Below are 57,671 nucleotides of genomic sequence, written 5' to 3'. Positions count from 1 at the left end.
TTTGCAATATGGGATGAAAAAAAACAAACACTTTTTGCTGCTAGAGATTTTTTTGGAATAAAACCATTTTATTATGCAATGATTCAAGGGTGCTTTGTATTTGCATCGGAAATTAAAAGTATTTTGGAATTTCCGGGTTATGAAAAACAAGTCAATTTGGAAGCGTTAGAACAATATTTAAGTTTTCAATATTCAGCTCTTGAAGAAACATTTTTTAAAGGTATTTATAAATTGCAACCAGGACATTATCTTACGTTTAGCAATGGAGAATTTAATGTGAAACAATACTTTGATCCAATGATAGAATCAGATGGACTCACTTCCTATTCTCAGTTGTTATTACAAGTGGACACTGCAATTAAGGAGTCAATCGATAAGCATATGATGGGAGACGTAGAGATAGGTACACATCTTTCAAGTGGTGTAGATTCTAGTCTGATTGCGGCCAGTTTTAAAGGGGACAAGACTTTTACTGTTGGCTACATAGATGAAAATAGTCCTTATAACGAAATAAAATACGCTGATAATTTGTCAAATATATTGAACAAAAAAAATCATAGTAAAATCATTTCTTCTGAAGATTATTGGAATGCGATACCTGAAGTTATGTATTATATGGATGAACCATTAGCTGATCCTTCGGCAGTTGGATTGTATTTTGTGAATAAAGAAGCATCAAATCATGTTAAAGTAGCATTATCCGGGGAAGGTGTTGATGAGCTGTTTGCAGGATATAACATTTATAAGGAGCCAAAAGCTCTAAAGGGTTATCAATATTTAGCGAAACCGCTGCGGAAAATAATTGCAAAAATCATTAAGAATATTCCATTTGAATTTAAAGGTAAGAATTATCTTATCCGAGGCAGTAAAGAACTTGAAGAACGTTTTATTGGAAACGCGAATATTTTTAATATGGAAGAAAGGAACAAAATTTTAAAACAACCTGTTCTTATAACAGATGCCAGTCAATTGGTTGCTGATACATACAAAAAAATTTGTCAAAATGATCCGGTGAGTAAAATGCAGTATATTGATCTAAAACATTGGCTGCCGGGAGATATACTTTTGAAAGCGGATAAAATGAGTATGGCTAATTCTATTGAGGTCAGAGTTCCTTATTTAGATAAAGAAGTGTTTCATATTGCACGTAAAATAACAGATAAATATAAAATACAAAACCATATAACCAAATTTGTATTCCGTCAAGTTGCAAATAAATATATTCCAAAACAAACAGCAGAAAAAAAGAAACTGGGTTTTCCTACCCCTATTCGCGTATGGCTTAAAGAAGATGAGTATTATAATAAAGTAAAAGAAGCGTTTGAAGGTAATAGTGCAGAATTATTTTTCAATAAAGAACAATTGTTAGTTTTATTGAATCAACATAGAATGGGCAAGAGAGATAATAGTAGAAAAATATGGGCAGTTTATGTTTTTCTGATTTGGTATCAAGTATATTTTATTAATGAAAGAGAAGATAATTTTTTCTTCTAAATTATTATCAACTATGATAAAATATGAAAAATAAAGGAATCAACCTTGAATAATTTAGAAAAGGAGTTCGAAAATGAAAAAAGGATTTCGTATATTATTTTTCATATTTATTGTAGGTATTATGAGTTTGACAGGGTGTACCGGTCAAAAGAAAGTAGAGGAAAAGACATCAATAGTCGGAAAGTGGGTCTCATCAGCGATACAGATGGAAGGTAATGAGGTTAAGTTAGATCCCGATGAAGACGAAGATATGATGATTTCGATTGAATTTGAAAAAGAAGGAAAATACAAATTAAATTATGATGGCTCTACAAAAACCGGCAGTTGGATACAGAATGGAAATAAAATCACATTGGAAAATATAGATAAAGTAGAAATAGATATCGAGTTGGTAAAAGAAAAATTGAACTTATCTATTATAGAAGAACCACAAGTAACAGATAAAAATCCGGTATGGATCTGTGAGAAGCAAAAATAAATAATAGAGAAAAAGAATAGGAAAAGCTGATACTGTAAATAATAGTATCAGCTTTTCTAGGATGAATTTTTACATAAAAAATTAAAAAACATCTAATAAAGGGGAGTGGGGATGCCGATATATAAAATATAAGCATCCCCATGAGTTATGAAAAATTATATTAGCTATGTTTAGCTAGTACATTGATTAGTGTAAGGTAAAATTGTGACGAAAATGTGACCAAAATCTGATAAAAAACGAAATATTATGTAAAGTTTTCTTGACGAGAACGAAAGAAAAAATAAAAAGTTGCGAAAATGAAAAATAACCCTTTAAAAAATTACAAAAATTGTATATAATGAATAGGTGAATATGTTTAAATATTGAAATGATTGCAAAAAATAGAAATATAGATAAGAAAGTGAAAGGGGATTAATATGGTCGCAACAGATATAGGAATCGATTTAGGAACTGCGAGTATCCTTGTATATATAAAAGGGAAGGGTGTTGTATTGAAAGAACCATCCGTTGTAGCCTTTGATAGAGACACGAATAAAATTAAAGCGATTGGTGAAGAAGCAAGATTAATGTTAGGAAGGACACCTGGAAACATTATTGCAGTCCGTCCATTAAGACAGGGCGTTATCTCTGATTATACAGTTACAGAGAAAATGTTAAAATACTTTATTCAGAAAGCATTGGGAAAGAGGACGTTTCGAAAGCCTAGAATCAGTGTTTGTGTACCAAGCGGTGTTACAGAAGTAGAGAAGAAAGCTGTAGAGGATGCAACTTATCAGGCAGGAGCCAGAGAAGTTTCTATTATAGAAGAACCTATTGCAGCAGCGATAGGAGCAGGAATTGATATATCAAGACCGTGTGGAAACATGATCGTAGATATAGGAGGAGGTACAGCAGATATTGCCGTTATATCACTTGGTGGTACAGTTGTCAGTACTTCCATTAAAATCGCAGGTGATGATTTTGACGAAGCAATTGTCCGATATATGAGAAAGAAACATAATTTATTGATCGGAGAAAGAACTGCAGAAGATATAAAGATAAAAATTGGCACTTGCTATCCACGTGCAGAAGTTGATACAATGGATGTTAGAGGACGTAATTTGGTGACAGGACTTCCGAAAACAGTTACTGTAAGTTCAGAAGAAACAGAGGATGCATTAAGAGAGACTACTTCTCAGATCGTAGAAGCTGTTCATAGCGTACTGGAAAAAACTCCGCCAGAATTAGCGGCTGATGTTGCCGACAGAGGAATAGTTCTGACCGGTGGCGGTGCGTTACTCAGAGGTTTGGAAGAACTGATTGAATCAAAGACCGGAATCAATACAATGACAGCAGAAGATCCGATGACAGCAGTTGCTATTGGAACTGGAAAATTCGTAGAATTTCTAGCTGGAAAAAGAGAAGAATAATCATATTAGGAGGTTACTCTATGGTAAAAGGTTTGTATACTGCCTATACAGGTATGATAAACCAACAAAATCGTTTGGACGTTATAACCAATAATTTAGCCAACTCAGCGACCACAGGATATAAAAAAGAAGGAACTACATCTCAGACATTTAAAGATGTTTTGGCTTACAAAATAAAAGATTCATCAGAATACAACATATCCCGGCCGCTTGGAACCATGAGTATGGGGGTTAAAATAGGAGAGAATTATACAGACTATGGCCAGGGAGCATTTCGAGTAACGGATAATGATTTAGATTTGGCATTAGATGGTGATGGATTTTTTGCAATTTCCTTCACTGGAAAAAATGGTGAAACATCAGTGAAATACACTAGAGATGGCTCGTTTACCATGAATAAGGATGGTTACTTGGTTACCAAGGACGGCGATTTTGTTTTGAATCAGAATGGTGCGATGAATTCAAATGCTAATAGCAGGATTCAATTAGATCCAAATGCAGAAGTGAAAATTGATGCCAGTGGAAATATATATCAGAATAATCAATTTGTGGCTCAAATAGGTGTAGCAGATTTTCCGGATTACAATTATATTGAGAAATATGGCGAAAATCTATATCAATTGGCACAAGGAGGAACGATACAAGAAAGTACTGCGTTTGTAAATCAGGGAATTTTAGAGACTTCAAATGTAAATGTGGTATCTGAAATGGTAGAAATGATAGAAATATCCAGAGCATATGAATCCAATCAAAAATTAATTCAAACAATTGATGGAACTTTAGATACAGCTGTTAATCAGTTGGGTAAAGTTTAAGAGACCGTTAGGTAAGGAGGTTTAAAATTATGATGAGAGCTCTTTGGTCAGCGGCATCGGGAATGGTTGCCCAACAGACGAGTGTAGATACAATATCAAATAATTTAGCCAATGTTAATACTGTTGGTTTTAAACAAGAAAAAGCAGAATTTAAATCATTGCTTTATCAAACGATACAATCACCTACGACAACAGCAAATGGTGAGAATAAGCCAATTAATGCACAAGTTGGTTTAGGAACAAGGACTGCGGCCATTACATCTCAGTTTACGCAGGGGGCACTCACGGAGTCCTCTAGTAATACTGCTTTTGCCATTAATGGTTCTGGTTTTTTTGCAGTTCATGGAAGTGATGGAAACACATATTATACAAGAAATGGAAATTTTCAAATTGCAGTCAGCACAAATGGGATGATGTTAACGGATTCATATGGTAATCCTGTTTTGGATTCTCAAGGAAATACGATAGAATTTCCTAATAATGCTAATGTTAATACATTAAGTGTTAATAGTGCAGGAGAGATTTTTTATGAAGTTAATGGGAAATTAACTTCTTCCGGTAAAAATATTGGAGTATACCAATTCAGTAATCCGGCTGGTTTAGAAAAGTTATCCGGTAGTTTATTAGCAGAAACGGAAGCATCCGGTCAGCCTATTAATGAGAGCACAAGTGCTGATGTTACCAAGTCGGAAATATATCAGAATTATCTGGAATCTTCCAGTGTACAAGTTGTTGATGAAATGGTGAATTTAATTGTAGCGCAAAGGGCTTATGAAATGAATTCAAAAGCAATTCAGGCGGCGGATGATATGTTAAGTCAGGCGAATCAATTAAAACGATAATTTGACTGGGAGGGATAAGGATGAGCACAATAGACGGGCTTAATTTAACTGGTGATTACTACAAAACGGTTAATGGAAATAATAATACCAACAGTCTTGAGAGTAAGTTGAATAGTAATCTGGATACTTCTTCAGAAGAAGAGTTAATGAAAGTTTGCAAAGAGTTTGAAGCTTATTTTACAGAACAAGTATTTAAACAAATGGAAAAAATGATTCCAAAATCTGAGGAAAGTTCTTCTAGTTCTTCAAGTTTAATGGGTTATTGTAAAGATAACTTAACGCAAGAGTATGCATCGATGTCGTCAGAAACACAGGGAGTTGGTCTTGCTCAAGTTTTATATGAACAAATGAAACGTAATTATAATTTGTAAAAAATTTATTGCTTATAATATATAAATTGTCCCAGAGTAAATTGTGAAATTTATTTTGGGACAGTCTGTTTTTTCCTCAAAGCAAGATAGAATAGGTGAAGAAATTGGAAACAATAGCGGGTTTTATAGAACATATCATATATCGTAATTCAGAAAATGGATACACAGTATTAAATTTAATAAATGAAGACGAAGAGGAGACTACCTGCGTTGGTGTTTTTCAGATCATAAGTGAAGGTGAATTTATAGAAGCACAAGGATCTTTTGGAGAACATCAAATGTATGGTCAACAGTTTCAGATAGAGAAGTATGAAATCAAGGCTCCGGAAGATGAAATTTCAATTGAACGTTATTTAGCGTCAGGAGCTGTTAAAGGAATAGGGGCAGCTCTGGCAGCAAGGATTGTAAGAAGATTTAAAGCGGATACTTTTCGCATTATTGAGAATGAGCCGGAACGTTTAGCAGAAATAAAAGGGATAAGTGAGAGAAAAGCAAGAGAAATAGCAGAACAGATAGAAGACAAGAAAGAACTTCGTCAGGCTATGATTTTTTTACAGAAATACGGAATAACAACAAATCTTGCTGTGAAAATTTATAGTACGTATGGCAATGAAATATATCAGGTGCTGAAAGAAAATCCTTATCGTATGGCTGACGAAATTCCCGGAATCGGATTTAAAATTGCAGATGAAATTGCTTCAAAAGTAGGGATTCATACGGATTCAGATTTTCGTATTAAAAGTGGAATTTTGTATACTCTTTTACAAGCATCGACAGAAGGACATACCTATTTACCTTATGAAGAGCTTGAAAGACGAGCCAGTGAAATATTAGAGATTGCTAAAGAACATTTGGGCAATCAAATTATGAATCTGGCTATGGAGCGCAGGATAGTGATAAAAGAATTGGATGGGCAAAAGAATGTATATGCCGTACAGTATTATTATTTAGAGCTTAATATTGCTAAAATGCTTCATGATTTGAATGTGAAGTATAAAGTGGAAGAGGAAGAGATAGAAAAGCGCTTAGAAGAGATTGAAGAAAAATCAACAATTGAATTAGATGACATGCAAAGGACTGCAGTGAAAGAATCAGTTAAAAATGGGCTTTTAATCATAACAGGAGGCCCTGGTACCGGAAAAACGACTACAATCAATGCAATGATAAAATTTTTTGAATCAGAAGAACTGGATATTTTCTTGGCGGCACCGACTGGGAGAGCAGCCAAAAGAATGACAGAAGCTACCGGTCATGAAGCAAAAACAATTCATAGGCTTCTAGAACTTAGTGGAGGGCTTGCAGAAAGTGGAAATCGAGTAAGTTTTGAAAAAAATGAAGAAAATCCTCTTGAGGCGGATGCTATTATTATTGATGAAATGTCCATGGTAGATATTCATTTAATTCATGCGCTTTTGAAAGCAATTACCATAGGGACCAGGGTGATTTTGGTAGGTGATATCAACCAGCTTCCATCTGTGGGCCCTGGAAGTATTCTGAAAAATTTAATTCAATCGCAACAATTCAGTGTAGTAATGTTAAAGAAAATTTTTCGACAGGCATCTCAAAGTGATATCGTAGTAAATGCTCATAAAATAAATGATGGGCAGGAAGTAATACTGGATAATAAAAGCAAAGACTTTTTTTTCCTCAAACGAAATGATGCTAATGTTATTATTAGCATTTTAATTACATTAATACAAAAAAAACTTCCTCCTTATGTAAATGCAAAGCCTTATGATATTCAAGTATTGACTCCTATGCGGAAAGGTTTACTGGGAGTAGAAAGGTTAAACTCGATTTTACAAGAATATTTGAACCCGCCTTCAAAAAGTAAAAAAGAAAAAGAAATACAGGGAAGTAAATTCCGTGAAGGTGATAAGGTGATGCAGATTAAAAATAATTATCAGATCGAATGGGAAATCAGCAATTCTTATGGACTGGTATTGGAAAGAGGAACCGGTGTATTTAATGGTGACATGGGTGTTATTAAGGAGATTAATTTGTATGCAGAACTGATAACAGTAGAATATGACGAAGGGCGCAGAGTAGATTATTCCTTTAAACAATTAGATGAATTGGAATTGGCTTATGCTATAACGATTCACAAATCGCAAGGAAGCGAGTATCCGGCAGTTATCATCCCATTGCTTAATGGACCACAAATGCTTATGAATCGAAATTTACTGTATACTGCAGTTACAAGAGCCAAGTCTTGCGTAACACTGGTAGGAAATGATGAAACTTTCTTTAAAATGATTTCAAATACCAGTGAACAAACAAGGTATTCTGGACTAAAAGAATGTATATTAGAGCTTAAAAACAGTTGAATTAATGAGGGGGCTGTTGTATGATAGTAGGGAATATTTTGTTATGTAATGAATATAATAGCCAAAAGGTGAGGAATAAATTGTGAATGAAGAAATGTTGGTTCAGATAGAAGAAATTGTAGGAAAAGCAGGAGTTAAACAGGATGAACCTATGAAGCTGCATACTACTTTTCGAATAGGGGGAAACGCTGATATTTATGTTCAGCCCAAAAACGCAGAAGAAGTTGCAGAACTGTTAGCACTTTGTAAGGAAGAAAATTTTCCTTATTATATCATTGGAAATGGAAGCAACTTATTGGTTGGTGATAAAGGATTTCGTGGCTTAATTATAGAAATAGGCCGAAATATGAGTGTAATAAAGATAGACAAACCCAAAATTACAGTTCAAGCAGGAGCGATGCTCTCTCAGATTGCCAATAAGGCATTAGAGGAACAGTTAACAGGATTTGAATTTGCGTCAGGGATTCCGGGAACGTTTGGCGGAGCAGTCGTTATGAATGCAGGTGCTTACGGTGGTGAAATGAAGCAGATAATTGAGAGTGTAACGGTATTATCTCAAGAAGGAATCATAAAAAAATTGTCTAAATCTGAATTGGAACTGGATTATCGTTCAAGTTGTATTTTAAAACATAATTATATTGTGTTAGAAGGTGTGATAAAACTGGAACAAGGTGAACGTGAAGATATAAAGCAAAGAATGCTTGCTTTGAAAATACAAAGAATTGAGAAACAGCCCTTAGAGTTTCCCAGTGCCGGGAGTACATTTAAAAGACCGGAAGGTCATTATGCCGGAAAGCTTATTATGGATGCAGGGCTAAGAGGATATCAGATAGGTGATGCTCAAGTTGCCCAGAAGCATTGTGGTTTTTTAATTAATCGAAAAGAAGCAAAAGCCAGTGATATGCTGGAATTAATAAATTACATTAAAAAAGAAGTAAGAACTAAATTTGGAGTGGAACTGGAGACAGAAATAAAAATACTTGGTGAATTTTAGGAAGGTGAGGGTTATGAGGTTTGTAATTTTAACTGGAATGTCAGGTGCCGGTAAGAGTACCGCCTTGAAAATGTTAGAAGATGTAGGATATTTCTGTGTAGATAATCTACCAATTTCATTTATTGACAAATTTGCTGAGTTATCTTTTGTGCCAAATGGTGAAATTAGTAAAGTTGCTTTAGGTATTGATATACGAAGTGGACAATCATTAGGTGAAGTCGAGAAAGTATTAGAGAATATGACAATTAAGGGTTGTGCTTTTGAAATATTGTTCTTGGATGCGAAAGATGAGGTTTTGGTCAAAAGGTATAAGGAAACGAGACGAAGTCATCCGCTGGCAGGAGGCGAACGTGTTGATAAAGGAATCAGGGAAGAACGTGCCCGGCTGGAATTTTTGAAAAAGAAGGCAGATTATATCATTGATACCAGTTCATTACTTACCAGAGAACTGAAAGTTGAATTAGATAAAATATTTGTGAATGATCAAGAGTACAAGAACTTGTTTATTACAATTTTATCTTTTGGGTTTAAATATGGTATTCCAAGTGATGCAGATTTAGTATTTGATGTCAGATTCTTACCGAATCCTTTCTATGTAGACGAACTTAAGAATAAATCAGGGAATGACAAAGAAGTTCAAGATTTTTGTATGGGATTTGATGCAGCCAAAGAATTTTTAAAGAAACTTGAAGACATGGTACAGTTTTTAATTCCTAATTATATACTGGAAGGTAAGAATCAGCTGGTTATTGGAATTGGGTGCACAGGAGGCAAGCACCGTTCTGTAACACTCGCCAATGAGCTTTTTAAAAGGCTTAAAGAAGACGCAGAGTATGGAATAAAAATAGAACATAGAGATATAGAAAAAGATGCCCTTAGAAAAAAAATTTAATTGAGGTGAAGCCATGTCATTTTCAAGTCAGGTGAAAGATGAGTTATCAAGACAGATAAGTAAGGCACGGCATTGCCAGATAGCAGAAATCGCAGCAATTATTAGTTTGTGTGGAAAAGTTCAAATATCTGTTGAGGATGAATATCGCATTCAAATGTTTACAGAAAATGTTGCAATTGCAAGAAAGTACTTTACATTGCTGAAAAAAACATTTAATATAAATACTGAAATTTCTATTCGAAGAAATAATTATTTAAATAAAAGCAGGACTTATATTTTAACAGTAAAGAATCACGATGAAGCAATTATGGTCCTACAGGCAGTAAAGCTGTTAGGAGATAATTCTGAAATAAAAGAAGAGATGTCATTGGTCAATAATTTGGTCATACAGAAATCCTGTTGTAGAAGAGCTTTTATAAGAGGAGCATTTCTAGCTACTGGTTCTATTAGTGATCCAGAGAAATTCTACCATTTTGAGATTGTATGTGCTACAATTGAGAAAGCGGAGCAATTACAAGAAATAATCAATTCTTTTCAAATGGATGCCAAAATTGTTCAGAGAAAAAAATATTATGTGGTATATTTAAAAGAAGGTGCTCAGATTGTAGATATTTTAAATGTCATGGAAGCACATATTGCACTAATGGAATTGGAGAATGTCCGAATACTTAAAGAAATGAGAAATACTGTTAATAGGAAAGTTAATTGTGAGACAGCGAATATAAACAAAACTGTCAATGCAGCAGTAAAGCAAATACAAGATATACGTTTACTAGAGGAAAAAATTGGGTTTGATGGAATTCCAGATGGTCTTAAAGCAATTGCAGAACTTAGATTGGAATTTCCTGAAGCAACACTTAAAGAGCTCGGAGGAATGCTGAATCCCCCAGTTGGGAAATCGGGCGTAAATCATAGATTGCGTAAGCTAAGTGATTTGGCAGAAGAATTTAGAGCATAGTAAGGAGGAGAAATTATGATTAAACAACCAGTAACGATTCAATTGGTATCAGGTTTGGAAGCAAGACCGGTAGCGATGTTGGTTCAAGTAGCCAGTCAATTTGAAAGCAGTGTTTATTTTGAAGTGGCAGGAAAAAGAATCAATGCAAAGAGTATTATGGGAATGATGACCCTGGGTCTGTCTTCGGGAGAACAAATTATGGTAGAAGCAGACGGAGTTGATGAAGAGAAGGCGGTAAAAGAAATTGAGAGTTATTTAAGCGGTAGACAGCAATAGATTACAGATAGGTGAGCATATGAAGAAAAAGAAACTGCTTTTTATATTTAATCCACACGCCGGAAAATCTTTAATAAGAAATAAGCTAGTAGATTTGTTAGATATTTTTGTAAAAGCAGGATATGAAGTCGTTACATATCCAACGCAGGCTCCTAAAGACGGATTAAATAAGACACGAGATGATTCAAAAGACTATGATTTAGTAGTTTGCAGCGGTGGTGATGGTACTTTGGATGAAATTATTACAGGCATGATGCAGAGTAATAATAAGTTTCCTATTGGATATATTCCATCAGGAAGTACCAATGATTTTGCGACAAGTTTAAAAATTCCAAAGAATATGATAAAAGCAGCACAGGTTGCTGTGGGTGGAAATTCTTTTTATTGTGATATTGGAAGGTTCAATCAAGATTATTTTGTATATATTGCAGCGTTTGGCTTGTTTACAGATGTTTCGTATAGTACAAATCAGGATTTCAAAAATTTGTTGGGGCATGTTGCTTATATACTTGAAGGAGTGAAAAGACTTCCTTTTATAAAAAGTTATTCATTGAAAGTAGAATATGAAGGAAATGTTATTGAAGATGAATTTATTTATGGAATGATAACAAATTCTACTTCAGTAGGTGGATTTAAGAATATGACAGGAAAAAATGTGCATTTAGATGATGGCGTTTTTGAAGTTACACTAATTAAAAATCCAACGAACCCTATTGAATTACAGTCTATTATCAATTCATTAGTTTTACGTGTAGACAATACTGCAAGTGTATATTCCTTTAAAACAAGTCATATAAAGATAACTTCAAAGACTGCAATATCATGGACTTTAGATGGAGAATATGGGGGTAACCATGAGGTTGTAGAAATAGAAAACGAGAATAAGGCACTTGAAATAATGGTAGGAAATAAAGAAAAAATAGCTAGTATTTGACGTATCACTTTGTGGTACGTTTTTTTTTGGCTCTGTGTCAATAGTTGGGGTGTGATTCTTTGAATCACACCCCTCAACTGATGTTAGGGAATTTTAATGTTATCATCTATTGAAAAGATTTTTAGACATAGCAAATAATCCTCTTTGTTAGTTCGCTTTTTCTTAATTAATTAGTACAGATAATATTTTTAAACGATATATCAGAATAGAGGAGGCATCAAAACTTTATGAAATAGATAGTGAGTGCATAAAAGTTATAGCCTCAGCAGCAAGTGAAGCGTATCATCTTAGTGCTACGTTTCTTTGTTTTAGCCAGAAAGGTAGTTCTTTCTTTCCTGTCGGAGATACATTCTTGATTTAATTATTTGCCAATTGGTGTCGAATTATTTGGTTTAATAATTAAATAAATACTAAAAAATATATTGACAAGTGTTAACATAATATATTATGCTTTGAGTGAAATTAACAAGTAAACAATAAAAATTGTTTAACATATAAAAAGATAACTTATAATGTATTAAAGAATTATATTTAAAAAAACTTTTATAATTGTCTGAAGTGATTATCTTGAAAAAATAACATCAATATGAATTTGATTACAAATTAGTAGCTTTATATTTTAGCGATTAAATACTATTAATACTTATATTTCAGTTTGCGTCTTTTATGTAGTTTTTAACACTTGTACATTCGCGTGTGTTAGTGTTGAAAAATAGATATTAGTAAGGAGGTGAAAGAATGAAATTAGTTATTAAAGAAGTTAAAACAACATCTGCGAATCAGTCAAAGAAAAAAAGCAACGACTGTTAAGATGTAATCAATTAAATTAGAAAAGCGACAGTTTATTTACTTGATTTGTACTGTCGTTTTTTTAATATAATAAGATAGGAGATGTATAAGTGAACATATGTAATATAGACATTATATTTTTAAGCCCAGAAGTAAGCTTTTCAAAAATCGTATCTCGCCCACATCCGGGTATTGCATATTTACAGAGCTATTTGCGCTTCAATGGATTTAATACAGAACATTTACTGCATGAAGAACCATTGGCATTATATGAATACTTCGACCTACTTTTAACATACAACACTAATAATTACGCTTTTAGTGTTACAGACGATACCTTAGAAGTAACTATATCTATTATACATGAGATTCGAAATAATAAGCCTGAATGTACCATAATTATAGGTGGCGCTATTGCTAAAGAAGAATCAGCAGATTATTTGTTGAAAAATGACATTTGTGATTTTGTTGTAATTGGAGAAGGTGAGGAACCACTTAAAAAATTATTGATCTTCTTGAAATGCAACAATAAATTTCGATTAAATGAGAAAATTCCCGGTATTGCTTCATTTGATAAAGAGAAAAATAATATAGTTTTCGAACCAAACAATGAAGTATTGGACATTAATTCGTATCCTTCACCAATTCTAACGGGTGTTGTGCCTGAAAGAATGATGACTAAAATAGGGGTATTTTCATCACGTGGATGCTATCATAAATGTATTTATTGCAGTTTTAGTACTACATCAGAGTGGAGAGTACGATTTTATTCAGAAGAGAGATTTCTGGCTGAACTAACTAAAGTTGCAAGAGTTGCAAAAAAATACGGTAGTCTAGAACCGATACCTATTTGGGATGATGCATTTACTTTAAACCAAGAAAGAGCTAAAAGAATACTAAAGAAGATAATTTCTATGAAACTAGGTGTAAAATTTTGGATTCAGACTCGTATTGATAAATTAGATTCCGAATTAATTAGGCTTATGAAACAGGCAGGTATAGATCATGTGGGCATAGGTTTAGAATCAGCATCTCCTAAAATTCTTAAAAAAATAAGAAAAATACGTTTAGATAATTTTGATGAAGAATCATTAAAGGTTGAAATGGATTATATTGAGAAATTTAGATGGTTTGCTGAATGTGCACAGGCTTATGGTTTAGAGTATACAATAAATATAATTCTTGGGCTACCAGGTGAGACGTTTGAAGATGGAATAAAAACTATGGAGTTGGTAAGAGAATTAAGGCCAAAGTATTATTTTCATAATATTATTCGACTGTATACAGGAGTTCCTTTAACACGTGATTACATGAGTTATGGTTATAAAATTGAAGCACCAAATATAAATCACAATGAAAATTCTGCATATCCGGTTAATGCAAAGGTTAAAGAATATCCATATAATGTTAAGGGGATACCACCGCTTCCTAATCGTATGTACTTAAATTTTATGGAAACTTCGCTTAAGGGATTGAATGAGAGAAATGATTCGGTGATTATTTTTGAAGGAAAAAGTAGTGAGAATTTGAATGTTCAAAATAAACATTTTAAAGGAAAGTATGTATTATTTTATCATGAGAATTCAGAAAATCAACATCATATATTGTCATCGGATTATATTATTAGAACTGTAAATGATTTTACATGTTCAAAGTCAAGAATAGAAAAATCTAATATAAAGGAAATAGAACTAAGATATGTTTATAAACTATTCAATGAATTAATTCATAATTATATGTCGTATGAATATACAAGGTATGCGGAACTAGCAGATTCGATGCTGATATTGAAAACTGAAACAAGGGATGATTATTCTTTTTATACTAAAATTTTAGAACGGATAAAACATGGAGGAGAAATTAAACTACCTAGAAACATATTAGGAGTACAATATATGAATGTTTTTATTAAAGATTCTTGTAAATGGACTGCAGATTGTCCCTTTAGGAAAAATGGTAGGATGGTAATTGATTCGGAATATAATATCAAAACATGTAGCGCAGGTACAATTTTAGGTAGTTTAGAGGAACCTGTAAATATTATAACTCATAGATATGATGAAAGATATGTTATGATGGAAAACGAACGAGGCTGTAAACATTGTGAAGCTAACGGTTCTTGTTCTAAATGTATATCTATACCAGATGAATTTGTAGGAGAATACTGCGAGATTCAAAAGTCAAAACATAAACCTCAAAAATTAATTGAAATGATCATAGATGCCTATAAACAAGTAATGGATCCATTAAATCTTGATGAATATATGAGTGATAACAATTATATCTATTTGCCACCAGAAAAGAATGATGCTAACTTTGCATTTATTTTAAAATTAAGCTGTCAATACTATTGTGTATTTGAAAAAAATGGTGAACTTAAGATGTTTGAGATTCCAAGTGTTTTGGAAAAACTAATTAAACATTATTGGATACACGAAAATAAAAGTCTTTTAACTGCATTCATAAATATGGACAATTACTTAAAGAATGAAGATGTAGAAGAACTACTTAACGCAATATTATACTTAGATCAATACAGGAGGAATTTATGAAGGTATCAATAATATATCCGCCAAATGCAAGTTTGATTAATAGAATTCCATTGGGGCCTTTAACGCTTGCTAGTTATATCAATTCAAGAACAGAACATGTAGCAAAAGTAATAAATTTGAATTCTTATATTAAGGAAGAAGAAATTACAATAGACGAAAAGATTTATGAGAAATGTGCACAATTTTTGTTACAGAAATTCAATTCAAAAGTATATTGCTTTAGTGCAATAGTATCAGGAGAAATACCTTCAATCCAAATTGCTCGGTATATTAAGCAGGAAAGACCAGACATTACTATAATCTTTGGGAACCAGTGGGTACTTAATAACGATATTGAAATAATTAATTCATTTAATTTTATTGATTATGTTATTCGTGGTGAAGGTGAATTGACTTTGGCTGACCTTTTAAATAAAATTGATACTAACAGTAACGTTGAAATGGTAAATGGAATAACATTTAGGTATAAAGAACAAGCACAACGAACAGAGGAGCGGCAATTAATTGAGAATTTGGATGATTTACCGATTCTCGATTTAAAGTGTATGTATCCCAAAATAGATCAATTTACACCTTCTCCTTATGGAGGTCATTATGGGTATTTAGAATTTGGACGTGGATGCCCATATGGGTGTAGCTTTTGTTCTTCCACATATTTCTGGAAAAGAAATGTAAGAACGTATTCTGTTGAGAGAACCATTAATGATATTCAATTTTTAATAAATAACGGATTTGATTTTATCGAATTTACGTATGATAATTTTGGAACTAATCGAAATGAAATAATTACTTTTTGTAATGAATTAATTAATAATGATATTAATATAAAATACTCGATACGTTGTAGGTTAGATTATTTAGATCTAGAAATTATTCATTTATTAAAAAGGTCGGGATGCATTGATGTTTTGGTAGGATTAGAGTCAGCATCTCAGGATGCAATAAATAAGATTGGTAAAAACTTAGATTTTTCGAGTGCCAAAGAAACGATTGCGATACTTATTGATAATGGTATTGTAGTGAGGGGGAGTTACGTAATTGGACTTCCGTTTGAAGATATGAGCCACATAGAGTCAACAGTTAAGATGGCATCATTACTTCAAACATATGGTAAGTGGGTGGATCAAGAAATCCATTTTCATACGCCTCTACCAGGAACTCCGGAAACTCTAAATGCAATTGTAAATGATTTGTTAATGTTTTCTTTAGATTCAAATATTTCGTCAGATTTTGCTCAATATATTAATTGGCGAAAAGAAAACTCAAATGAAAATGATCATTATTCGTTGAGATTACAAGAGGATCAAGAATTAATAGACAATTACCCAACGCTTTTTCCACAATACGGATATATAAAAAATGAAATGTTAGATCCTGAAAAAATTACTGCTGTAACAACCTTTTTTAGTGTTATTATGGCTTTCTATCCTATTACTTTATTTTTTGTGGTTGATATACTGAGTAATCAAAAAAAAGACTTCATAGAAGAATTCTTAAGTTATGCAAATATAAAAGGTTGGAGCAAGACAGAATTGTTCAAATTTAGGAGAGAGACTGTTGTGGAAATAGGAAGCGCTTGTTCGCCAGCAGAGCAAAGGCTTTTTGATTTATTCTGTAATTTTTTTGGAGATAGAGTTGAATCGTCTTCAATAGTGAATGAGCTACATCAATACGAATGTGATTTTGCTGATTTTTCCATAAATATAGAAAATAATTTTAATAATGACACCTTAAAATCGAAAGAATTATCAGAACATAGTGTTATTAAATCAAAAATTAAGGTAAAAGCATATAACTATGACGTTCTTAGCATTATTAAAATGCTTAAGGATAACTTTTTTAAGATTGACGAAAAAAATGAAATCTATGATACTGACAAAGCACCAATATATTTAGCTTTTAGAGAAGCTGAGGGAGATTATCTGCACTTTGCTAGTATAGATATTTTAACTATAAACGAAGATTTATATAAGATATTTAAAGTATTCGACGGTATTAAATCTATTCGTGAAGTTGTTAATGGTGTTTATGAAAATATAGATGATGAATTAATATTTGAAAACTGCTCAGAAGTTATAGTGTTTTTGAATGAGAATACTGAATTATGGGAGAATGTATAAAATGGAAAACGAAACTCAAACTGCATTAATTAGTGAGAAAAATTTCAATAGGATGCTTCTTAAATTCTATATACTTGATGGATTGAAACAAGCTTTTTTCTATATACCTATTTTAGTGATTTATTATCAAGGAATCATGGACAGAGAAATACAAGTAGCGATATTGCTTTCAATAAAGACATTCTCAGTGAATTTGCTTGAAATTCCCACCGGGTTTGTAGCAGATCATATTAGTAGAAAAGTTTCGGTATTGTTAGGTGTATTCATCAGTATTATTAGCTTAGGAATAATAGTACTGTTTCAAAACTTTTGGTGGCTATGTGTTGCTCAATTTCTTTTTGCTCTCTCGGAAACTTTAAGTAGCGGTGCTGATAAGGCTTTTTTATTTGATAATTTAAAGTATTACAATAAACAAATAATGTATGATAAAGTAAATTGTAATATGCATTTCAACTCATCTTTAATTTTGTCTTTATCATTTATTACTGGTGGTATACTTTATAACTATTGGGAAATGAGTCCGTTTGTTCTTAGTATAATACTATTTATAGTTTCTTTTATCGTTGGATTGACTATTCATGAAGAAAATTATGATGAAGTTGATTCAAGTGGAAATCGACTTAAGAAAATGAAAGCATTTTATCGAATTAAAACTCAGTCGAAAAAGCTTTGGTTTTATATAATATATACTAGTGTAATTCGGTCATTTTTTTATTCCGTGTATTTGTTTATTTATCCATTGCTATTAATATCAAATACTATTCCTAAACCATATTTTGGAATAGTATATTCCGCAGCAGTACTCATTTACGGGTTTGGCTCAAAATTATCAGTTAATATACGTAATATTTCACGTTTTATTGTTATATATGTTTCATTATTTACAGGTGTGTTGTATGTTGTTATTGGTTTTAATACGAATGCACTAATTTTTATTGGGTTAATAATGTTTGTTCGTCTAATATGGGGAGCATTTGCTGTAATTTCAAACAACGAAATAAATAAAATGATAAAACAATCTTCTGTTAGATCAACAATTCTTTCTGTAGCAAATGCTATAGGAAATGTATTTTCTTCAGGGCTTATTTTCATTTATGGTATACTTCTTAATAGTATAGTGCTTAAAAATGTTATGATAGTTACAGGTATTTTGTTAATTTGCTTAGGACTTTTATCTGTCCTAGTCAAGCGTTTTTGTAACACTATAATGAGCTCATAATTCTAGATTCCACAGTGTAGGATAGAATCCACTTGTTAGACGAAATTTGGAATAAAAATAAGCATTGGTGATGATTGATATAAAAATAGGAATAGATTTGGTGGTGGTAATTCTGAAGAAATTAATAAAATGATGGGATATATATTAAGGGATTTCGTAATAAATTTGAAAGTAGTGTAGGTATATTTTGGAGGAACAGGGGATGGATGATGTTAGTGAATAGGAAAAGATGGGAAATTATTCAGGGATAGTACATAAAAGCAGCGAAACTATTGAAGAGGCCCCAGAGATGAGATTATATGATATTAGCAATTAAAATCACTATGCTATTTAAAAAATCTATATATTTGTACCTATCTTGTGTATTAGGCTCATCGTCTTGCTTCGTTTTTCTTTTGACATCACATCTGTCATATGCAAGTGTTAATTAATGCTGAGGATAGAAATATGATAAAGGAACAGTGCCTGTATTTTAGGTACTGTTCCTTTATTTATAGGAAATTGCTCCTTTTGGAGCAATACAAAATTAAAATGCCTGCAAAGAGGCAGTCATAGTAAACAGACGATTGAAGATTAGAAGATATAAAAGCCTTCTTCATCGAAATTATCGTCAAGATCTTCTTCCTGAAGGAAATAATCCATATCCCAAAGGTCATCATCAATCATGTTTTTGATATCATTTGTAGTCATGCCTTCAGGAGGGTTTTGAATTTATTTCAGAGTTCCTCTGTATGATTGTTTTTGTTCAAGATACTGTCCTCTGTTTTTAATTCTATATTACCATCATAGAGACCATAGTATCGAATCGTTTTATAATGTTTTTCAGGGATGTGACGGATAAGCTGTTCGATGAAATCAAGAGAGGAAACAGTTTCGGTAACAAATTTTTCATCTTCATGACGGTTGTAATGAAAAGTAACATTTTCACCATCATAACTGTCAATACGAGAGGTGGCAATTACCGGTCTCCCAAGATAACGTCCAATGTATTTAATAACAGTGTTTGGATTACATTTTTTTGGTTTAGCTTCGCCATAGTCCACGGTTACCTAGAACACCTTCAGAAATAAGACAATGGATATATAACAAAGTAACACAAAAAGAAACCCTAATCCCCTCAAGATTGTGGGGCAGGGGAGTTAATGTGTCAAAGACACTTTTTTATTGCATAAAAGATTCAGTTATTTGAGAATATAGTTGAATATGCACAAAAGAAGAGGCATAATTTTAGATATAATGTTAAAAGTGCATATTAATTTAGAGCATAACAGAAGAATTTTATATGTATTTTGTCAATAACGATTGATATAATACAATTGTAAAAAGGTAAGAAGCAACAAGCTTCAAAGTTAAAGAAAAAGGGAGGATTTTTCTATGAAAAAGTTATTGGTATTAGCGTTGTCTGTAGCTATGATTGGAACGATGCTAGTAGGTTGTGGTTCTAAAAAAGAAAGTGATACAAAAAAAGATGACACTAAAGTATCAACTCAAGTAGAAGAAACTGCTGATCAGGCAGCGAAGGCAACAAATGGAGAAGGTTTAAAAGGAAAAAATATTGGGGTTTGTATTTATAAGTTCGATGACAACTTCATGACTTTGTACAGAAATGAATTACAAAAGTACCTTGAAGAGCAAGGTGCAAAAGTAACACTTATGGACGGAAAGAATGATCAGGCAGAACAAAGTGGTCAGATTACAAATTATATAACACAAGGTGTAGATTTACTAATTATCAACCTTGTTCAAGCATCAGCAGCAGAGACAGTAACAAATCAATGTGCAGATGCAAAAATTCCGGTTGTATTTATCAATCGTGAACCAGATGTAAAAGAAGAAGAACGTTGGGCTTCCGAAGGAATCAATGCTACATATGTAGGTGCAGATGCAAGACAATCCGGTACATTCCAGGGAGAAATTGTTAATGATTTGAAAGATGGCGGAGACATCAATGGTGATGGAAAAGTTGGTTATGTAATGGTACAGGGAGATATGGAAAATGTAGATGCTCAATATAGAACAGAGTTTTCTGTTAAAGCTCTTGAAGATGGCGGAACTAAAGTAGAAAAAGTAGATGAACAACGTGGGGACTGGGATCAGGCAAAAGGACAGGAAATTGTTGCAAATGCTTTAACAGCAAATGGTGATAAAGTAGAAGTTGTATTCTGTAATAACGATGCTATGGCATTAGGTGCTTTACAGGCGATTGAATCAGCAGGCAGAGTAGTAGGAAAAGATATTTACTTATTAGGTGTTGATGCACTTACAGAAGCGATTCAAAACATACAACAAGACAAAATGACAGGAACAGTATTTAATGATCATATTGGTCAATCTCATAAGGCAGCAGATATCGCAGCACAAATGTTAAATGGTGAAAAAGTAGAAAGTACTTATATGGTAGATTACATTAAAGTAACAAAAGATAATGCAGATGATATTATGAAGATGCTTCAATAATTAAATATGAAAGTAAATTGCTAAAAGTGTTAATTCTGGGTATGTCGAGTACATACCCAGTTTCTAACAGGGAATAATTATGAAAAAAGACTAGTGCAAAGGGGGTACTTAAATGCCAGATTACATGTTAGAGATGCGCGGCATCAGCAAATGTTTTCCCGGTGTAAAAGCATTAGATAAAGTATCAATTAAAATCAGACCAGGAACGGTTCACGCATTAATGGGAGAAAACGGAGCAGGTAAATCAACTTTAATGAAATGTCTGTTTGGGATATATAAGATGGATGAAGGTGAAGTGATTTATCAAGGGAAACCGGTTTCTATTGCTAATTCAAATGATGCTTTGCATAAAGGGATAGCCATGGTACATCAAGAATTACAGCCAATACCAGAGCGTAGTATTGCAGAAAATATTTTCTGTGGGAGGTATCCGCTAAAAAAGGTTGGTCCGGTAAAGATGGTGGATCATAAGAAGATGTATGATGAAGCGAAAAAATTATTAAAAGAAGTAAGAATGGAATATGATCCAAAAGCAAAATTAAGTACATTATCAATTTCACAGATGCAATCAGTTGAGATTGCAAAAGCAGTATCAATGGATGCCAAAGTAGTAATTATGGATGAACCTACTTCTTCTTTAACTGACAATGAAGTAGAGGCATTATTTACAATTATTAATGATTTGAGAAAAAAAGGTGTATCGATTATATATATATCTCATAAAATGGATGAGATTTTACGTATTTCGGATGATGTCTCTATTATGAGAGATGGTCAGTATATAGGGACCTGGGAGGCAAAGGAGCTGACTACAGATATTATTATTTCTAAAATGGTTGGCAGAGAGTTAACAAATATTTATCCACAACGTGACAACGTTCCAGGAGAAGTGATTTTAGAAGCTAAAAATCTAACTAGTATACATCCTAAATCTTTTAAAAATGTTGATTTCAAACTAAGAAAAGGAGAGATTTTAGGACTGGGAGGACTGGTTGGAGCACAGAGAACCGAGTTGATGGAAGCGTTATTTGGAATGCGTCATTTGGCGGAAGGTGAAATTATCTATAAAGGTAAACCTTTAAATATTAAACATCCTAAAGACGCCATTAAAGGTGGTATCGGACTGATAACGGAAGACCGGAGAGGCAGTGGGATTTTTGGAGTATTATCAATTGCTGATAATGTATCAATTGCTTCCTTAGATAAATATTTGGATATGGGAATCGTACTGAATGGGAAGAAAATTGAGCAGATTGTAAAAGATAATGTAGCTAAACTCAGTATTAAAACGCCAAGTAGTAAGACACAAATACAGACTCTTTCAGGTGGAAATCAACAGAAAGTTATTATTTCAAGATGGCTGGCAAATGATCCTGATATTTTGATTATGGATGAACCTACCAGAGGAATTGATGTAGGGGCTAAATATGAAATATATCAAATTATGGTTGATTTAGCCAAACAGGGAAAGACTATCATTATGATTTCTTCAGAAATGTCAGAACTAATTGGTATGTCAGACAGAATCCTGGTAATGTGCGATGGAAAATTGACAGGAGAAATTAGTGGAAAAGAAGCAACTCAGGAAAATATTATGCAATTTGCCACAAAGTTTAATTAAAGGAGGGATTATTTTGAATACAAAAAAATTTGATATAAAAAAGTTTTTAGTTGATAATGCTATTATTTTCATACTATTATTAATGGTATGTTATGTTGGAATTACACAGCCTAACTTTTTAAGCAAAAACAATTTTTCTAATGTTTCGATTAATACAGCGATTCGTTTTATTATTGCTTTAGGTGTCAGTGGTTGTTTAATAACAAAAGGAACTGACCTATCTGCCGGTAGAATTGTTGGACTGGGTGCATGTATTGTGGCTACATTAGTTCAAAAAGCAGATTATTCTGATAAGTTTTTCCCTAAATTGGGAGATGTACCTTTGATTGTTGCTTTATTAATCGCAGTAGCCTTTTGTTGTATATTTGGTTTGATTAATGGTTTGGTCATTTCGTTTTTTAAAGTCCCGCCGTTTATCGCAACATTAGGTATGCAGACGATCGTATATGGAATATGTTTAGTTTATACAGGAGCTAGTCCAATTGGTGGGTTTAGAAGTGAATTTACAAGTTTAGTATCTGGTAAATTATTTGGAATTCCTTATTTGTTCTACTTTGCATTGATTGCAGGAGTGTTCATGTGGTTCTTATATAATAAAACACGTCATGGAAAGTATATGTATGCAATCGGTGGAAATGAAGTGGCAGCAGAAGTGTCAGGTATCAATGTTAATTTTACCAAAATTTTAATTTACACATTAGCAGCAGGTTTATATGCAATAGGCGGATTTTTGTTAACAGCAAAAGCAGGAGGAGCTACTGTTAATGCAGGTTATGGTTATGAATTAGAAGCTATTGCAGCTTGTACCATTGGTGGTGTATCTACAAATGGTGGTGTTGGAAAAGTATCAGGAATTTTAGTTGGTGTATTGGTATTCGAGTTATTGAAAGTTTCCATGCAGTTCTTGGGAGTAGATACTTCTTATCAATACATAGTTCAGGGTATTGTAATTGTAGTTGCAGTTGCTCTGGATTTAAGAAAATACTTAGCAAAAAAATAAATAGATATGATTTCAATTTGGGGACTGTTATAAAAGGCAGTCCCCCATTGACTTGTGTTACTTGCAAACTATGGATTACTGATTTATAATTTAATTATACAAAGTTTGAAAGTGTATTTTTCTATTTTGAACGGCTAAGATAAAGTATGAGAAGGGGGATAATATGGAGCTATATCGAGTAATGCTTGTAGACGACGAAGAAGACGTGATACAAGCAATTATTAATAAACTTGATTGGGAAACTCTGGGATTCCAAGTTGTTGGATTTGCAGAAAACGGAGAGGAAGCTCTTGAAATGACACAACGTTTACAGCCAGATGTTATTATGTCAGATATTAAAATGCCATTCATGGATGGACTTACCTTATGTAAAAAGGTAAAAGAATGGAATCGTGGTATAAAATTTGTGATTTTCTCAGGATTTGATGAATTTGAATATGCAAAAGAATCTATCAAACTTGAAGTAGAAGAATACATTTTAAAGCCTATTCGGGCAGTAGAACTTCAAAGTGTTTTTCAGCGAATAAAAAAGAATTTAGATCAAGAGATTCAAGAAAAAAGAAATGTTGAAAAACTCAGTCAATATTATAAAGACAGCTTACCTATTATGGGAGAACAGTTTTTAATTAATTTATTGGAAGGCAGAATTGAGGAGAATAAGATTAGTGAGCTTATGTCTTTTTATCGGATAGATTTATCGGGTCAATATTTTATGGCCGGTATTCTTAAGACAGAGTCTGTTAGTGCAGAAAAAGATATACAGCAGATTCAATTAGAAAGTGTGTCGCTAAAAGAAATTGTTGAAGAAAATTTAAAAGATCTATGTCATTGTAAGGTTATGATTTATTTAAATAGTGTAGTAGTTTTGGCATCCATAAAAGAAGGTGAAGATAATATAAAAATCATAAATCGTATGGAACAGATCTGTAATCTTTCGAAGAGAATGCTGGGAGTCAATACTGCTGCAGGCATTGGCAGAATATATGAAGGGATTTCAAATGCACGGTTTTCTTATAAAGAGGCTCAGAATGCATTAGAATACCGTGTATTGCAAGAGGCCAACCAGGCTATATATATAGAGGATATTGAGCCTTATAAAGGAAAAGAAACAGAGATAGACACTCAATATGTAGAAAATATTTTAAAAAGTATAAAGCTTGGGAAAAAAGAGGAATTAAAAAAGGCGATAGAATTATTTATCAATCAATTAAAAGAATCTCAGATATCGTTACACCGGTATCAGATTTTACTTACAGAAATCACAGCAGAGCTTATCAAATTAGGCCGTTCATATCAATTGGAATTGGAGACGATTTTTGGTGAACAGTTTAATATTTATCAAGATATTTATCAGAGTGATTCTGTTGATACTTTAAACGAAAGATTAGAAGAAATTTGTATCAAAATAACCAGTTCCATTGGACGCGAACGAAAAGATAGTGCAAAGCTCCTTGCAGAAAAGGCAAAAGATTATATAGAAGCGAATTATGCAGACCCCGAATTGTCAGTAGATGTTATTTGTAAACACTTAGGGTTGAGTGCGGCATATTTTTCAACTGTATTTAAAAAAGAAGTGGGTATGACTTTTGTTATGTATCTGACGAAAGTACGTATGGAACACGCACTTTTGCTTCTCAATACAACAGAAGAAAAAACTTATATTATTTCAAGCAAAGTAGGGTATTTAGAACCGAATTATTTTAGTTATGTATTTAAAAAACAATATGGTGTTTCTCCGTCAAAATATAGGGCGAATAGGACAACTAATCAATGAAACAAAGAATAAAGAATTATTTAATCCATTTTATAAAAAGTTATCAGAAGAAAAGTATTCAATTTAATATTTCTATTTCGTTTTCCATAATTGCAGCCATTTGTATGGGATTTATTAGTATTGCTCTTTATACAAGATATGTTGATAGTACGGAGTCAATCATAATAGAAGATAACAAGAAACTGATTAATCAAGCAAGTATGAATATGGAAACGTATATTAGAAGTATGATGCGCATTTCAGATACGATGTACTATTCGGTGATAAAAAATGCAGATTTATCACAAGAAAATCTGAATAGGGATATGAATTTGATATATGAGGCTAATAAAGATAATGTTATCAGTATTGTATGTTTTACGGAACAGGGGGATTTGGCAGGGGCTACTCCGGTAAGTACATTGAAGGAAGATTTAAATGTGAAAAATCAAGAGTGGTTTGTTTCAGCGAATACTACGATAGAAAACCTCCACTTTTCAACGCCTCATGTACAGAATCTTTTTAAGGATAGTAATTACCGATATTACTGGGTTGTTTCACTTAGCCGAGCCGTTGAGCTGACGAGTGCCGGAAAAACAAGTAGAGGAGTATTGTTGGTAGATATGGATTACAGTAGTATACAACAGCTCTTTGAAAAGATTAACTCTACTGGTGTCGGCTACACCTATCTCATCAACCGAAATGGCGAAATCATATATCACCCAAGGCAGGAACTGATTTATTCCAATCTCTATCAGGAGAATAATTTAAAAGCTGCAAAATATGAGGATGGAAATTATGTAGAAAAATTCCATAATCAAGATAGAGAGGTTATTGTAAAGACGGTTGGATACACTGGCTGGAAGATAGTGAATGTAACATTGACGAGCGAATTTTCTATGAACTATGAACAAATGAGATATTTTGTTATTATGATAGCTGCTATATCTTTCTTGTTATTAATATGTGTCAATTTGGTAATATCATCTATTATCGCGAATCCGATTATGCAGCTGGAGCGTTCTGTGAAAGGATTGGAAAATGGGAATCTTGATTTAGATATATACATTGGAGGCTCTTATGAAATTCAACATTTAGGCAGGACGATATCTTATGCCGTTGCACAGATGAGAAAATTAATGGATGATATGGTGAAAGAACAGGAGGCCAAAAGAAAAAATGAACTGGATGCGCTTCAATCACAGATCAATCCACATTTTCTATATAACACTTTGGATTCTATCGTATGGATGGTAGAAAGTGGAAGATATGAAGAGGCAGTTTCCATGGTAACATCTTTGGCAAGTCTATTTCGAATCAGTATAAGTAAAGGGAAAAATATTATCAGTATTCAAGACGAAGTAGCTCACGCGAAATATTATTTAGATATTCAAAAAGTACGCTATAAAAATAAATTTAGTGTAGAATTTCAGATTGAAGAGGAGATTTATCAATTTAGTACAATTAAACTAATAATTCAGCCTATTTTGGAAAATGCCATTTACTATGCAATGGAATCTATGGATGGAGAAGGAGAAATTTGTATTAAAGGCTATCGAATGAAGGATGATATTTATATTGATATCATTGATAACGGTTTGGGGATGTCGAAAGAACAAGTAGAATTGCTATTGACAAATGATAGGAGAGTGCGCAAGAAAGGTTCCGGGATTGGATTGATCAATGTTCATCAAAGAATCCAACTATATTTTGGGAAAAACTATGGATTATTAATAGAAAGCGAACCGGATGAGGGAACAATTGTCCATATTCATTTACCACAGGTATGCTATGATGGAGGAAAGTAATGGAAGAAAATAAAAATTTCGGGAAACGAAAGGTAATTATCATTCTGATTACAATCTGTATAGGAGTTATTGCGTTTAGTGCACTAGGTATGAGCAATTGTTTAGAAGTAAAAAATGAGCAGAGATATCGGATCTCTGTTATTGTATATGGTACAAATGAAGAACGATGGAATAATTTGAAGGAAGGAATCAACCAAGCGGTCTCAGATTATCCAATCGATTTGAATTTTGTTACTATGTACGAAGATAGCGAAGCAGAGGCCCAGGAATTATTATTGCAGCGTGAAATTGAAAGCGGGACACAGGCAATTGCGATAGCTTCTTCAGATAGTCAGAGAATGGAACAAGCGATTGAAGATGCAAAAAGAAAAGTACCGGTCATACTTTTGGAAGATACGACCAATATGGGGGAAAATACAGCCAAAATAGGTCCGGATAATGGAAAAATTGGGGAAGAACTGGCTCAAGCAATGGGGAAAGAATTAGGGACTGGAAGTACAATAGCCATTATATATGAAAACATGGAAAGAGAAAGTATAAGTCAACGTTCTAAAGAGTTAGAAAGAATTCTTACACAAATGGGAAATAAAGTAGTCCACTGGACAAGGAGGGCTGGAGATTTTAGTCCAAGTGTTTTTATCAAAAAAAGCATAGAAGAGAATTCTGTTGATGCAGTTGTGGCTTTAGATGATTATAATCTTGAAAATGTCATTGATGCGGTAGATAAGGATGGACACAGCGTTAAAATATATGGAATCGGTAACACTGAAAAAATCGTACACTATTTAGATGAGGGTACTGTGGATACGCTTGTATTTGTCAATGAATATAATATGGGATATCTTAGTATGAAGATTCTTGTTGAAAATTTACGGAATAATACAGCTCTATATAATCAGGAAATAAAATATTCTATCGTAAATAGAAAAGATTTATATAATAAAGATAACCAAAGACTGTTATTTCCAATAGTGGAGTGAAGGGTGAAAATATGAAGAAAAAAATTGGCATAGTATTATTAGTAATTTTATCTCTGCAGAATTTTAGTGGATGCTCTAGAGGTATCGACCTTGATTTTTCAAAAGACAAGGAAATTAAAAATATTAAAATAGGTATTAGTCTCTACGATCAATATGATACTTTTATTGATAGTATTGCAGATTATTTTAATAAAGCTGTTAGAGAAAAAGAGAGGGAGAAAAATGTTACAATACAAGTTAACATGGTCAGTGCAAATGGCAGCCAGTCAAAACAAAATGACCAGGTGGAGCAGTTTGTAGAACAAAACTATGATATTATTTGTGTTAATTTAGTAGACAGGACAGATCCCTCTATGATAATAGACAGAGTCAAGAATGCAAATATTCCAACTATTTTTTTCAATAGGGAGCTGGTAGAAGAAGATCTAGAACGATGGGATAAATTGTATTACGTGGGAGCTGTTGCTTTAGAGTCTGGTATTATGCAGGGAAAAATAATGAATGCCATTTGTAAAAATGATTTCCATTCGGTAGATAAGAATAAAGACGGAAAAATACAGTATGTAATGTTAGAGGGAGAATCCGGTCATCAAGATGCCCTGCTTCGTACAGAATATGTAATTGATACGATAACAAAGGCAGGGTACTCGGTAGAACGTCTGGGTGATGAAGTAGCAAATTGGAATCGGGCACAGGCAGAAACGAAAATGAATAACTGGATACAAAAATTTGGAGCTAATATTGAAGTTGTTTTTGCCAATAATGATGAAATGGCTTTAGGAGCTGTTGAGGCAATCAATAAAAAGAAAGATATCATAAATCCTATGATTTTAGGAATTGATGGAACGAAAGAGGCTATAGAAGCAATTGAGCAGGGAGAAATGACAGGAACTGTATTGAATGATTCCAAAGGTCAGGCAGAGAGCATGTTAGAATTAGCCTATTCTTTGGTTACAAAGGAAAAATTATCATCCGATATTATATTGCTGGATGGTAAATATATTAGATTGCCATATGAAATTGTTACAAAAGATAATGTAGAAGAAATTAAGAAAAGTATAAAGTGAAATTTTATTTGTGCAATTTAACATCTTGCAACTTAAAAACCAAAAGAAAATTGGGTAAAACGAAGAAATTATAAGATTTTCTTAATTTACCTCTTGCAATTTCTCTTATAATAGAGTATTTTATAAAGGAATAGTAAATAGATTTGAATGTTTAGGACGAGGGTGTTCCATTGTTTGGGATACCCCTTTTTAATTTTTTAGGGAATTGCGCTGCAAACTTTAGTTGCAGCAATTATTTTAAGCAGAATAGGTTACACTATTTTGTACATATAGCTTGGTGAATTTGTAATGCAGAATCTATATTCTGTTCATACATAGTATAGAAGAAAGAACCTAATAAGGTTATAGAAAGGAAGAAGAATATGAGTGATGTAATTAACGTAGCAGAGATTTTTGGAGAGAGTGTTTTTAATGACAATGTAATGAAAGAGCGCCTGCCAAAGAAGATTTACGCAGAATTGAGGAAGACAATTGAAGGACGTAAAGAATTAGATCCTATGGTAGCAGAAGTTGTAGCTGAGGCTATGAAAGAGTGGGCTATTGAAAAAGGAGCGACACACTTTACTCACTGGTTCCAACCACTTACCGGAGTAACTGCTGAGAAGCATGATTCCTTTGTATCTGCTCCAGATGAAAAAGGAAAGATTATGATGGAATTTTCCGGTAAAGAGCTTATTAAAGGGGAACCGGACGCATCTTCTTTTCCTTCAGGCGGTTTGAGAGCTACTTTTGAAGCCAGAGGTTATACTGCTTGGGATTGTACGTCACCGGCATTTATCAGAAGAGGAGCAGCAGGTGCTACGCTTTGTATTCCGACTGCATTCTGTTCCTATACAGGAGAAGCATTAGATCAAAAAACTCCATTACTCCGTTCTATGGAGGCGATAAACCAACAGTCTTTACGTCTATTGAAATTATTTGGAAATAAAACATCAAAACGAGTTACTCCTTCTGTTGGACCGGAACAAGAGTACTTTTTAGTGGATAGAGAAAAATTTACAAAGAGAAAAGATTTAATTTTTACAGGAAGAACCTTATTTGGTGCAATGCCTCCAAAAGGTCAGGAGTTAGAAGATCATTATTTTGGAAGTATTCGTGAACGAATTGGTGCCTATATGAAAGATGTTAACGAAGAATTATGGAAACTTGGTATTACTTCTAAAACACAACATAATGAAGTTGCACCTGCACAACATGAGATAGCACCGATTTATGCAGAAGTGAATATAGCGGTAGATCACAATCAATTAATTATGAGCACGTTAAGAAAAGTTGCTCATCGTCATGGGTTAAAATGTCTGCTTCATGAAAAACCATTTGCAGGAGTTAATGGATCTGGAAAACATAATAACTGGTCTTTAACCACGAATGACGGAATCAATCTTTTAGAACCGGGAAAAACACCACATGAAAATATTCAATTCCTGTTAGTTTTAACTTGTATCTTAAAAGCAGTTGATAAACATGCTGATTTACTTCGTGAATCTGCAGCAGATGTAGGAAATGATCACAGATTAGGGGCAAATGAAGCACCACCTGCTATTATATCAGTATTTTTAGGAGAACAGTTACAAGATGTTTTGAGTCAGTTAATAAGTACTGGAGCTGCTACACATAGTATAGCAGGCGGAACTTTAGAAACCGGTGTTAAGACATTACCTAATTTAGCAAAAGATGCAACGGATAGAAATAGAACATCACCATTTGCATTTACAGGTAATAAATTTGAATTCCGTATGGTTGGTTCAGCTGATTCCATTGCAAGTCCTAATATTGTTTTGAACACAATTGTAGCCGAGACTTTTGCCGAAGCTTGTGATGCCTTAGAAAAAGCTGAAGATTTTGATCTTGCAGTACATGATTTAATTAAAAAATATGCGACTGAACATCAAAGAATTGTATTTAATGGAAATGGTTATTCTGAGGAATGGGTAGAAGAAGCTACCAGAAGAGGTTTGCCAAATATTACATCTATGGTAGAAGCGATTCCGGCATTAATTACTGATAAAGCAGTAAAACTATTCGAGACTTTTGGAGTATTTACAAAAGCAGAATTAGAGTCTCGTGCAGAGATTAGATATGAAGCGTATTCAAAAGCGATAAATATTGAAGCTCGTGCAATGATTGATATTGCAGGTAAACAAATAGTACCGTCAGTAATAAAATATACAACTTCACTGGCACAATCTATCAATTCAATCAAGGCGGCTTGCGATGCAGATGTGAGTACTCAGGTAGAATTATTAAATGAGACTTCAGACTTACTTTCAGAAACAAAAGTAGCATTATCTAAATTGATAGATGTAACTACAAGAGCTTCAGAAATGGAAGAACCAAAAGCTCAGGCTCTTTTCTATAAGGATGAAGTGAAAGTAGCTATGGATGCATTAAGAGCACCTGTAGATAAATTAGAAATGATAGTAGATAAAGATATGTGGCCAATGCCTTCTTATGGAGATTTGATTTTTGAAGTATAATTAAAAAAATCATATCGAATAAAACGAAACATCAATCATATTTTCTTTTTGTAAATGTAAAAAATTCTACAAAAGGAAAAATATGATTGGTGTTTTTGTTTTGAATGCTGGGAATTGTTTGTATTTTGTCGAATTTTAAAGTTTCTCATAATTATATCACATTTATATTGCAAAATAATTGCGTAAAATGATAATATTTGGAGGTTTTATGAGAAAGTGTAAAAAATGTGGATTGCCAGTCACTTTCAAAGGAATTCACATAGACAAAAATGGTGTTTGTAATTATTGTAATTTTTTTGAAGAAAAGAAAGTGAAGATTTTAAACTATCAAAATTTAGAAAAGGATTTTTTAGAGGAATTAGAAAATGCGAAAAAGCAGGCTCAAAAGAATGGTTCAGATTATGATTGTCTGGTAGGACTTAGTGGTGGAAAAGATAGTACATATATCATATACAAATTGAAAAATGATTATGGTATGCGTGTATTGGCTTATACTTTTGATAATGGTTTTTCTACAGATTATGCACGAAATAATATAAAAAATGCGTTAGAGAAGCTGGATGTAGATTATATGTCAGTTTCTATGAAGGAATCAGAACTCAGGCGGTATTACACAGCGTTTATGAAACTTATGCATAATTTTTGTTCTGTCTGTTTTCATTTTATGCATTATTATAGCCACAAAATTGCTTATGAAAAGAAAATTCCGTTAATTGTAAATGGACGTACCATAGGACAAATACTTCAGACGGCGGATTCGGAAAAGGGGATAGAACCTTTTCAAATTTCAAATAATTTGAAAGAATTCGAATATCAAATGTTTGGAAAACTAACAGACAAATTAGAACAACAAAAATTTGTTGAATACTTAAATGAGTCTAGGGTTAGATCACTTTCTTATTTTGCTTATCATAATGTAAGTGAAGAAGAAACAATGGATTTTTTAGAAAAGCGGATTAATTGGAAACGTCCTGATAAGGGAACCAGCCATCCGGATTGCTGGGCTCATGCGTTAGCAGAAAAATTGAATATTGAAAAATGTGGATATCCTGTTCGTACCGGAGAACTTGCGGTTTTAGTTCGCGCAGGAAAAATTTCCAAGGAAGAAATGGAAGAGATTTTGTCTAAGGACATGGATCGTTATAGGGAGATTGATTCTACAACTGAAAAACGTTTTTATGAACGTATAAAATATAGAAAGTGTGAAGAAGTATGATAACAAATGTTTTAGAATATTTAGAAAGTACTTCACAAAGATTTCCCGATAAAAAAGCACTTGAAGATATTGAAAAGGCAGTTGACTTTAAGGAACTAAAAAATAAGGCGACGTCCATTGGAACTGATATTGCTTATAAAAATTTAAGATGTGAACCTATCGTGGTATTAACGGATCGTAATATTGAAAGTATCATTGCTTTTTGGGGAATTATTTATAGTGGAAATTTTTATGTACCAGTAGATAAGAAACTGCCGAAGGCAAGAATTAAATTAATTTTAGAAAATATTAAACCAAAACTTATTATAGCTACAAAGATGGATATTCAATTTGTTGAAGAGATGGATTGGGAAAATAAAGTTATATATATAGAAGATGCTCAAAGAACAAAGACTGATAGCAATCTTTTAGAAAATATAAGAAAAAGTCATATAGATTCAAATCCCTTATATACAATCTTTACGTCTGGTTCCACAGGTATACCTAAAGGTGTTGTGGTTTCGCACAGATCTGTGATTGATCTTATAGAACAATTTACAGATGTTTTTAGGTTTTCAACAGAAGAAGTTTTTGGAAATCAGGCTCCGTTTGATTTTGATGTATCTGTAAAAGATATATTTCTAAGTATAAGAAATGGTTCTACTTTACAAATAATTCCGCAGTCGATGTTTTCTCAACCTAAAAGGTTGATAAAATACTTAAATGAACGAGAGATTACCACTCTAATTTGGGCAGCTTCAGCAATCAGTATCGTATCAATATTTGATGTATTTGCAAAAGAACTTCCTAAAAGATTAGAAAAAGTAATGTTTTCCGGTGAGGTGCTTCCAATAAAAGATTTGCGTTATTGGCAGAAACATTTACCAGATGTAATGTATGTAAACTTATATGGACCTACTGAAATTACATGCAATTGTACTTACTATATTGTGGATAAAGAGTATTCTTTAGAAGAACCGCTGCCAATTGGAGAACCATTTCCTAATACAGAAATTTTATTATTAGATGATAATAATGAAAGGGTACTAGAGGGAGAAAGTGGAGAAATATGCGTTCGGGGAACCTGTGTAGCAATGGGATACTATGGTAATTGGGAAAAAACGAACGAGAACTTTTGTCAGAATCCTCTCAATCAATTTTATACTGATATCATATATAGAACAGGTGATTTTGGAAGACGAAATCACAACGGGCAGCTAGTGTTTATTTCAAGAAAGGATTCACAAATTAAACATATGGGACATCGGATTGAATTGGGAGAGATAGAAACGATATTGAATGCATTCTCATACATGCAGAAATGTTGTTGTATGTATGACGATATTAGAAAAAAAATAGTATTGTTCTATCAGGCCGAAGAACCGTGTGATAGAACTATATTAAAAGATTTAAAACAATTTCTTCCTAAATATATGTGTCCTAACCAGTTATTTTACTTTAAGGAGCTGCCAATGAATCAACATGCCAAAATAGATCGTACAGGGTTAAAGAAGCAATATATGGAAAAGGAGTAAGATATTATGAGATTTCAGAATGTCATTATAGTTGGCAGCGGTCAATTAGCATTATGGTGTGCTGCTTATATAAAAGAAAAAACGGAATCAACAAATAATACATCATACATATATTTTGACACATCGGATAAGATTTCGGTAATGATGGAAAAAGGTTTAAGGCTTCAAAAAATTAAATATGAATGTGGAAATAAAAATTTTATTTTCGAAAAAATAAGAAAAACAAATGGATATACTCTAGTAATTAGTGCAATTAATCCTTTTTTATTTCCCAAAGATATTGTAAAAGACAAGAAAATAGAAATCATCAATTGTCATCAATCACTTTTACCTAATCATCCCGGACGAAATGCAGAAGCATGGGCCATTTTTGAAGGAGATAAAGTGGCTGGAGTAACATGGCATAAAGTTACAGAAGATGTAGATGCCGGAAATATATTAATACAAAAACAAATAAAATTGACAGATGAAATAACTTCATGCCAGCTTTTTAAAAAGCAGATAAATATTGCCTATAAGGCATTTATTGAGTTAATGAGTGAATTTTTAAATCAACAAGTTTGGGAAAGAGTCCAAGAAGGGAAAGATATTATGAAACGAAAAATTCACTACTCTTGGGAAGTACCAAATGATGGGTATTTAGATTTAAAATGGGATTCAAAAAAAATAAGTGCCTTTTTAAGAGCTATGGATTATGGTGTACTATGTATTTTAGGGTATCCCAAAATTGTTATTAATGGTCAAGAATATTATTTTAAAAAGTATGAAATTGAAAAATTAGTACAACCAAATGTAGACGTAGTCCTTAAAAAGGAGGAAAAACAGATTTTAATTTATAGGGATAATTTAGAATTTAAATTATTACAATACAGTAAAAATAAGAGATAAGGAGAATAGAAAATGAAAGAATTAATGGTAATTTTGAATGAGTTAAGACCAGAGGTAGATTTTTCAACAGAGACAAATTTGTTAGATGGAGGGATATTAGATTCTTTTGATATGGTTTCTCTAATTGGTGATATCAATGATACATTTGAAGTAGAATTAACTTTTGACGATATTGATGCAGATAATTTCAATAGTGCTGAAGCTATGTGGAGTATGATAGAAAGATTAAAAAGTGAGGGTTAATTAGTGTGACTGTAAATTCAATAACCTTTTTTGTCTTTTTATTATGCACTGTAATAATTTACTATTCGGTAAAACCAAAACATCAATGGATATGTTTATGTATTGCAAGTTACATTTTTTATATCTTAACAGGAGTATCAACGTTAGTTTATATTTTCATTACTACTATTACTACATATATTGCAACCAACTGGATGCAGAGTGTTACTAAAAAAAGAAAGAGAAAAATTTTAACAGGGTTGTTACTTCTAAATTTTGGGGTTTTATTAGTACTTAAGTATTATGGTTTTATGCTATTCAATATAAATCGAATAGCAGGAATAGTAAATAGTGTTCGTCTTGACGACTCGTTAACCTTTGTTGCACCGCTTGGAATTTCATATTATACATTACAGAGCATGGGCTACGCAATTGATGTATATAAATCGAAATGCAAGCCTGAAAGAAATATATTTAAAGTAGCTTTATTTGTAGGATTCTTTCCACAAATGACGCAAGGCCCAATTGGACGTTTTAAAGATTTGGCAAGCCAACTATACGCATCACATAAGTTTGAATATCGAAATTTTTCGTTTGGGTGTCAAAGAATACTTTGGGGTCTCTTTAAAAAGACAATCATAGCAGATAGATTAAGCCCTGTTGTAAGAAATATTTTTACACATTATGGTTCTTATGATAATCTAACCTTATTTTTGGGCTGTGTTTATATGACGATACAGATATATGCGGATTTTTCCGGATATATGGATATTGTATGCGGTGCCGCTGAGATATTTGGTATAAAGCTGGCAGAAAACTTTAAAACTCCGTTTTTCTCAAGCTCTCTGGCGGAATATTGGAGAAGATGGCATATAACTTTAAGCGGTTGGTTTCGAGACTATTTGTTTTATCCGTTATCTATTTCTAAAGCAGCTGTTAAATTCGGAAAATTTGGTAAGAAACATTTTTCTGTTTCTATAGGTAAAATGTTTCCCGCGATATTTGCATTGTCGATCGTATGGTTTGCAACAGGATTGTGGCATGATGCAAGCTGGAGATATATTTTATGGGGAGTTGCAAATGGTATCATTATTATTTCTTCCATATGGTTAGAGCCATTATTTAAGAAGACTAAATTATTGTTTCATATAAAAGATAGTTGTAAAGGCTGGCATAGACTTCAAGTAGTACGGACTTTCTTAATAGTAAGTTTGTTGAAAGTTTTTCCGGGAGCGTCAAGTACAAAAGAAAGCTTGATAATAATTAAGCGTATGATCACTGAATTTCCCGTCTCAATTAATTATAAATCTATATTTCCCCAATTATGTCATAGTGAATTATGCTATTTAGTTTTTGGCATTGTTATTTTTGCCGGTGTTAGCTTTTATCAAAGAAAAGAACCTGTAAGAGAGTATATCGCAAGGCAGGTCTTTCCAGTCCGTGTCATGGTGTACTTAGGAATGATTGCTTCCATTTTATTATTTGGAGTTTTTGGAACAGATGCAGTGGGAGGATTTGAATATGCACAGTATTAAAAAAATATTATTACGATTAATAATTGTTTTTCTATTTGTATTAATACTTGAGTCTGGATTAAGGTTTATATATGAACCTAACGAAGACTATTCCCAATATAGAAAAATTGAATTGGAGGAGAATAAAGGGGAAATAGAGATGGTATTTTGTGGGACATCTCGAACAATGAAGGATTATAATCCGCAAATATTCGATAAGAAATTAAATACTAATAGTTTTAACTTAGGAACAGGGCAACAGCCAATCAGTATTACTTACTATTATTTAAAAGAGATAATAGAAAAAAACCCAATAGAAGTCGTTTTTTTGGAAGTGTCACCGACCACATTATGTAAAGATTCAGATAGAGCAAATGACACACCTGCTAAGTTAAGTGTTTATGATAGATTATTTAATTGGAAAACTAAAATCATAAGCTTTTTTGATATTTTTCCAGTAAGTGAATATGAGGAAGCTATTTTATATTCAACAAATATTGAAAGTTTATTTGATTTTGAATTTATAAAAAGCAATGTAAATAGTAAATTATCTAATAGATATGAAGATGGCTTGAAAGGAGTGGATACAAAGAGTTATAAGGGGAAAGGTCATGTATCAGGGCGTTCTGTGTATAAAGGAGCCGAGATTGGAAGTAAATATATTGAAAAAAAGTCTTGGGAAGGAAAAAGAATACAGAAAAAGAATGTTAAATTTTTAAATAAGATAATTCAAATGTGCCTGAGAGAAGGAATTGAAATTAATTTAGTTACCGTACCGGTAAATCCTAAATTGCAGGCAGAGCTGAGTGGTTTAGATGAAATGAATAATTATTATCTAGATATAGCATCACATTATTCGATTGATTACTACAATTTCTATAATTATAGAAAAAAAGATAATGTGTTTTTAATAGAGTATTTTAGCGACTTTATACATATGAATGAAAAAGGGACAGAAATATTTTCAAATTACCTAATAGATATTTATTTGAAATCTAAATGTGGAGAAGAACTGGAAAAATTTTTTGTTTTATAGAAATGAAGAAGAGTAAGTGATACTATTAAGGTAAAAAACCTCTCCGCTCACTCTTTAAAGAGGAGGGGAGGAAAAAATGCGAAGCATTTTTTTGAAGAAAGGATTTGAAGCCTCCTAAAGGGAGGATGCCAAGCAATAATGCTTGGCATTTATTATGAAAAAGTTTATTCAAAATAGTAATGAAAATTACTAGGAGATTAACTATTTGATAATTATATTATATTTAGTAGAAATGAAGAATGTATGTTATGTAAATAAAAATTCTTTGAATGTTAAATGAATAAAATGTGAACGATATAATCTTTAGTTATTATTTTCTGTCAACGGATTTTCCTTTTTTGGCTTAGGCTTTTTCTTTTTTTCCTTTTTTTTCTTTTGGGCTGCTTCCTCAGCAGCTTTTTTTATAGCCTCTTTTGTATGAACATTACAAGTACTTTCAGATAAACCGGCAGGCATTGTATATGGTGTATCATCTGTTTCTCCTGTACTTCCTTCCGGTCTTAGTATATAAACAGAGTTTACTCGGGTAGAATCAGGACAAAGGTCACCAGCCAACATGCCGGAGCTGCTACAGATTGTAACACCAATATGGCGGTCACAGACTTCTGTTGGAGCAGTACCCTCAGCAAAATATTCCTCCCTTACCATGCTTCCCCGTGGATCTTTATCACAAAGTCCTTCTACTGCTAATTTGCCTGATTTACGGCATATTTTTGCAGTTACAATACCTTCAGGCATCGTAAACTCTTTATGTTCCAGATTTTGATGGATACGAGACATAACATTTCTCCATAAAGTTTTGTGATAGTTTCTGGAACCAGATGGAAGATTCATATTATTATCGTAACCTCCCCATACGGAACAAGTATAATAAGGAGTATATCCGGAAAACCATACATCATTGTATGAAGATGTAGTACCAGTTTTACCTGCAACAGGCATATTATCTAAAGCAACACTTGTACCCGTACCATATTTTACTACGTCTTCCATTGCATTGGTTAGAAGCCAGGCTGTTGTATCTTTCAACACACTCTTAGTACTTGGAGTATTGTCAATTAAAACTTCTCCGGAATGATCTATTATTTTGGTATAAAAACTAGGTTTCGTATAAGTACCATAATTAGCAACTGTTGCATAAGCAGCTGTCAGTTCTAAATTTGTAACACCATTGTGGATTCCACCTAAGGCCAAAGCCTGTGTAATATCTGTACTAGTGGAACCATCCAATGTTGTAAAACCGAAGTTCAACAGGTAATCATACCCCAATTGAGGAGTGATTTCTGTAAGAGTTTTAACAGCAACAATATTCATGGATTTTGCTATGGCTGTTCTTATGGTAGAAAGACCATAGTAACCAGAATAATAATTATTTACCGGACGGCCATTATTGTAATTATATGGCGCATCATCTTGAATGGTTGCTAATGTCATACCGGCACTATCAATAGCTGGTGCAAATGCAGCTAATACTTTGAAAGTCGAACCAGGCTGTCTGGTTGTATTAGTTGCGCGGTTCAAGGTCAAACTTGCTTTTTTCTCTCCCCGTCCGCCAACGATTGCTTTTACTTGGCCGGTATATTGATCCATAATTACAATCGACGCCTGTGGCTCAGGTGTAAGTGTTATGACTTCACCATTTGGTACAATTTTGTCATCCGGTCCGATAATAGCGGCTTTATAACGATCAATTTCCTGATTTGCAGCTGTTTCGTTCGGAAAATTCAAACTATAATCAATACCATCAGTTTTTTGAAAATAAGAAAGCATTGTTTGTTCATTATAATTTTCTAATGTATTATCTGCTTTTTTCACGGTCAGGCGGTAGGTAAGAGATACTTCTGTTCCAGCTGGATAATTTGCTGGATTAGAAAACTCTTCGTCACAAATTTTTTGTATGGAAGCGTCTTGGGTTGTATAAATACTAAGACCACCACTATATAATGCATTATAGGCCTGAGTTTGTGTATAGCCTTTTTGTTCTTGCAAATCTTGTATTACTTGTTCCGTTAATTCGTCTAAAAAATATGTATAAATAGATGATGATGAGTTTTGAGTATTTACTGTTTGAATTCTAGAATATACATCATCTGCCAGAGCTTCTTTATATTCAGCTTCAGTAATATAATGTTGTTTCAGCATATTATCAAGTACCTTTTCCCGGCGCTTAGCGTTATTTTCCGGATAACTGATAGGATTGTATCTAGAAGGATTTTGCGTAATCGCTGCTATAACAGCGCTTTCCGAAATTGTCAATTCTGAAACATCTTTATTTAAATAACGTTTGGAAGCAGCTTGGACTCCCAGGGTATTCTGGCCTAAATTTATAGTATTCAGGTAATTCTCTAAAATAAGTTTTTTAGACATCGTTTTTTCTAATTGGATAGCAAGATATTGTTCTTGGATCTTTCTTTCCAGACTTTCAGCAAATGAATCTTCCTGTACCCAATTTGTAAACACATTATTTTTCAATAACTGTTGTGTAATTGTACTGGCGCCTTCTGAAAAGTGTCCACTTGTAATGCCTATCATAGCACCTCTTGCAATGCCTTTTAAATCAATACCATTATGTTTCCAAAATCGTTCGTCCTCAATAGCAACAAAAGCATTTTGCAGATTTTTGGAAATTTCACCGATTTTTACATAAATACGATTAGAACCGGATGATACCAATTTGGTGATTTCTTTCCCTTCAGTATCATAAACTATAGTTGAAAATCCTTTAGGAGATACATTCACGTTAGAGATATCTGGGACAGATTCAATAATTCCCTTGTAAGCACCATAGCCCGCAAATGTTCCTATTAAAATTAATGCAGAAAATGTTACCAACATTATTTTAAGAAGTATTATTCCTGCTTTATTACGAAATTTGGCATTGTTTGAATCCAATTTTTTCTGTTTCGCACGGATCTGTTTTTTACCGTAATTCATTTCTGTTATGCCTCCTTATTATGACATTATAACAGTTTCATTATAACAAATAGTCTAATTTAAATAAAGGGAAAAAATCGATTGGAAATTTTTAGAAAGATATTAAGATATAAAATGAAAGAAAAGGGATAAACAATTGCTTATCCCTTTAAATGATATATTTAAAATTCAACAGGATTACCATAATAAATGCAGGTAAATAATTTTTCCATAGTAGCGGCATCAATTGGTCTTGGATTTGAACCTGTACATGCATCACCCACAGCGTTTTCAGAAATAGAAGAAATTTTCTCTTTAAATTCATCTTCTAATATTCCAAATTCTTTTAAAGTATTCGGAATACCCATATAGTTATTTAATTCCACTATTTTATCACATAATTTTTGAACGGATTCATCTACGGTTCCGGTAATTCCGATTGAATTTGCTATTTCAGCATATCTTGCAGCAACTTCTGGCAATTTAGCATTATATTTAATGACATATGGTAAGTACATAGCATTAGCCAGACCGTGTGTAATATGTCCGGTTGAGAATACAGCCCCTGTTTTGTGAGCCATTGAATGAACAATACCTAATAGTGCATTAGAAAATGCCATACCAGCAAGACATTGCCCATAATGCATTTCTTCTCTTGATTTAGTATCTCCATCATAGGATTTTAATAAATCTGTATTAACAATTGAAATAGCTTTTAAAGCTAATGGATCTGTAAAAGTATTATGTAAGGTTGAAACATATGCTTCAATTGCGTGTGTTAATGCATCCATACCGGTATAAGCAGTAAGATGTTTTGGCATGCTTTCTGCCAGAGTGGGATCAACAATAGCAACATCAGGTGTAATATTAAAATCAGCTAATGGGTATTTGATTCCTTTTTCATAGTCTGTTATAACAGAAAAGGCAGTAACTTCAGTAGCTGTACCAGATGTAGAAGGAATTGCTAAGAAATTAGCTTTCTTTCTTAAGGTCGGGAAATTAAATGGGATGATCAACTCTTCAAAAGTAGTTTCCGGATATTCATAAAAAGCCCACATTGCTTTGGCAGCATCAATTGGTGAACCGCCCCCCATAGCAATGATCCAATCAGGTTGAAAATCAGTCATTGCCTGAGCACCTTTCATTACAGTTTCTACAGAAGGGTCTGGTTCCACGTTTTCAAATAAAGTAGTTTCAATGCCAGCCTCTTTTAAGTATTCTAGTACTTTATCAACAAAACCAAATTTCTTCATAGAACCGCCGCCTAAAACAAGAATGGCTCTTTTTCCCTGCAGTGTTTTTAATGTTTCAAGTGCTCCTTTTCCAAAATAAATATCTCTAGGTAATGTAAATCTGCTCATAAAATCCTCCTTATTAAGTTGGTAGTTTTTTCAATATAATAATTATAATCGATAAAAGCAGTAAATACAATATCAATGTTAAAAACTTCACATTTGCGAAAAATCTCTTAACATGCTAAAATAATTAACAATTAATTGCAAATAAATGATATTAAGGAAGAGAAAGATGAACGTAATAAAAGTAATATATGAGGGTGGACAAGAAGAAATCGTTGAAAAAAAATCAAGGTTTATTGCTACCTTAGAAAGAGTAGAAACGAAAGAAGAAGCGATTCATTTTATAAATCAATTGAAAAAGAAATATTGGGATGCGAATCACAACTGTTTTGCATTTGTAATTGGCAAACAAAATGAGATTCAAGGATGTAGTGATGATGGTGAGCCAAGTGGAACTGCTGGCAGACCAATGTTAGATGTACTATTAGGTGAAGAAGTTCATAATACAGTCGTGGTAGTGACCAGATATTTTGGTGGTACTTTATTGGGGACAGGAGGATTAGTCCGAGCTTATCAAAAAGCAGTGAAAGAAGGATTGAAGGACTGCAAAATCATAGAACAGAAAGAAGGAGTAAAAATTTTAATTCGGACAGATTATAATGGAATAGGCAAGATTCAATACGTTTTAGGTCAACATTCAATTCATATTATTCATACGGAATATACCGAAAATGTAGCGGTAGAAGCGATGATTCCGTTAGAATTGTTAGATGAATTAAAAATAACACTCACTGAAGTAACGAACGGAAAAGCAGAGATTATATTAGAGAATGCTTATATGTATGCAGTTCTGGATAATCAAATTGAGATGTTTGATTCGCTGCCCGAAGTGATTAATTTGCTAAGTAATAAAAAAAGTACTTGAAATGCTAAGCTGAATAGTATATAATACAGCTTGTTGAAAATATTGGCCCATCGCCAAACGGTAAGGCAACGGACTCTGACTCCGTCATTTCAAGGTTCGAATCCTTGTGGGCCAGCTGTCGACAAAAAAGATGCTTGGGATATGAACCGCAAGCATCTTTTTGGTTTTTAATTTAATTTGCATACAATTTGAAACAGGAAAGCAGCATTATTTTTTTTCAAGCAATGTTTTGTCATAATATTCTATTATTTCTTTAAGCCGAATCAATAAGGCTAAAAACACACCATTAGCAACGCCTTGCTGCCATACGGTGCCATGTGAACGTCCCATGATCACATATTTGGAAAAAATCCCTCTAAATACTTCAATATCATTTATAGTAGCTTTCTTGATAGCTTTTATTTCATCTTCAGAAGTTTTAACATTGTGGCGTCTATAAAAATATGGATAATTTTTATCCATGAATTTGGTTGTTTGTATAAGCTTAATAAACCTCATTAATGTTCCATCGTAAATTGGAATTGAAAAATTTATAGGAACTTTGCTGTCTCCTTTATAAGTAGACATAACATCATTTCCCGATTTTGTCTCAAGCCATGGGATATATGCAATTAAAAGGTCAATATCATTTTTATATTCAGCGATGATCTCAGATGGAATCTTTTGTTCTTTTTTGTCCATTATCGTTCCTCCGTAATAATAATTCTAAATTTGGTATTAAAATTCTTATACCTATTTTACCATAAAAAAATTGAGTTGCATATCCCTATAAAAATGGGGTAAATATTTTTAATACGATTAATTCCATTTATTGTAATCAATTATTAAGTGTGATACAATAACATTCAAATATAGAAATAAGTATTGCAGGAGCAAAACATGTATAGTTTAAAAAGCAGAGTACGTTTCAGCGAAGTTGATGCGAAAGAAAGGTTAACATTAAGCTCTTTAGTAAATTATTTTCAGGATGTAAGTACATTTCATTCAGAAGATGTGGGAGCCGGCCTTGATTACTTTAAAAAAAAGAAACTAGCTTGGATATTGAATTCCTGGCAGATAGTGATTGAATCTTATCCTAAATTAAGCGAAAGAATCGAAATCAGTACATGGCCTTACGATTTTAAAGGTTTTTACGGAAACAGAAATTTTGTAATCAAAAATGAAAAGGGGAAGAATTTAGCATATGCGAATTCTATTTGGGTTTTAATGGGACTTGAAAACAGGCATCCTGTTAAAGTTAAGAAAGAAATGGCTGCCATATATGGAGGTTTAGAAGAGAAATTTCCGATGAATTACAAAAAGAGAAAAATTAAACTTCCTGAAACATGGGAATGTTTGGAACCATTTCCTGTTCGTAAATACCATATAGATACGAATAATCATGTCAACAATGGACAATATATTCAAATGGCAAAAGAATTTATCCCAGATGATAAAACAATTTCTCAAATGAGGGCAGAATATCGTAGAGAAGCAGTTTTGGGAGACATTATAGTCCCCAAATTACATCAGGAAGAGAATGCATATATGATTTCCCTATGTGATGTAGAAGGAAAACCATACGCGATAGTTGCATTTGAATGTGAGGACTAAGTGAGGTAATTATGATAAAACTAGGAATGAAACAAAGATTAATTTGTACAAAATCAGTAGATTTTGGACTTTATCTAGCAGAGAAACAGGACTCTGAAGAAAGAGTATTACTGCCCAAAAAGCAGGTTCCCGAGGGAATGAAAACAGGGGATGAAATTGAAGTCTTTATTTATAAAGATTCGAAAGACAGAATAATAGCAACTACCAATGAACCTAAAATAGCTTTGGGTGAACTTGCAGTTTTAGAAGTTATTGAAGTTGGAAAGATAGGGGCTTTTTTAGACTGGGGTTTGGAAAAGGATCTGTTATTGCCCTTTAAAGAACAAACAAAAAGAGTACGTCAGGGTGAGAAATATCTGGTATCTCTTTATATTGATAAAAGCAATAGACTGTGTGCAACGATGAAGATCTATGATTTTTTGAGAAATGACTCACCATACAATAAGGATGATCAAGTGCAGGGAATCGTATATGAAATTAGCGAGGAATTTGGAACTTTTGTTGCGGTAGAAGAATTATATTCCGGTCTAATTCCAAAAAAAGAAGGAAATACGGGGTTGCAGGTTGGTGATATTGCAGAATTTAGAGTAACAAATGTAAAGGAAGATGGAAAATTGGATTTAAGTATTCGCAAAAAAGCATATTTGCAGATGAGTGAAGATGCGAAGACTGTTATGAATGCAATCGAAGAATATGCAGGAGTACTTCCTTTTAATGATAAAGCAGCGCCTGAGATTATACAACGTGAGTTGGGATTAAGTAAAAACGCATTTAAACGTGCGGTTGGAAAGCTGTTAAAGGAAGGAAAAATTGATATTTCAGATAAAACAATAATGAAGAAATGACAGTTTAAAATTTTGCAAATAATTAACTTAGGAGGATATATACATGAAAAAAATTATTACTACCAAAAAGGCTCCGGCAGCGATAGGACCATATTCACAAGCGGTTGAAGTGAATGGAATGATTTTTACTTCGGGTGTGATTCCGGTAATACCAGACACTGGAGAAATACCGAGTGGAGTTAAGGAACAAGCCGATATCGCAATTTCTAATTTGATATCATTGCTAGATGCAGCAGGAACGAGTGCCGATAAAGTAATTAAAACTACGGTATTCATAAAGAATATGGATGATTTCAGTGTAATTAATGAGGTATACCAGAAATATTTTACAGAAAATTTTCCTGCAAGATCATGTGTTGAAGTTGCAAGGCTTCCAAAAGATGTAATGATTGAAATCGAAGCCATTGCTGAGAAATAACCAAAGATAATTTATACTTGCATTTTATGCAGGTATTAAAATATAAGAAGCGCTGTATCTTTGTTTGAGGATTACAGTTGCCCGAAGAAAGGAGGTAATGTAAATGAAAGTTCAAAACATTTCCGATATTGAAAAATTTTTTAAAGTGGTAGATAGCTGTGTAGGAAAAGTTGAATTAGTAACAGGTGAAGGTGACAGACTTAATTTAAAGTCCAAACTTTCTCAATATGTTTCAATGGCTAAAGTTTTTTCAGATGGCCAAGTAGACGAGTTGGAAATAATTGCTTATGAAAAAGAAGATATTGACAAATTAGTGGCATTTATGATTAATGGCTAACTAAGAATAAGGCATGGCTTTTCCAAAAAGCCGGCCTTATTTCATGATTGGGGGTAAGAATGAGAACAACAAAAAATGCCGGTATTTTATTTTTAATTATTACAATTGTTTATATATTAGGAATTTTCACAATATTTAAATTAAATATGAATGGAATACAACTTTCAACGTATCTATTGTTATTAGTATCGCAAGGATTTATTGTGATACCTGGATTAATTTTTCTTCTGGTTACAAAGAGTAATCCTATACGATTGATACCGTACAGAAAAATAAAGATATCTAATTTATTATTAGTGGTTCTGATCACTTATTTGATGATTCCGCTTATGTCAACGATTAGTATGATCTCTCAATTTTTTGTTAAGGATGTTGCTTCTAAAGCTATTGGAAGTCTAATGGATGGACCATTTTTATTAAATTTTTTATTTATTGCTGTATCTCCAGCAATATTTGAAGAATTTATATTTAGAGGGATTATGTTTCATACAATGAGAAAAGCTAGTATAAAATATGCAGCTTTAATATCATCTATTATGTTTGGATTAGTTCATTTAAATTTTAATCAATTCTGTTATACTGTGTTCATGGGAGTTTTCTTTGCTTTATTAATTGAAGCGACAGGTAGTATTTATAGCTCAATGACAGCACATTTGATTATAAACGGTAATTCAGTCATATTGTTGACTGTTATAAATCTAATCATAAAAAAAGCAAATGAGTTGGGGCTTTCGACAGATCTTTTTTCAAAACAATCGGGTCAATCCTTACAATTTCATGATGGACTTTCAACGATTCAAATATTGATCAGTGTTGGTGTTTGGATTTTAATTTCTATAGGGACAGCCGTTCTTGCGGGCGTGGTGTTCATCGTTTTATGCAAACGATGTAATAGATGGGAACACGTTAAAAGTATTTGGAAAGAAGAAAAAAAGGAAAAGATAGTAACATTTCCATTAATTTTTGGAGTTTGTATTTGTATTCTGTTTATGTTTTTTAGAGAGTTTATAATATAAAAAAGAGCGATGGCAATAGCCGCCGCTCTTTTTTTGCATTCTGTTTGGAAATCGTATTCAAAATTTATATTGATATATCAATATTTGAACCGATATGAGGAGTTACTGATTGCTCCATAATTTTTTGCATTCCGTCTCCCATAGTTTCAATTAAATCGAGAGATTTACTTAGCATAGCAACTCCTACATCATTTTGAACATTGATTTGCCCCAAAGATGATAATAATGAAATATCCATAAGCAATTCCTCCTTGTAATAAAAATATATAACAAATTCCTGCAAATTTCAAGAAAAATATAAATAAAAATGCAGATAATTCAGTAAATAAAAAAGAAAAAAGACAAAATTCGTTGTAAAAGACTTTTAAAGAATTTTAATTGACATAGATAGAGTACTTTGTTATAATGAGTTTGTAATATAATTAATAAATTCGTAATAAATAAAAAACAATAAATATATAAATATTAATTGGAGGTAAGAATGAAGAAACATATAGTTAAAGTAGCAGCGTGTTGCCTGGTTGGGGGCGTAGTATTCACAGGATCAATGATAAGTACGAAAGCTGCCAGTGAAAAAGAAATGCTTCCAAGTGCTGGTGTATCTTTAGCATTTTCGGAATGCTATACGGCACCACAGAAAACGAAAGAAATTAAAAATTCAACAAAAAAAGAAGAACCTAAAAATACAAAAAAAGAAGAGAAGAAAAAAACCAAAAAAGTCAAATCTGAATATGCAGATATAGCAATTGCACAGGTTGATAATTATGTCAATGTAAGGGTTGAGGCAAACGAGGAAGGAGAAGTTGTTGGAAAACTTTATAATAACTCTGCTGCTACTATATTGGAAACAAAAGGTGATTGGTACAAAATTAAATCTGGTTCTGTAACCGGATATGTAAAATCAGAGTTTGTTGTTCGTAATAATGAAGAATTAGCAAAGTCAGTTGGTCACAGAATTGCTGTTGTTGATACAGAGACGCTCAGAGTTAGAAAAGATTCGAATGCTACATCTGATATCATAGGATTAGTACCACAAGAGGAAGAGCTTACTGTTACGGAAGAGAAAGATGGATGGGTCAAAGTTTCTATAGAGGAAGGAGAGGGTTATGTCTCTCAAGAATTTGTAAAATGTAAAACCTTTTATGTAACAGCAGAATCAAAAGAAGAGGAAGAAGCTAGACTTGCTAAAGAAAAGAAAGAGAGAGAAGAAGCTGAGAAAGCAGCACAGAAAGCATCAACTTCTAAATCATCTTCAAAGAATTCATCACAAGAAAGTTCAAGTTCTACATCTAAAAGTTCTGGAAGTGGATCTGGACAAGCAGTCGCAGATTTTGCTTGTCAGTTTGTTGGGAATCCTTATGTTTACGGTGGGACAAGCCTAACGAATGGAGCAGATTGTTCTGGATTCGTAATGAGTGTATATGCAAATTTTGGTGTTGGTTTACCTCACTCCTCAAGTGCTCAGGCTGGAGTTGGCTATGGAGTTAGTTATGACCAGGCACAACCGGGAGATATCATTTGTTATAGCGGACATGTTGGAATTTATATAGGTGGAGGACAAATCGTTAATGCAAGCAGTTCTGAAACCGGAATACGAATTCAAAGTGCTACATATAGAGAAATTGTTGCAGTAAGAAGAATTTTTTAAATATAGAGAGTGTTGCGCCATAGATGATTATTCATCTATGGCGCAACACTCTTTTTCATTAAAGGCAAAATGAAATAATAGAAAATAAAGTGAGTATACACAATGTATCCTAATAGAAAAAATGCATCATCTATATGGTATGTTAAAAGAAATGGAACATATACTATAGAGATGTTAGGTGAATTATGTTGTATTTTCATGAAAAATTTTGTTTATGTTTTTTTGAAATTTGTAAAAATAGCACTTTGCACAAAATGGAAAAAAATGAAGAAAAAACTTAACAAAATTTGTTAGATAAAGGAAAAAGTTATCCACAATAAAAAAAGCGTAATTTGCGAAAAAATGGAGTTATACACCGACTTATACACATTGTCCACAAAAAAAATGCAAAAAATAGTGGTTTACATAGAGAAAAATGGGAACTTATGTTTTGTGAAGATATAATAAAATCCACATTTCCACAAAAATAATGTGGAATACTATTGACATTTAAATATTAAAAAAAATGAAGAAATTGTAAAAAAAAGACAGATTTTTATAGAAACTATCAATACCTCACTTATGAAAGTAGTAGTTGAAAAAGCAAAATACATTTGTTATACTATCTGAATATATGAAAGGGAATACTCATAAATGGAGTGTTAATGGGCATAATGACCATAGGTGGGGTAATGAAAAAAAAGATTAATGTACTTGGATTAGATTTAGATAATTATTCAGTTAGAGAGTCTATATCAATGATCGATGCATATTTGAATGATAAAATTATGCATGTTGTAGGAATTGTTTTTATGGACTTGTTAATCCTTGCAGGTGAGGATGTTAAAGTGAAAGAATCGATAGAAAACCTGGATATGAAAATAATCGGGGATAAAGAGATTTTAGCTGTAGCAGGTATCACAAGGGGATTTAGAGTAAGAGAAACTGTTGAAAATGAATTTGTTATACGCTTCTTGGAAAAGTTATCTCATAAAAAATGTACAATATTTATATTGTGCAATACAGAGGAAGAATGTCAATTGTTTGAAAAATATCTAGTACAGAAGTTTCCGTCTTGTATTGTAGCTGCAAGTTATGATATTGAAAAATGTAAGAATGATTATGATGTGGTTGTTAATGAAATAAATATCATAGAACCGGATGTTGTTTTTGCAGCATTAGATTCTCCTGCAAGAGAATCGTTTATTTTGGAGCAAAAGAGTAAAATTAATGCTCGGCTTTGGTTTGAATTAGGAAGAAATATAAGGACAATTCTAACGACTAAGAAAGTGAGTGTTTGGTTTAAAGACTTTATTAATCGAGGTATTTTCCATAGAGTAGTATCAAAATATAAGAATGAGGAAAAATGATTATGCATCTATTTAAAAGTCATTCCAAATATAAAGATTATATTTATATGATTTTAGGAACAGGTCTAATGGCTCTGGCTATAAAATCAATATTTGATTCGGCGGGTCTTGTTACGGGAGGCTTTACCGGAATTGCAATTATTATAAAAAATATTACTGGGAATATTGTGAAAGGAGGGGTACCTTTGTGGTTTACCAACCTTTTACTCAATATTCCTGCTTTTTTTATAGGCTATAAGATAAAGGGAGCACATTATCTTAAAAGAACATTTTTTGCAACAATTGCACTTTCAATATGGCTATTTTTTTTACCAGCATTTCCAATATGTCAAGGTGATAATTTTTTGACAGTAGTTTTAGGCGGAGTGTTGACCGGTATTGGAGTAGGATTAGTATTAATGAGTCGTTCAACTACTGGTGGTACCGATTTTGTTTCAGCTTTAATACAACATTATAAGAAACATTATTCCATTGCTCAGATTTTACAGTTAATAGATGGCGCAATCGTTTTTGTAGGTATCTTTGTATTTGGAATTAATAAGGCACTTTATGCTTTAATTGTTATTTTCATAGTTTCAAAAGTAACGGATGGCATAATAGAAGGTGTTAAATTTTCAAAAGCAGCTTTTATAATTACAGAGAAAAAAGAAGAAGTATCAAAAGCTATTTGGGATAAAATAGCAAGAGGACTTACAAGTTTAAATGCTACAGGTGTGTATTCTGGAAATGAAAAAAATCTGTTAATATGTGTTGTATCGAAAAAAGAGATTGTTGAATTGAAGGAAATTGTTGTGAATGCAGACAGGAAAGCATTTGTAATTGTTAGTGATGTTAGAGAAGTTTTGGGTGAGGGATTCTTGGAAATGTAAATAGAAATAAAATATTGTGAATATTGTATACTGCTGAATGCTTGTCATGAAATATTAAAAAATACTAAAAAATGAGAAAATGCATAAAAAAATAACATTTCCTCTTTCCTTTTTTGTAGTTTTGCATTAAAATACAAGTTAGGGTGGTTTTTTTAGCAAAAAAAAAGGTTACTTTATTTTGTGAAAGTTGTATAGCAGAAAACACAATAGAAGGAGTGTGGGTAATGATTTCAAATCAGATACTTCAAAATACCATTGATGGATTAAAAGGAATAACTAGAATTGACTTATGTATTATTGATGTAGAAGGAAAAGTGTTAGCGACTACATTTTCAGAGGCTGATAATTTTACTGAACCGGCTATAACATTTATAGATTCGCCAGCTGATTCCCAGGTAGTTCAGGGATATCAATTTTTTAAAGTATTTGAAGAACAGCAGTTAGAGTATGTTTTAGTTGCAAGTGGCGGCAGTGATGATGTTTATATGGTTGGTAAAATTGCAACATTCCAGATTCAGAATTTGATTGTTGCGTATAAGGAACGTTTTGATAAAGACAATTTTGTGAAAAATCTATTATTAGATAATCTTTTATTGGTTGATATTTATAATCGCGCAAAGAAATTACACATTGATACAGAAGTAAGAAGAGTGGTTTTTATTTTAGAAACCCATAGGGAGAAAGATGGGAATACTTTAGAAAAAGTAAGAAGTCTCTTTGGTGGAAAAACAAAAGATTTTATAACAGCAGTAGATGAAAAGAATATTATTGTTGTTAAGGAATTAAATCATGATGATGGCTATGATGAAATGAATAAAATAGCTGAAATGATTTTAGGTGCATTGGTTAATGAGAAGAAAGGTGATGTTCATATAGCTTATGGTACCATTGTGAATGAAATTAAAGAGGTCTCAAGGTCATATAAAGAAGCAAGAATGGCTTTAGATGTAGGTAAAATATTCTTTGAAGAAAGAGATATTATAGCTTATAGTACATTGGGAATTGGCAGGCTAATTTATCAATTACCTATACCTTTATGCAGAATGTTTATAAAAGAGATATTTGACGGTAAATCTCCGGACGATTTTGATGAAGAGACATTAACAACAATAAATAAATTTTTTGAAAATAGCTTAAATGTTTCTGAAACATCAAGGCAGTTATATATCCATAGAAATACATTGGTTTATCGTTTAGATAAACTGCAAAAAAGTACAGGTTTGGATTTACGTGTTTTTGAAGATGCGATTACATTTAAGATAGCTCTAATGGTAGTTAAGTACATGAAATACATGGAATCACAAGACTTTTAGACTATAATTGTTTGTTTGAACATAATATAAAATGATTAGGGTATTTAAGAAATAGGACAGATTTTGACTTAGCCATCAAAATTAGTCAGTGTATATTTATTTTAGTAATAACAAAAGGGAAATGATAACAGGAGGCTGAGATGATAAAACTAGAAAATGTAAGTAAAGAGTATATGACAGGAATGCCTGCTTTGAACAACGTAAGCTTACATGTACGAAAAGGAGAATTTGTATTTGTTGTTGGAAATAGTGGTTCTGGAAAATCAACATTGGTTAAATTACTTCTTAAAGAATTAGAACCAACGGAAGGTGAAGTGATTATAGATAATGTTCATTTAAAAAGGCTGACTCATAGACAGATACCCAAATTCAGAAGAAATATAGGTGTAGTATTTCAAGATTTCCGTTTATTAAAAGATAGAAATGTGTATGAAAATATTGCTTTTGCGCAAAGAGTCATTGAAACACCGACAAGGTATATTAAACGAGATGTACCGGCCATGTTGTCAATGGTAGGTCTGGCAGAGAAATACAAATCTTTTCCGCGTCAGTTATCAGGGGGTGAACAGCAAAGGGTTGCATTGGCAAGAGCATTAGTGAATAAACCTAAGATATTATTAGCGGATGAGCCTACAGGAAATCTAGACCCGAAGAACTCATGGGAGATTATGAAGCTATTAGAAGAAATAAATCAACAGGGGACGACCGTTTTAGTAGTTACACATAATCGTGAGATTGTAAATGCGATGAAGAAAAGGGTTATTACTATGAGGAAAGGCGTCATCGTTAGTGACGAGAAACAAGGTGGTTATTACGATGAGGATTAGTACAATTTATTATTGCCTGAAACAAGGAATAAAAAACATTTTTCGTAATAAAATGTTTTCGTTAGCATCCATAGCGACTATGTCAGCGTGTATTTTTTTATTTGGAATATTTTTTGCTGTTGTAGTTAATTTTAAACATATAGTGAAAGAAGCACAGACAGGAGTTGCGGTAACTGCATTTTTTGATGAAGGAATTAAAGAAGACAAAATAAATCAAATAATTGAGTTGGTAAAAAAACGTGCAGAGGTTGATCATGTAAATTATGTATCCGCTGAAGATGCGTGGAAAAAGTTTCAAGAGGATTATTTTAAAAATGCGAAAGAATTAGTGAAAGGATTTCAAAATGATAATCCGCTGAAAGATTCAGCGAACCTTGAAATTTATTTAAATGATATTTCCATGCAGAAGGATTTAGTTACTTTTCTACAGTCTATAGATGGAATTAGACAAATTAATAAATCAGAGTCAACAGCAGAGACTTTATCAAATTTTAATGTATTGATAGGTTATATATCTGCAGCAATTATTTTAATTTTGTTGGCAGTATCTGTATTTTTAATTGGTAATACAGTAACAATCGGTATATCAGTTCGAAAAGAAGAAATTGGAATTATGAAATTAATAGGTTCTACAGACTTTTTTGTAAGAGCACCTTTTATTGTAGAAGGTATAATAATAGGACTGTTAGGCTCTATATTTCCACTGTTCATCTTATATTTTATATATAACGAGGCAATACAGTATATCATGCAACGATTTAATATTTTGGTTAAACTTTTACAATTCTTACCTGCGGAAAAGGTATTTTCAACATTGATACCAACAGCTTTGATTTTAGGGGTCGGAATTGGATTTATTAGTAGTTTTACTGTAACGAGAAAACATTTAAAAGTTTAATAAACAGATTAAGACAAAGGCGGCGTAAATTCAGTTTACGCCGTTAAGTTGATTATAAAAGATAGGAGTAAAGGAATGTTTGGTGAAAATAACTTAAATAATAACATGCAGGATAATATGAAGGGAACAATAGAAAAGAACAAGCGATGGGGTAAATTCATTTTTGGCTTTGTGACCGGATTTGCAACAGCAATCCTTATTGTAATTGGACTTAATTTACAAGTAGCCAACAAATTTCAACTAAATTCTAAATCAGCAACCAGTTCAAAAGCTGAAAAAAGTAAAGAAAGTATCGATTTCACGGCAGTTGAAAATAAAGTAAATACCATTCAGCAGTTAATAAATAGGTTCTACTTAAATAAGATTGATTATGATAAGATGGAATCAGGAATTTATAGCGGATTAGTATCTAGTTTGGGAGATCCTTATTCAACCTATTATACAAAAGATGAATTTGATTTGTTAATGGAATCAACCAAAGGAACCTATTCTGGTATTGGCGCATTATTAAGCCAGGATCCAAAGACTGGTATTGTAAGTATTATAAAAGTCTACGAGGGTACACCTTCTGAAGAAGCAGGATTGCATGAGGGCGATATGATTTATAAGGTAGATGATATCGAAGTAACAGGTATGGATTTGGCGGAAGCAGTTACACATATTAAGGGGAAAGAATCTTCAAAAGTGCACTTAACAATTGCACGCGAGGGTGAATCTGATTATCTACAGTTTGATGTTGAAAGACGAAAAATCAATGTACCAACAGTAATCTCCAAAATGATGGATGATAAAGTTGGTTATATTGCAGTCAGTGAGTTTGATGAAGTGACCTATGATCAATATACAAAAGCGTTAGACCAATTAATTGATGATGGAATGAAAGGTCTGGTTATAGATTTAAGAAATAATCCGGGAGGAAATTTAGATATCGTTTGCAAAATGGTAGATGAAATCCTTGGAAAAGGTCTTATTGTATATATTGAAGATAAAAATGGTAAAAGAGAAGAATTTAAATCAGATGCGAATAATAAACTGAAAGTTCCTTTAGCAGTATTAATAAACGGAAATAGTGCAAGTGCTTCTGAGATTTTTGCAGGAGCAGTGAAAGACTATAAAATAGGTACTTTAGTAGGAACCAAAACATTTGGTAAAGGTATTGTACAGCAATTGATTGATCTTAAGGATGGCAGTGCTTTGAAATTGACGATAGCAAGCTATTTTACCCCAAGTGGAGTTAATATTCATGGAGTAGGAATTAAACCGGATGAAGAAGTGGAATTGAGTGAAAGTGCTAAAGAAGATAAGGTGATAAAACCAGAAGAAGATAACCAACTTCAAAAAGCAATTGAGATTGTCACACAATAAAATTGATAAAAAAGGTGCGGAATTAATCTGCACCTTTTTCGTTCATGAGATTGTGTCTTAAGATTTGGTATGTTAGAATAAATAATAAAATAGTAAAGGGGATTTATTATTATGGAATGTAGTTCAATTATATTATTTTTTATCATTCTATTAGTTATTAATAGTTTAATTAAGAAGAGCAAAAATGAAGGAAAAAATGCAAAAATTCCTAGACCAAAAATAGACTATACAAATCAGAAACCAGTATCTGCAAAAAATAATTATAAAAAGAAAAAACCGGCAAATAATTATAAAAAGAAAGAATCTCTGAATAATAATAAATATAAGGATAACAAAGAGAAGATAAATGAATATAATTATTCTGAACTAACTATTAATAACAATGTAGAAGGAAATAATCATGAGGATTTGATTCAATTGCAAAAATGGGAAACGGATATAGAATTTCCCGACGTTTTATTTGCTGGATTAAATTATATGGATGTTCCAGACACATTACCTGATTTTGAAATGCCCAATTTAAATTATGAGAACTTTGAGCTTGGGACAAGGAGCGAGGTACATGAAAAGTGAACAAATCAGACCTGGTGTATTATGTAGACATTTTAAGGGAAAACTATATCAGATAATAGGGAAAGCAAAAGATACGGAGACTAGTGAAAGTGTTGTAGTATATCAAGCATTGTATGGAAAGTATCAATTGTTTGTAAGACCTGTTTCTTCTTTTGTTAGCAAAGTAGATAGAAAAAAATATCCAAAGTGTAAACAAGAAGATCGTTTTGAGCTAGTTGAGAGAAAAAACTTGAGAGTAGAAACGGATGATAAAGAAAAGGGAAAAATAGAAACGGAAAGCAAAATATTAGAAATGAATATAGCCGAAGAAATTCAATACGAAAAACAGGAAGAAAATCAAGATGAAAGAATTAATCCTCATTTACTGGCATTTTTAGAAGCAGAAACTTATGAAGAAAAGCTGGCAGTACTAACAGCGGCCAGAGCAGATATGGATGATAAGCTTTTAAATGGAATGGCGATATCGTTGGATGTAGTAATACCCGAAGGCGAAATTAGAGACCGATTTATTGGGTTTAAAAATTGTTTGGAAACTTTTCGAAAATATGAAGGAAATCGGTTTTCGAGGTAATTATAGAATACAATAAGTTAATTATAAGAAATGAGGCGATTTTATGAGTACAGAAAAGAAACAAGGAACTGCGAAACCATTGGCGACTACTGCTGCAAAACCTGCAAAAAAGTCGGCAGGCAAAGAGTCTAAAACAAAATCCAAGACTGCCAAAATTGCATTTTATATTCAGTATGAAGGAAAAGAAATTAATTATGATGATATGGTAAAACAAGTAAAAGAAGTATGGGTCTCGCAAGGAAATAAAATAAGTCATATTAAGACTTTGGATATATATGCGAAACCTGAAGAGATGATGATTTATTATGTAATTAATGAAGAATTTAGTGGAAGTATTCCAATGTAAGAGTTTTATAAAGGTTCCAATAAAAGCGAGAAAGCAGTTGGCATTTCTCGCTTTTTATTTTAGAGAACTAATTATTTTTTTTACTTAATGTACTGTTATGGTATTGTGAAGAATAAGTGACATCTTCACCAAACCAGGAGGGTGGACTGAAAGAATTCGCTTGCTGTTCAGTTTCAAATTCTATTTCTGCTAAAATAAGAGGTTCATGGATGCCATGAAAGATATCCAACTCAATTTTTAGTGAAGCCTCTATGGGAATCAAATAGCGGGTTTTAGAAATCATATGACCATCTGCTTTTTTACGTAAATGCAGGTAAGCTTCTTTGGTCAGCGGTAAATTAACTTCTTCTCTGGATAAAAATCCTTTGGATTTATACGTAAGAAAATAATCATTGTTTTGTTGGCGTATACGGACGACAGGATCGGTACAAAGATATCCTTGCTCGATGGTTAAAGCTTCGTACTGATTCAAATTCGAAGGTAATTGGTTAATCAGAAATTTTCTTTCTATTTCCATAAATAGGTCCTCGTATTATAAAGTAGT

At 32.6% G+C, this 57,671-nt stretch carries 50 protein-coding genes, 1 tRNA gene and 1 pseudogene (1 of these 52 running past the window's edge); 46 read left to right on the top strand and 6 right to left on the bottom strand.

Annotated features, from left to right (window positions below; translation table 11 throughout):
- From asnB to DWV06_RS13150, 15 genes are all read left to right on the top strand, one after another.
- A protein-coding gene (gene asnB, locus DWV06_RS13220; RefSeq protein ID WP_115482659.1) for an asparagine synthase (glutamine-hydrolyzing) crosses the window boundary here: on the top strand, positions 1 to 1,494 show its 3' portion. The gene continues 363 nt to the left of window position 1, outside the view; only the last 1,494 of its 1,857 coding nucleotides appear in the window; the start codon falls outside the window, past its left edge; the stop codon is at positions 1,492 to 1,494.
- 73 nt (positions 1,495 to 1,567) lie between these two features.
- Entirely contained in the window at positions 1,568 to 1,972 is a 405-nt protein-coding gene (locus tag DWV06_RS13215) for a lipocalin family protein (RefSeq protein ID WP_115482658.1), read from the top strand.
- A gap of 416 nt (positions 1,973 to 2,388) precedes the next feature.
- On the top strand, positions 2,389 to 3,381 hold the full coding sequence (mreB, locus tag DWV06_RS13210; RefSeq protein WP_115482657.1) for a rod shape-determining protein: 993 nt from the start codon (positions 2,389 to 2,391) through the stop codon (positions 3,379 to 3,381).
- A gap of 20 nt (positions 3,382 to 3,401) precedes the next feature.
- Entirely contained in the window at positions 3,402 to 4,196 is a 795-nt protein-coding gene (gene flgF / locus DWV06_RS13205; RefSeq protein ID WP_115482656.1) for a flagellar basal-body rod protein FlgF, read from the top strand.
- Positions 4,197 to 4,225: 29 nt separating this feature from the next.
- Positions 4,226 to 5,038: a flagellar hook-basal body protein gene (locus DWV06_RS13200; protein WP_115482655.1), complete on the top strand. Its 813-nt coding sequence runs from the start codon at positions 4,226 to 4,228 to the stop codon at positions 5,036 to 5,038.
- Between the two features lie 20 nt (positions 5,039 to 5,058).
- Positions 5,059 to 5,409, top strand: a complete 351-nt coding sequence (locus DWV06_RS13195) for a rod-binding protein (protein WP_115482654.1) — start codon at positions 5,059 to 5,061, stop codon at positions 5,407 to 5,409.
- 104 nt (positions 5,410 to 5,513) lie between these two features.
- Complete coding sequence (recD2, locus tag DWV06_RS13190) at positions 5,514 to 7,736, top strand: SF1B family DNA helicase RecD2 (protein WP_115482653.1); 2,223 nt, start codon at positions 5,514 to 5,516, stop codon at positions 7,734 to 7,736.
- Between the two features lie 82 nt (positions 7,737 to 7,818).
- Entirely contained in the window at positions 7,819 to 8,730 is a 912-nt protein-coding gene (gene murB / locus DWV06_RS13185) for a UDP-N-acetylmuramate dehydrogenase (protein ID WP_235828965.1), read from the top strand.
- Between the two features lie 13 nt (positions 8,731 to 8,743).
- Entirely contained in the window at positions 8,744 to 9,622 is an 879-nt protein-coding gene (gene rapZ, locus DWV06_RS13180; RefSeq protein ID WP_115482652.1) for an RNase adapter RapZ, read from the top strand.
- Between the two features lie 13 nt (positions 9,623 to 9,635).
- Entirely contained in the window at positions 9,636 to 10,580 is a 945-nt protein-coding gene (whiA, locus tag DWV06_RS13175; protein WP_115482651.1) for a DNA-binding protein WhiA, read from the top strand.
- Between the two features lie 15 nt (positions 10,581 to 10,595).
- A complete protein-coding gene (locus tag DWV06_RS13170; RefSeq protein WP_115482650.1) occupies positions 10,596 to 10,856 on the top strand; it encodes an HPr family phosphocarrier protein in 261 nt (86 codons plus the stop codon).
- Between the two features lie 19 nt (positions 10,857 to 10,875).
- Complete coding sequence (locus DWV06_RS13165; protein WP_115482649.1) at positions 10,876 to 11,790, top strand: diacylglycerol/lipid kinase family protein; 915 nt, start codon at positions 10,876 to 10,878, stop codon at positions 11,788 to 11,790.
- A gap of 899 nt (positions 11,791 to 12,689) precedes the next feature.
- Positions 12,690 to 15,131 (top strand): B12-binding domain-containing radical SAM protein, encoded by a 2,442-nt coding sequence (locus tag DWV06_RS13160; protein ID WP_115482648.1) that lies wholly within the window; start codon positions 12,690 to 12,692, stop codon positions 15,129 to 15,131.
- A complete protein-coding gene (locus DWV06_RS13155; protein ID WP_115482647.1) occupies positions 15,128 to 17,251 on the top strand; it encodes a B12-binding domain-containing radical SAM protein in 2,124 nt (707 codons plus the stop codon). The genes DWV06_RS13160 and DWV06_RS13155 overlap by 4 nt, the downstream gene beginning before the upstream one ends.
- Before the next feature lies 1 nt (position 17,252).
- Complete coding sequence (locus DWV06_RS13150) at positions 17,253 to 18,470, top strand: MFS transporter (protein ID WP_162300641.1); 1,218 nt, start codon at positions 17,253 to 17,255, stop codon at positions 18,468 to 18,470.
- A 785-nt stretch (positions 18,471 to 19,255) separates the two neighbouring features.
- Here the strand turns inward: DWV06_RS13150 and DWV06_RS13145 are convergent.
- Positions 19,256 to 19,507 (bottom strand): annotated as a pseudogene (locus DWV06_RS13145) (transposase); the annotation flags it as partial.
- Between the two features lie 337 nt (positions 19,508 to 19,844).
- On the opposite strand from DWV06_RS13145, the gene DWV06_RS13140 reads away from it, so the two are divergent.
- The 14 genes from DWV06_RS13140 to DWV06_RS13075 all read left to right on the top strand — a co-directional run bounded on the left by DWV06_RS13140 (position 19,845) and on the right by DWV06_RS13075 (position 38,023).
- Positions 19,845 to 20,927 carry a galactose ABC transporter substrate-binding protein gene (locus DWV06_RS13140; protein ID WP_115482645.1) on the top strand — a complete coding sequence of 361 codons (1,083 nt, stop codon included), beginning with the start codon at positions 19,845 to 19,847 and terminating at the stop codon, positions 20,925 to 20,927.
- Positions 20,928 to 21,039: 112 nt separating this feature from the next.
- Positions 21,040 to 22,548, top strand: a complete 1,509-nt coding sequence (locus DWV06_RS13135) for a sugar ABC transporter ATP-binding protein (RefSeq protein WP_115482644.1) — start codon at positions 21,040 to 21,042, stop codon at positions 22,546 to 22,548.
- 13 nt (positions 22,549 to 22,561) lie between these two features.
- A complete protein-coding gene (locus DWV06_RS13130) occupies positions 22,562 to 23,548 on the top strand; it encodes a galactose/methyl galactoside ABC transporter permease MglC (RefSeq protein ID WP_115482713.1) in 987 nt (328 codons plus the stop codon).
- 163 nt (positions 23,549 to 23,711) lie between these two features.
- The gene (locus DWV06_RS13125; protein WP_115482643.1) at positions 23,712 to 25,322 is read left to right on the top strand and encodes a response regulator; all 1,611 of its coding nucleotides are present in this window, start codon (positions 23,712 to 23,714) and stop codon (positions 25,320 to 25,322) included.
- Complete coding sequence (locus tag DWV06_RS13120; protein ID WP_115482642.1) at positions 25,319 to 27,109, top strand: sensor histidine kinase; 1,791 nt, start codon at positions 25,319 to 25,321, stop codon at positions 27,107 to 27,109. Before DWV06_RS13125 ends, DWV06_RS13120 begins: the two co-directional genes overlap by 4 nt.
- Positions 27,109 to 28,089 (top strand): substrate-binding domain-containing protein, encoded by a 981-nt coding sequence (locus DWV06_RS13115; protein WP_115482641.1) that lies wholly within the window; start codon positions 27,109 to 27,111, stop codon positions 28,087 to 28,089. Before DWV06_RS13120 ends, DWV06_RS13115 begins: the two co-directional genes overlap by 1 nt.
- Before the next feature lie 11 nt (positions 28,090 to 28,100).
- Positions 28,101 to 29,156, top strand: coding sequence for a galactose ABC transporter substrate-binding protein (locus tag DWV06_RS13110; RefSeq protein WP_115482640.1), 1,056 nt, complete (start codon positions 28,101 to 28,103; stop codon positions 29,154 to 29,156).
- 362 nt (positions 29,157 to 29,518) lie between these two features.
- On the top strand, positions 29,519 to 31,633 hold the full coding sequence (locus DWV06_RS13105; protein WP_115482639.1) for a glutamine synthetase III family protein: 2,115 nt from the start codon (positions 29,519 to 29,521) through the stop codon (positions 31,631 to 31,633).
- Positions 31,634 to 31,841: 208 nt separating this feature from the next.
- A complete protein-coding gene (locus DWV06_RS13100) occupies positions 31,842 to 32,849 on the top strand; it encodes an adenine nucleotide alpha hydrolase family protein (protein WP_115482638.1) in 1,008 nt (335 codons plus the stop codon).
- The gene (locus DWV06_RS13095) at positions 32,846 to 34,363 is read left to right on the top strand and encodes an amino acid adenylation domain-containing protein (protein ID WP_115482637.1); all 1,518 of its coding nucleotides are present in this window, start codon (positions 32,846 to 32,848) and stop codon (positions 34,361 to 34,363) included. The genes DWV06_RS13100 and DWV06_RS13095 overlap by 4 nt, the downstream gene beginning before the upstream one ends.
- Positions 34,364 to 34,369: 6 nt before the next feature.
- Positions 34,370 to 35,251: a formyltransferase family protein gene (locus DWV06_RS13090; protein WP_115482636.1), complete on the top strand. Its 882-nt coding sequence runs from the start codon at positions 34,370 to 34,372 to the stop codon at positions 35,249 to 35,251.
- A gap of 12 nt (positions 35,252 to 35,263) precedes the next feature.
- Positions 35,264 to 35,494: a phosphopantetheine-binding protein gene (locus DWV06_RS13085; RefSeq protein WP_115482635.1), complete on the top strand. Its 231-nt coding sequence runs from the start codon at positions 35,264 to 35,266 to the stop codon at positions 35,492 to 35,494.
- 5 nt (positions 35,495 to 35,499) lie between these two features.
- A complete protein-coding gene (locus DWV06_RS13080; protein ID WP_115482634.1) occupies positions 35,500 to 37,008 on the top strand; it encodes an MBOAT family O-acyltransferase in 1,509 nt (502 codons plus the stop codon).
- Entirely contained in the window at positions 36,995 to 38,023 is a 1,029-nt protein-coding gene (locus tag DWV06_RS13075; protein WP_115482633.1) for an SGNH/GDSL hydrolase family protein, read from the top strand. Before DWV06_RS13080 ends, DWV06_RS13075 begins: the two co-directional genes overlap by 14 nt.
- A gap of 303 nt (positions 38,024 to 38,326) precedes the next feature.
- Here DWV06_RS13075 and DWV06_RS13070 read toward each other — a convergent pair whose 3' ends face one another.
- Together DWV06_RS13070 and DWV06_RS13065 are read right to left on the bottom strand one after the other, a co-directional pair.
- Positions 38,327 to 40,957, bottom strand: a complete 2,631-nt coding sequence (locus tag DWV06_RS13070) for a transglycosylase domain-containing protein (protein WP_115482632.1) — start codon at positions 40,955 to 40,957, stop codon at positions 38,327 to 38,329.
- Between the two features lie 161 nt (positions 40,958 to 41,118).
- Positions 41,119 to 42,297, bottom strand: a complete 1,179-nt coding sequence (locus DWV06_RS13065; protein ID WP_115482631.1) for an iron-containing alcohol dehydrogenase — start codon at positions 42,295 to 42,297, stop codon at positions 41,119 to 41,121.
- A 166-nt stretch (positions 42,298 to 42,463) separates the two neighbouring features.
- Here DWV06_RS13065 and DWV06_RS13060 point away from each other — a divergent pair, with 166 nt between their 5' ends.
- The gene (locus DWV06_RS13060; RefSeq protein WP_115482630.1) at positions 42,464 to 43,159 is read left to right on the top strand and encodes a YigZ family protein; all 696 of its coding nucleotides are present in this window, start codon (positions 42,464 to 42,466) and stop codon (positions 43,157 to 43,159) included.
- 43 nt (positions 43,160 to 43,202) lie between these two features.
- Positions 43,203 to 43,274, top strand: a tRNA-Gln gene (locus DWV06_RS13055).
- Between the two features lie 92 nt (positions 43,275 to 43,366).
- On the opposite strand, the gene DWV06_RS13050 is transcribed toward DWV06_RS13055, so the two are convergent.
- On the bottom strand, positions 43,367 to 43,840 hold the full coding sequence (locus tag DWV06_RS13050) for a DUF6508 domain-containing protein (protein ID WP_115482629.1): 474 nt from the start codon (positions 43,838 to 43,840) through the stop codon (positions 43,367 to 43,369).
- A 198-nt stretch (positions 43,841 to 44,038) separates the two neighbouring features.
- Here DWV06_RS13050 and DWV06_RS13045 point away from each other — a divergent pair, with 198 nt between their 5' ends.
- The 5 genes from DWV06_RS13045 (at position 44,039) to DWV06_RS13025 (ending at position 47,368) form a co-directional block, all read left to right on the top strand.
- Positions 44,039 to 44,752, top strand: a complete 714-nt coding sequence (locus tag DWV06_RS13045; protein ID WP_115482628.1) for an acyl-[acyl-carrier-protein] thioesterase — start codon at positions 44,039 to 44,041, stop codon at positions 44,750 to 44,752.
- Between the two features lie 11 nt (positions 44,753 to 44,763).
- Positions 44,764 to 45,597 (top strand): CvfB family protein, encoded by an 834-nt coding sequence (locus tag DWV06_RS13040; protein ID WP_115482627.1) that lies wholly within the window; start codon positions 44,764 to 44,766, stop codon positions 45,595 to 45,597.
- A gap of 43 nt (positions 45,598 to 45,640) precedes the next feature.
- Positions 45,641 to 46,015: a RidA family protein gene (locus DWV06_RS13035; RefSeq protein WP_115482626.1), complete on the top strand. Its 375-nt coding sequence runs from the start codon at positions 45,641 to 45,643 to the stop codon at positions 46,013 to 46,015.
- Between the two features lie 103 nt (positions 46,016 to 46,118).
- Positions 46,119 to 46,352, top strand: a complete 234-nt coding sequence (locus DWV06_RS13030) for a polya polymerase (protein ID WP_115482625.1) — start codon at positions 46,119 to 46,121, stop codon at positions 46,350 to 46,352.
- A gap of 59 nt (positions 46,353 to 46,411) precedes the next feature.
- A complete protein-coding gene (locus DWV06_RS13025) occupies positions 46,412 to 47,368 on the top strand; it encodes a CPBP family intramembrane glutamic endopeptidase (RefSeq protein ID WP_115482624.1) in 957 nt (318 codons plus the stop codon).
- Positions 47,369 to 47,432: 64 nt separating this feature from the next.
- Here DWV06_RS13025 and DWV06_RS13020 read toward each other — a convergent pair whose 3' ends face one another.
- Complete coding sequence (locus DWV06_RS13020) at positions 47,433 to 47,606, bottom strand: YjfB family protein (protein WP_115482623.1); 174 nt, start codon at positions 47,604 to 47,606, stop codon at positions 47,433 to 47,435.
- A gap of 243 nt (positions 47,607 to 47,849) precedes the next feature.
- Here DWV06_RS13020 and DWV06_RS13015 point away from each other — a divergent pair, with 243 nt between their 5' ends.
- The 10 genes from DWV06_RS13015 (at position 47,850) to DWV06_RS12965 (ending at position 57,127) form a co-directional block, all read left to right on the top strand.
- On the top strand, positions 47,850 to 49,016 hold the full coding sequence (locus DWV06_RS13015; RefSeq protein ID WP_115482622.1) for a C40 family peptidase: 1,167 nt from the start codon (positions 47,850 to 47,852) through the stop codon (positions 49,014 to 49,016).
- Between the two features lie 671 nt (positions 49,017 to 49,687).
- The gene (locus DWV06_RS13005; RefSeq protein WP_162300640.1) at positions 49,688 to 50,365 is read left to right on the top strand and encodes a WecB/TagA/CpsF family glycosyltransferase; all 678 of its coding nucleotides are present in this window, start codon (positions 49,688 to 49,690) and stop codon (positions 50,363 to 50,365) included.
- Positions 50,366 to 50,367: 2 nt separating this feature from the next.
- Positions 50,368 to 51,234, top strand: coding sequence for a YitT family protein (locus tag DWV06_RS13000; protein ID WP_115482712.1), 867 nt, complete (start codon positions 50,368 to 50,370; stop codon positions 51,232 to 51,234).
- Between the two features lie 224 nt (positions 51,235 to 51,458).
- Positions 51,459 to 52,547 carry a PucR family transcriptional regulator gene (locus DWV06_RS12995; RefSeq protein WP_115482619.1) on the top strand — a complete coding sequence of 363 codons (1,089 nt, stop codon included), beginning with the start codon at positions 51,459 to 51,461 and terminating at the stop codon, positions 52,545 to 52,547.
- Positions 52,548 to 52,687: 140 nt separating this feature from the next.
- Complete coding sequence (gene ftsE, locus DWV06_RS12990) at positions 52,688 to 53,374, top strand: cell division ATP-binding protein FtsE (RefSeq protein WP_115482618.1); 687 nt, start codon at positions 52,688 to 52,690, stop codon at positions 53,372 to 53,374.
- A complete protein-coding gene (ftsX, locus tag DWV06_RS12985; protein ID WP_115482617.1) occupies positions 53,364 to 54,272 on the top strand; it encodes a permease-like cell division protein FtsX in 909 nt (302 codons plus the stop codon). Before ftsE ends, ftsX begins: the two co-directional genes overlap by 11 nt.
- Before the next feature lie 75 nt (positions 54,273 to 54,347).
- Positions 54,348 to 55,637 carry a S41 family peptidase gene (locus DWV06_RS12980; protein WP_235828963.1) on the top strand — a complete coding sequence of 430 codons (1,290 nt, stop codon included), beginning with the start codon at positions 54,348 to 54,350 and terminating at the stop codon, positions 55,635 to 55,637.
- 111 nt (positions 55,638 to 55,748) lie between these two features.
- Positions 55,749 to 56,210, top strand: coding sequence for a hypothetical protein (locus tag DWV06_RS12975; RefSeq protein ID WP_115482616.1), 462 nt, complete (start codon positions 55,749 to 55,751; stop codon positions 56,208 to 56,210).
- Positions 56,200 to 56,781 (top strand): DUF1653 domain-containing protein, encoded by a 582-nt coding sequence (locus tag DWV06_RS12970; RefSeq protein WP_162300639.1) that lies wholly within the window; start codon positions 56,200 to 56,202, stop codon positions 56,779 to 56,781. The genes DWV06_RS12975 and DWV06_RS12970 overlap by 11 nt, the downstream gene beginning before the upstream one ends.
- Positions 56,782 to 56,824: 43 nt before the next feature.
- Positions 56,825 to 57,127, top strand: coding sequence for a DUF6465 family protein (locus DWV06_RS12965; protein ID WP_115482614.1), 303 nt, complete (start codon positions 56,825 to 56,827; stop codon positions 57,125 to 57,127).
- Positions 57,128 to 57,194: 67 nt separating this feature from the next.
- On the opposite strand, the gene DWV06_RS12960 is transcribed toward DWV06_RS12965, so the two are convergent.
- Positions 57,195 to 57,644: a CYTH domain-containing protein gene (locus DWV06_RS12960; protein WP_115482613.1), complete on the bottom strand. Its 450-nt coding sequence runs from the start codon at positions 57,642 to 57,644 to the stop codon at positions 57,195 to 57,197.
- Positions 57,645 to 57,671 lie beyond the last annotated feature (27 nt).

Source organism: Anaerosacchariphilus polymeriproducens, from assembly GCF_003363435.1.
Lineage (GTDB): Bacteria > Bacillota > Clostridia > Lachnospirales > Lachnospiraceae > Anaerosacchariphilus > Anaerosacchariphilus polymeriproducens.
This window is presented reverse-complemented; position numbering and strand designations above follow the sequence as displayed.

Bases quoted from the DNA above. Each gene is read 5' to 3' on its own strand.
- DWV06_RS12965 (WP_115482614.1), top strand. From the start codon at position 56,825: ATGAGTACAGAAAAGAAACAAGGAACTGCGAAACCATTGGCGACTACT.
- DWV06_RS12970 (WP_162300639.1), top strand. From the start codon at position 56,200: ATGAAAAGTGAACAAATCAGACCTGGTGTATTATGTAGACATTTTAAG.
- DWV06_RS13050 (WP_115482629.1), bottom strand. From the start codon at position 43,840: ATGGACAAAAAAGAACAAAAGATTCCATCTGAGATCATCGCTGAATAT.
- DWV06_RS13165 (WP_115482649.1), top strand. From the start codon at position 10,876: ATGAAGAAAAAGAAACTGCTTTTTATATTTAATCCACACGCCGGAAAA.
- DWV06_RS13140 (WP_115482645.1), top strand. From the start codon at position 19,845: ATGAAAAAGTTATTGGTATTAGCGTTGTCTGTAGCTATGATTGGAACG.
- mreB (WP_115482657.1), top strand. From the start codon at position 2,389: ATGGTCGCAACAGATATAGGAATCGATTTAGGAACTGCGAGTATCCTT.
- DWV06_RS13005 (WP_162300640.1), top strand. From the start codon at position 49,688: ATGAAAAAAAAGATTAATGTACTTGGATTAGATTTAGATAATTATTCA.
- DWV06_RS13045 (WP_115482628.1), top strand. From the start codon at position 44,039: ATGTATAGTTTAAAAAGCAGAGTACGTTTCAGCGAAGTTGATGCGAAA.
- DWV06_RS13200 (WP_115482655.1), top strand. From the start codon at position 4,226: ATGATGAGAGCTCTTTGGTCAGCGGCATCGGGAATGGTTGCCCAACAG.
- DWV06_RS12980 (WP_235828963.1), top strand. From the start codon at position 54,348: ATGTTTGGTGAAAATAACTTAAATAATAACATGCAGGATAATATGAAG.
- DWV06_RS13040 (WP_115482627.1), top strand. From the start codon at position 44,764: ATGATAAAACTAGGAATGAAACAAAGATTAATTTGTACAAAATCAGTA.
- DWV06_RS13195 (WP_115482654.1), top strand. From the start codon at position 5,059: ATGAGCACAATAGACGGGCTTAATTTAACTGGTGATTACTACAAAACG.
- DWV06_RS13150 (WP_162300641.1), top strand. From the start codon at position 17,253: ATGGAAAACGAAACTCAAACTGCATTAATTAGTGAGAAAAATTTCAAT.
- DWV06_RS13090 (WP_115482636.1), top strand. From the start codon at position 34,370: ATGAGATTTCAGAATGTCATTATAGTTGGCAGCGGTCAATTAGCATTA.
- whiA (WP_115482651.1), top strand. From the start codon at position 9,636: ATGTCATTTTCAAGTCAGGTGAAAGATGAGTTATCAAGACAGATAAGT.
- DWV06_RS13075 (WP_115482633.1), top strand. From the start codon at position 36,995: ATGCACAGTATTAAAAAAATATTATTACGATTAATAATTGTTTTTCTA.
- DWV06_RS13025 (WP_115482624.1), top strand. From the start codon at position 46,412: ATGAGAACAACAAAAAATGCCGGTATTTTATTTTTAATTATTACAATT.
- DWV06_RS13115 (WP_115482641.1), top strand. From the start codon at position 27,109: ATGGAAGAAAATAAAAATTTCGGGAAACGAAAGGTAATTATCATTCTG.
- DWV06_RS13215 (WP_115482658.1), top strand. From the start codon at position 1,568: ATGAAAAAAGGATTTCGTATATTATTTTTCATATTTATTGTAGGTATT.
- DWV06_RS13065 (WP_115482631.1), bottom strand. From the start codon at position 42,297: ATGAGCAGATTTACATTACCTAGAGATATTTATTTTGGAAAAGGAGCA.
- rapZ (WP_115482652.1), top strand. From the start codon at position 8,744: ATGAGGTTTGTAATTTTAACTGGAATGTCAGGTGCCGGTAAGAGTACC.
- ftsX (WP_115482617.1), top strand. From the start codon at position 53,364: ATGAGGATTAGTACAATTTATTATTGCCTGAAACAAGGAATAAAAAAC.
- DWV06_RS12960 (WP_115482613.1), bottom strand. From the start codon at position 57,644: ATGGAAATAGAAAGAAAATTTCTGATTAACCAATTACCTTCGAATTTG.
- DWV06_RS13030 (WP_115482625.1), top strand. From the start codon at position 46,119: ATGAAAGTTCAAAACATTTCCGATATTGAAAAATTTTTTAAAGTGGTA.
- DWV06_RS13000 (WP_115482712.1), top strand. From the start codon at position 50,368: ATGCATCTATTTAAAAGTCATTCCAAATATAAAGATTATATTTATATG.
- DWV06_RS12975 (WP_115482616.1), top strand. From the start codon at position 55,749: ATGGAATGTAGTTCAATTATATTATTTTTTATCATTCTATTAGTTATT.
- DWV06_RS13155 (WP_115482647.1), top strand. From the start codon at position 15,128: ATGAAGGTATCAATAATATATCCGCCAAATGCAAGTTTGATTAATAGA.
- DWV06_RS13105 (WP_115482639.1), top strand. From the start codon at position 29,519: ATGAGTGATGTAATTAACGTAGCAGAGATTTTTGGAGAGAGTGTTTTT.
- DWV06_RS13095 (WP_115482637.1), top strand. From the start codon at position 32,846: ATGATAACAAATGTTTTAGAATATTTAGAAAGTACTTCACAAAGATTT.
- DWV06_RS12995 (WP_115482619.1), top strand. From the start codon at position 51,459: ATGATTTCAAATCAGATACTTCAAAATACCATTGATGGATTAAAAGGA.
- DWV06_RS13020 (WP_115482623.1), bottom strand. From the start codon at position 47,606: ATGGATATTTCATTATTATCATCTTTGGGGCAAATCAATGTTCAAAAT.
- flgF (WP_115482656.1), top strand. From the start codon at position 3,402: ATGGTAAAAGGTTTGTATACTGCCTATACAGGTATGATAAACCAACAA.
- DWV06_RS13120 (WP_115482642.1), top strand. From the start codon at position 25,319: ATGAAACAAAGAATAAAGAATTATTTAATCCATTTTATAAAAAGTTAT.
- DWV06_RS13170 (WP_115482650.1), top strand. From the start codon at position 10,596: ATGATTAAACAACCAGTAACGATTCAATTGGTATCAGGTTTGGAAGCA.
- DWV06_RS13015 (WP_115482622.1), top strand. From the start codon at position 47,850: ATGAAGAAACATATAGTTAAAGTAGCAGCGTGTTGCCTGGTTGGGGGC.
- DWV06_RS13060 (WP_115482630.1), top strand. From the start codon at position 42,464: ATGAACGTAATAAAAGTAATATATGAGGGTGGACAAGAAGAAATCGTT.
- DWV06_RS13070 (WP_115482632.1), bottom strand. From the start codon at position 40,957: ATGAATTACGGTAAAAAACAGATCCGTGCGAAACAGAAAAAATTGGAT.
- DWV06_RS13035 (WP_115482626.1), top strand. From the start codon at position 45,641: ATGAAAAAAATTATTACTACCAAAAAGGCTCCGGCAGCGATAGGACCA.
- DWV06_RS13135 (WP_115482644.1), top strand. From the start codon at position 21,040: ATGCCAGATTACATGTTAGAGATGCGCGGCATCAGCAAATGTTTTCCC.
- DWV06_RS13125 (WP_115482643.1), top strand. From the start codon at position 23,712: ATGGAGCTATATCGAGTAATGCTTGTAGACGACGAAGAAGACGTGATA.
- DWV06_RS13110 (WP_115482640.1), top strand. From the start codon at position 28,101: ATGAAGAAAAAAATTGGCATAGTATTATTAGTAATTTTATCTCTGCAG.
- DWV06_RS13100 (WP_115482638.1), top strand. From the start codon at position 31,842: ATGAGAAAGTGTAAAAAATGTGGATTGCCAGTCACTTTCAAAGGAATT.
- DWV06_RS13085 (WP_115482635.1), top strand. From the start codon at position 35,264: ATGAAAGAATTAATGGTAATTTTGAATGAGTTAAGACCAGAGGTAGAT.
- ftsE (WP_115482618.1), top strand. From the start codon at position 52,688: ATGATAAAACTAGAAAATGTAAGTAAAGAGTATATGACAGGAATGCCT.